Origin of the sequence: Chryseobacterium sp. RU33C, from assembly GCF_900156015.1 — a bacterium.
GTDB lineage: Bacteria > Bacteroidota > Bacteroidia > Flavobacteriales > Weeksellaceae > Chryseobacterium > Chryseobacterium candidae.
The window spans coordinates 57,672-106,669 of sequence record NZ_FTMT01000020.1; the positions used below are offsets into that span (position 1 = coordinate 57,672).

At 35.0% G+C, this 48,998-nt stretch carries 48 protein-coding genes and 1 tRNA gene; 13 read left to right on the top strand and 36 right to left on the bottom strand.

Translation table 11 applies throughout. The annotated features are described in order from the left end of the window. Nucleotides 1-68: 68 nt before the first annotated feature. From ruvX to BW946_RS16335, 6 genes are all read left to right on the top strand, one after another. Nucleotides 69-485, top strand: coding sequence for a Holliday junction resolvase RuvX (gene ruvX / locus BW946_RS16310; RefSeq protein WP_076597176.1), 417 nt, complete (start codon nt 69-71; stop codon nt 483-485). Continuing rightward, nucleotides 482-1,054, top strand: a complete 573-nt coding sequence (def, locus tag BW946_RS16315; protein ID WP_076597177.1) for a peptide deformylase — start codon at nt 482-484, stop codon at nt 1,052-1,054. Before ruvX ends, def begins: the two co-directional genes overlap by 4 nt. Nucleotides 1,055-1,128: 74 nt before the next feature. Continuing rightward, complete coding sequence (locus tag BW946_RS16320; protein WP_076597178.1) at nt 1,129-1,689, top strand: DUF5606 family protein; 561 nt, start codon at nt 1,129-1,131, stop codon at nt 1,687-1,689. 232 nt (nt 1,690-1,921) lie between these two features. Then, complete coding sequence (gene mazG, locus BW946_RS16325) at nt 1,922-2,689, top strand: nucleoside triphosphate pyrophosphohydrolase (RefSeq protein ID WP_076597179.1); 768 nt, start codon at nt 1,922-1,924, stop codon at nt 2,687-2,689. A gap of 56 nt (nt 2,690-2,745) precedes the next feature. After that, nucleotides 2,746-3,621 carry an SdiA-regulated domain-containing protein gene (locus BW946_RS16330; protein WP_076597180.1) on the top strand — a complete coding sequence of 292 codons (876 nt, stop codon included), beginning with the start codon at nt 2,746-2,748 and terminating at the stop codon, nt 3,619-3,621. A gap of 37 nt (nt 3,622-3,658) precedes the next feature. Next, nucleotides 3,659-4,471, top strand: a complete 813-nt coding sequence (locus BW946_RS16335) for a hypothetical protein (RefSeq protein ID WP_076597181.1) — start codon at nt 3,659-3,661, stop codon at nt 4,469-4,471. A gap of 83 nt (nt 4,472-4,554) precedes the next feature. On the opposite strand, the gene BW946_RS16340 is transcribed toward BW946_RS16335, so the two are convergent. Next, nucleotides 4,555-5,277 (bottom strand): hypothetical protein, encoded by a 723-nt coding sequence (locus BW946_RS16340; RefSeq protein ID WP_076597182.1) that lies wholly within the window; start codon nt 5,275-5,277, stop codon nt 4,555-4,557. Nucleotides 5,278-5,595: 318 nt separating this feature from the next. Beyond that, the gene (locus BW946_RS16345; protein ID WP_076597183.1) at nt 5,596-9,312 is read right to left on the bottom strand and encodes a metallophosphoesterase; all 3,717 of its coding nucleotides are present in this window, start codon (nt 9,310-9,312) and stop codon (nt 5,596-5,598) included. Between the two features lie 26 nt (nt 9,313-9,338). Here BW946_RS16345 and BW946_RS16350 point away from each other — a divergent pair, with 26 nt between their 5' ends. Beyond that, nucleotides 9,339-10,514: a Pycsar system effector family protein gene (locus BW946_RS16350; RefSeq protein WP_076597184.1), complete on the top strand. Its 1,176-nt coding sequence runs from the start codon at nt 9,339-9,341 to the stop codon at nt 10,512-10,514. A gap of 118 nt (nt 10,515-10,632) precedes the next feature. Here the strand turns inward: BW946_RS16350 and BW946_RS16355 are convergent, their stop codons facing one another. The 18 genes from BW946_RS16355 to BW946_RS16435 all read right to left on the bottom strand — a co-directional run bounded on the left by BW946_RS16355 (nt 10,633) and on the right by BW946_RS16435 (nt 29,284). Further along, entirely contained in the window at nt 10,633-12,945 is a 2,313-nt protein-coding gene (locus BW946_RS16355) for a GAF domain-containing protein (protein WP_076597185.1), read from the bottom strand. A 292-nt stretch (nt 12,946-13,237) separates the two neighbouring features. Beyond that, nucleotides 13,238-14,617 (bottom strand): NADH-quinone oxidoreductase subunit N, encoded by a 1,380-nt coding sequence (locus tag BW946_RS16360; protein WP_076597186.1) that lies wholly within the window; start codon nt 14,615-14,617, stop codon nt 13,238-13,240. A gap of 16 nt (nt 14,618-14,633) precedes the next feature. After that, a complete protein-coding gene (locus BW946_RS16365) occupies nt 14,634-16,127 on the bottom strand; it encodes a complex I subunit 4 family protein (protein WP_076597187.1) in 1,494 nt (497 codons plus the stop codon). Between the two features lie 2 nt (nt 16,128-16,129). Then, nucleotides 16,130-18,043, bottom strand: coding sequence for an NADH-quinone oxidoreductase subunit L (nuoL, locus tag BW946_RS16370; RefSeq protein ID WP_076597188.1), 1,914 nt, complete (start codon nt 18,041-18,043; stop codon nt 16,130-16,132). A gap of 2 nt (nt 18,044-18,045) precedes the next feature. Next, on the bottom strand, nt 18,046-18,375 hold the full coding sequence (gene nuoK / locus BW946_RS16375) for an NADH-quinone oxidoreductase subunit NuoK (protein WP_076597189.1): 330 nt from the start codon (nt 18,373-18,375) through the stop codon (nt 18,046-18,048). A 4-nt stretch (nt 18,376-18,379) separates the two neighbouring features. Further along, nucleotides 18,380-18,877, bottom strand: coding sequence for an NADH-quinone oxidoreductase subunit J family protein (locus BW946_RS16380; RefSeq protein ID WP_034693417.1), 498 nt, complete (start codon nt 18,875-18,877; stop codon nt 18,380-18,382). Continuing rightward, nucleotides 18,877-19,434 carry a NuoI/complex I 23 kDa subunit family protein gene (locus tag BW946_RS16385; RefSeq protein WP_040996950.1) on the bottom strand — a complete coding sequence of 186 codons (558 nt, stop codon included), beginning with the start codon at nt 19,432-19,434 and terminating at the stop codon, nt 18,877-18,879. The genes BW946_RS16380 and BW946_RS16385 overlap by 1 nt, the downstream gene beginning before the upstream one ends. Nucleotides 19,435-19,558: 124 nt before the next feature. Continuing rightward, entirely contained in the window at nt 19,559-20,623 is a 1,065-nt protein-coding gene (gene nuoH / locus BW946_RS16390) for an NADH-quinone oxidoreductase subunit NuoH (protein WP_076597190.1), read from the bottom strand. 177 nt (nt 20,624-20,800) lie between these two features. Then, entirely contained in the window at nt 20,801-21,799 is a 999-nt protein-coding gene (locus BW946_RS16395; RefSeq protein ID WP_076597191.1) for an NADH-quinone oxidoreductase subunit G, read from the bottom strand. A gap of 41 nt (nt 21,800-21,840) precedes the next feature. Next, nucleotides 21,841-22,752, bottom strand: a complete 912-nt coding sequence (locus BW946_RS16400; RefSeq protein WP_110368339.1) for a hypothetical protein — start codon at nt 22,750-22,752, stop codon at nt 21,841-21,843. 5 nt (nt 22,753-22,757) lie between these two features. Continuing rightward, the gene (gene nuoF, locus BW946_RS16405; RefSeq protein ID WP_002983547.1) at nt 22,758-24,116 is read right to left on the bottom strand and encodes an NADH-quinone oxidoreductase subunit NuoF; all 1,359 of its coding nucleotides are present in this window, start codon (nt 24,114-24,116) and stop codon (nt 22,758-22,760) included. Between the two features lie 102 nt (nt 24,117-24,218). Next, the gene (gene nuoE, locus BW946_RS16410; protein ID WP_076597192.1) at nt 24,219-24,728 is read right to left on the bottom strand and encodes an NADH-quinone oxidoreductase subunit NuoE family protein; all 510 of its coding nucleotides are present in this window, start codon (nt 24,726-24,728) and stop codon (nt 24,219-24,221) included. Nucleotides 24,729-24,819: 91 nt separating this feature from the next. Next, complete coding sequence (nuoD, locus tag BW946_RS16415) at nt 24,820-26,043, bottom strand: NADH dehydrogenase (quinone) subunit D (RefSeq protein WP_076597193.1); 1,224 nt, start codon at nt 26,041-26,043, stop codon at nt 24,820-24,822. A gap of 75 nt (nt 26,044-26,118) precedes the next feature. After that, nucleotides 26,119-26,613: an NADH-quinone oxidoreductase subunit C gene (locus tag BW946_RS16420; protein ID WP_076597194.1), complete on the bottom strand. Its 495-nt coding sequence runs from the start codon at nt 26,611-26,613 to the stop codon at nt 26,119-26,121. 6 nt (nt 26,614-26,619) lie between these two features. Further along, complete coding sequence (locus BW946_RS16425) at nt 26,620-27,180, bottom strand: NADH-quinone oxidoreductase subunit B (protein WP_002983540.1); 561 nt, start codon at nt 27,178-27,180, stop codon at nt 26,620-26,622. A 104-nt stretch (nt 27,181-27,284) separates the two neighbouring features. Then, entirely contained in the window at nt 27,285-27,656 is a 372-nt protein-coding gene (locus BW946_RS16430; RefSeq protein WP_034693436.1) for an NADH-quinone oxidoreductase subunit A, read from the bottom strand. A gap of 272 nt (nt 27,657-27,928) precedes the next feature. Next, nucleotides 27,929-28,105, bottom strand: a complete 177-nt coding sequence (locus tag BW946_RS21460) for a hypothetical protein (RefSeq protein ID WP_168801911.1) — start codon at nt 28,103-28,105, stop codon at nt 27,929-27,931. 51 nt (nt 28,106-28,156) lie between these two features. Next, the gene (locus tag BW946_RS16435) at nt 28,157-29,284 is read right to left on the bottom strand and encodes a GNAT family N-acetyltransferase (RefSeq protein ID WP_076597195.1); all 1,128 of its coding nucleotides are present in this window, start codon (nt 29,282-29,284) and stop codon (nt 28,157-28,159) included. Between the two features lie 104 nt (nt 29,285-29,388). Between BW946_RS16435 and BW946_RS16440 the strand changes: the two genes are divergently transcribed. Further along, the gene (locus BW946_RS16440; protein ID WP_076597196.1) at nt 29,389-30,099 is read left to right on the top strand and encodes a zinc metallopeptidase; all 711 of its coding nucleotides are present in this window, start codon (nt 29,389-29,391) and stop codon (nt 30,097-30,099) included. On the opposite strand, the gene BW946_RS16445 is transcribed toward BW946_RS16440, so the two are convergent. The 8 genes from BW946_RS16445 to rbfA form a co-directional block, all read right to left on the bottom strand. Next, nucleotides 30,096-30,701, bottom strand: a complete 606-nt coding sequence (locus tag BW946_RS16445) for an IMPACT family protein (protein WP_076597197.1) — start codon at nt 30,699-30,701, stop codon at nt 30,096-30,098. The two genes, BW946_RS16440 and BW946_RS16445, sit on opposite strands and share 4 nt — an antisense overlap. Before the next feature lie 119 nt (nt 30,702-30,820). Beyond that, a complete protein-coding gene (locus BW946_RS16450; RefSeq protein ID WP_076597198.1) occupies nt 30,821-31,003 on the bottom strand; it encodes a bacteriocin-like protein in 183 nt (60 codons plus the stop codon). 40 nt (nt 31,004-31,043) lie between these two features. Then, nucleotides 31,044-32,093 carry a bifunctional diaminohydroxyphosphoribosylaminopyrimidine deaminase/5-amino-6-(5-phosphoribosylamino)uracil reductase RibD gene (gene ribD / locus BW946_RS16455; RefSeq protein WP_076597199.1) on the bottom strand — a complete coding sequence of 350 codons (1,050 nt, stop codon included), beginning with the start codon at nt 32,091-32,093 and terminating at the stop codon, nt 31,044-31,046. Between the two features lie 63 nt (nt 32,094-32,156). After that, nucleotides 32,157-33,956, bottom strand: a complete 1,800-nt coding sequence (locus tag BW946_RS16460) for a DUF349 domain-containing protein (RefSeq protein ID WP_076597200.1) — start codon at nt 33,954-33,956, stop codon at nt 32,157-32,159. 74 nt (nt 33,957-34,030) lie between these two features. Beyond that, nucleotides 34,031-34,768 carry a shikimate dehydrogenase family protein gene (locus tag BW946_RS16465; RefSeq protein WP_076597201.1) on the bottom strand — a complete coding sequence of 246 codons (738 nt, stop codon included), beginning with the start codon at nt 34,766-34,768 and terminating at the stop codon, nt 34,031-34,033. 61 nt (nt 34,769-34,829) lie between these two features. Beyond that, complete coding sequence (locus tag BW946_RS16470) at nt 34,830-36,623, bottom strand: endonuclease (protein WP_076597202.1); 1,794 nt, start codon at nt 36,621-36,623, stop codon at nt 34,830-34,832. Between the two features lie 79 nt (nt 36,624-36,702). Then, a complete protein-coding gene (locus BW946_RS16475; RefSeq protein ID WP_076597203.1) occupies nt 36,703-37,908 on the bottom strand; it encodes an ABC transporter permease in 1,206 nt (401 codons plus the stop codon). Between the two features lie 3 nt (nt 37,909-37,911). After that, the gene (rbfA, locus tag BW946_RS16480; protein WP_034693455.1) at nt 37,912-38,271 is read right to left on the bottom strand and encodes a 30S ribosome-binding factor RbfA; all 360 of its coding nucleotides are present in this window, start codon (nt 38,269-38,271) and stop codon (nt 37,912-37,914) included. A gap of 93 nt (nt 38,272-38,364) precedes the next feature. On the opposite strand from rbfA, the gene mce reads away from it, so the two are divergent. Continuing rightward, nucleotides 38,365-38,763, top strand: coding sequence for a methylmalonyl-CoA epimerase (gene mce / locus BW946_RS16485; protein ID WP_076597204.1), 399 nt, complete (start codon nt 38,365-38,367; stop codon nt 38,761-38,763). Nucleotides 38,764-38,825: 62 nt separating this feature from the next. Next, nucleotides 38,826-38,899, top strand: a tRNA-Ile gene (locus BW946_RS16490). A 146-nt stretch (nt 38,900-39,045) separates the two neighbouring features. On the opposite strand, the gene BW946_RS16495 is transcribed toward BW946_RS16490, so the two are convergent. From BW946_RS16495 to BW946_RS16530, 8 genes are all read right to left on the bottom strand, one after another. Continuing rightward, nucleotides 39,046-39,903, bottom strand: a complete 858-nt coding sequence (locus BW946_RS16495; protein ID WP_076597219.1) for a GLPGLI family protein — start codon at nt 39,901-39,903, stop codon at nt 39,046-39,048. A 10-nt stretch (nt 39,904-39,913) separates the two neighbouring features. Beyond that, the gene (locus BW946_RS16500; protein ID WP_076597205.1) at nt 39,914-40,240 is read right to left on the bottom strand and encodes a thiol-disulfide oxidoreductase DCC family protein; all 327 of its coding nucleotides are present in this window, start codon (nt 40,238-40,240) and stop codon (nt 39,914-39,916) included. Nucleotides 40,241-40,251: 11 nt separating this feature from the next. Beyond that, nucleotides 40,252-40,788, bottom strand: a complete 537-nt coding sequence (locus BW946_RS16505; RefSeq protein WP_076597206.1) for a hypothetical protein — start codon at nt 40,786-40,788, stop codon at nt 40,252-40,254. Nucleotides 40,789-40,807: 19 nt separating this feature from the next. After that, the gene (locus BW946_RS16510; RefSeq protein ID WP_076597207.1) at nt 40,808-41,485 is read right to left on the bottom strand and encodes an ATP-binding cassette domain-containing protein; all 678 of its coding nucleotides are present in this window, start codon (nt 41,483-41,485) and stop codon (nt 40,808-40,810) included. Next, complete coding sequence (locus tag BW946_RS16515; protein ID WP_076597208.1) at nt 41,478-42,455, bottom strand: hypothetical protein; 978 nt, start codon at nt 42,453-42,455, stop codon at nt 41,478-41,480. Before BW946_RS16515 ends, BW946_RS16510 begins: the two co-directional genes overlap by 8 nt. Further along, nucleotides 42,370-43,263, bottom strand: a complete 894-nt coding sequence (locus BW946_RS16520; RefSeq protein ID WP_076597209.1) for a hypothetical protein — start codon at nt 43,261-43,263, stop codon at nt 42,370-42,372. Before BW946_RS16520 ends, BW946_RS16515 begins: the two co-directional genes overlap by 86 nt. Before the next feature lies 1 nt (nt 43,264). Then, nucleotides 43,265-43,792, bottom strand: coding sequence for a hypothetical protein (locus BW946_RS16525; protein WP_136521036.1), 528 nt, complete (start codon nt 43,790-43,792; stop codon nt 43,265-43,267). A 162-nt stretch (nt 43,793-43,954) separates the two neighbouring features. Beyond that, on the bottom strand, nt 43,955-44,227 hold the full coding sequence (locus BW946_RS16530) for a hypothetical protein (RefSeq protein WP_136521035.1): 273 nt from the start codon (nt 44,225-44,227) through the stop codon (nt 43,955-43,957). A gap of 338 nt (nt 44,228-44,565) precedes the next feature. On the opposite strand from BW946_RS16530, the gene BW946_RS16535 reads away from it, so the two are divergent. The 3 genes from BW946_RS16535 (at nt 44,566) to BW946_RS16545 (ending at nt 48,840) form a co-directional block, all read left to right on the top strand. Further along, on the top strand, nt 44,566-46,290 hold the full coding sequence (locus tag BW946_RS16535) for a helix-turn-helix domain-containing protein (protein ID WP_076597212.1): 1,725 nt from the start codon (nt 44,566-44,568) through the stop codon (nt 46,288-46,290). A gap of 126 nt (nt 46,291-46,416) precedes the next feature. Next, a complete protein-coding gene (locus tag BW946_RS21465) occupies nt 46,417-46,587 on the top strand; it encodes a hypothetical protein (protein ID WP_168801995.1) in 171 nt (56 codons plus the stop codon). A gap of 9 nt (nt 46,588-46,596) precedes the next feature. Further along, nucleotides 46,597-48,840: a CocE/NonD family hydrolase gene (locus tag BW946_RS16545; protein WP_076597214.1), complete on the top strand. Its 2,244-nt coding sequence runs from the start codon at nt 46,597-46,599 to the stop codon at nt 48,838-48,840. Nucleotides 48,841-48,998 lie beyond the last annotated feature (158 nt).

Here is a 48,998-nt window from a genome sequence, read left to right on the forward strand (position 1 = left end):
AAACATGATTTATATAAAAAAACTGCGTTATGAATAAAATCAGTAAATTTTACTAAATTTGCAGACTTATGGGACAAATCCTTGCAATAGACTACGGAAAGGCTCGTTGTGGTATCGCTGCAACCGATGATATGCAGATTATAGCCAGTGGGCTGGAGACTGTAGAGAACCGTTCTCTAATGGATTTTTTGAAAAAATATTTCAATGAAAACAAGGTAGATGAAGTCGTAATTGGACTTCCCATAGATTTGAAAGGAAACGTTTCAGAAATAGAAACGGATATTTTAAAATTCATAGAAGAATTTAAAAAAGAATTTTCGGATATTGCGGTTCACCGTTTTGACGAAAGATTTACTTCCAAAATGGCTTCATTCTTTATTTCCCAAAGTGGAAAAAACAAAAAGAAGAGGCAGGAAAAAGGGTTAATAGATAAAGTAAGTGCAACCATCATATTGCAGAATTTTTTAGAACAAAGATTAAGATGATATTACCGATAAGAGCTTTTGGGGATCCTGTTTTGAGAAAAGTAGGAAAAGATATAGAAAAAGACTATCCCGAATTACAGGAACTGATAGATAACATGTTCGAAACCATGTACAGCGCAAATGGCATAGGTCTTGCAGCGCCACAGATTGGTTTGGATATCCGTCTGTTTGTGATAGATGTAACACCTCTTGCAGAAGATGAAGATTATGAAGATATTAAAGATGAGTTGGCAGAGTTCAAAAAAGTATTCATCAACGCTCAGATTCTTGAAGAATCAGGTGAAGAATGGAAGTTCAATGAGGGCTGTCTTTCTATTCCGGATGTAAGGGAAGATGTAAAAAGAAAAGGAACAATCGTTATTGAATATTATGACGAAAATTTTGTGAAACATACAGAAACTTTTTCCGATATTAGAGCCCGCGTAATTCAGCATGAATATGACCACATTGAAGGAGTTCTGTTTACCGATCACCTTAGCGCTCTGAAGAAGAAACTGGTAAAAGGTAAGCTGACTAAAATCTCTCAGGGTGACGTAAACATCGGTTACAAAATGAGATTTCCAAAGTAATTAAATAAGGATTAAAACGAATAATAAAAAGCAAAAAGCCAGTGCTGATTGCAGAATTTACAAAAAATAAAATTATGCTGTTAGAAAAAATAATTTCAATTTCTGGAAAACCAGGACTTTTCAAATTAGTTTCTCAATTAAGAAACGGATTCATCATTGAAGATGTTACCAACAAGAAAAAAGTAAGCATTGGAAACTCAAGCCAGGTAAGTTTATTGGACAATATTGCCATGTTTACATTTGAGAAAGAAGTTCCGTTATTTGAAGTATTTGAAAATATTGCTAAAAACAACAATTATAAGGAAACTATTTCTCACAAATCTTCTGAGGCAGATTTGAAAGATTTCATGTTGGCATCTCTTCCTAATTATGATACAGAAAGAGTATACGCTTCTGATATCAAGAAATTGGCTCAATGGTACAACATCCTTCACAAAGCAGGATACATCACTCCTGATAGCTTTGTAAAAGCAGAGCCTGAAACTTTAGAAGGTGAACCTGCTGCAGAAGAAGTAAGCATTGAAAAAGATACTAAAAAAGCAGCTCCAAAAGCAGAAAAGCCTGCTGCTCCAAAAGTAAAAGCTACTTCAGCTGCAAAATCAGCTCCGAAAAGCACACACAGAAAACAAGGATAATTCATTTTTGAATTAAAATATAAAACCTTGTCCGGAATTTCCGGACAAGGTTTTTTGTTTTTTCAAACAAAAGATAATTACATGCTAGTATTCCAAACCTAGCAGGTTTTGAAAATCTGTTAGGTTTCCATATCGAATCTATCAGGATTCTGCACTTCGCAACTTTTACTTCCAACGTTTGTAATGATGTCCGAATATCCCTTACATTTGTATAAGATTGAATTTTCAAACAATGAATACGAAACAAGAGAAACTGGAGGCCTTCGGAAGATTACTGGATATTATGGATGACTTGCGTGAAAAATGTCCGTGGGATCAGAAACAAACGTTAGAGTCTCTTCGCCATCTTACCCTTGAGGAGACCTATGAACTCTCAGATGCTATTTTGCAGAATGATTTACAGGAAATAAAGAAAGAGCTGGGTGATGTTTTGCTTCATCTGGTTTTTTATGCTAAAATTGGTTCTGAAAAAGAAAGTTTTGATATAGCAGATGTCATCAATTCACTTAATGAAAAGCTGATCTTCCGCCATCCTCATATCTATGGTGATACTGAAGTGAAAGATGAAGAAGAAGTGAAACAGAACTGGGAAAAATTGAAACTGAAAGAAGGAAATAAGTCTATTTTAGGCGGAGTTCCGAAAAGTCTGCCTAGTTTGGTAAAAGCCTACAGAATTCAGGATAAAGTGAAAGGAATAGGTTTTGAGTTTCACGATGCAGAAGATGCATGGAAAAAGGTAGATGAAGAGATTCAGGAGTTTCATGCGGAGACTGATCTGGATAAGAAAGAACAGGAGTTGGGTGATGTATTTTTCTCTTTGATTAACTATGCAAGAATTTCAGGAATCAATCCTGATTCTGCCTTGGAAAGAACCAATCTCAAATTTATTTCAAGATTTCAAAAGATGGAAAGTCTGGCTGAGGAACAGGATCTGAAACTGGCAGATATGTCTCTGGAAGAAATGGACGTTCTCTGGGAAAAAGCAAAAAAACTTTCATAATTCCTGATGGGAACAATTAATGCTTCTTACACTCAATTAAAATAATAAAAATAGATATGTTACGTTTGCTTATTTTACCTGCTTTGCTTTTATTAAGCTGCAATCCAAAAGCTCAGAATTCTCCCACTAATGAGTATGAATTGAAAGTTCAGTTTACCTTACCTAAAAAGTTGAAGGAAGTTTCCGGAATTACTTTATCAAAGGATAAGAAAACAATCTGGGCAATAGAGGACAGAGGAAATGAAAATGCAATATACGGACTGAGCGATAAAGGTGATATGCTGGCAAAAATATCGGTAGAAAATGCTGAAAACACAGACTGGGAAGATGTTATATCTGACTCTCAGGGAAATATTTATATCGGAGATTTTGGTAATAATGATAATAACAGAAAGGATCTGGCGATCTTAAAAACAGATTTGAAAGACAGTAAACAAATTGTTACTAAAGTTGTTCAGACCACAAAATTTCATTATCAGGGACAGACTGAGTTTCCTCCAAAAAAATCAAATTTGCTGTATGACTGTGAAGCTTTTGTTGAAATGGACGGGAATTTTTACTTATTCACCAAAAACAGAAGCAAAGGTTTTGACGGGACCTTCCTTGTATTCCAGGTGCCTAATAAAGAAGGGGATTTTGAAGCCAAATTAATAGGAACACTGAAGCTTCAGGGTGGATATAATGATGCCGCGATTACATCTGCAACCATCAACAGTACAAAAGATAAAATTGTATTGCTGACGCATAAAAATATACATGTTCTTACCGGATTTACCGCTAACGATTTTAATTCTGCTAAAATTCAGAAAATTCCATTAAATCATAATTCCCAGAAGGAAGCCCTTGTTTTCTTTGATGATAAAACATTAATGATTGCAGATGAGAAAGGGAAGAATGAAGGTGGAATGGTGTATACTTTTTCTTTAAACTAAATTTTATCTTCTCTATCTTTACAAGCGATAAATAACTATGAAAAAAATTTTATATATCTTTTTGGTACTAGGTTTTTCCTCTTGTAGCAGTACTAATGATGACTCTATAACTGTAAATGAAAATCAAACCGTAGATTTACAACTTGATAAAGGATATATTTTCGAGATGGATCAACGCACAACACTGCCTGGTCCTGAAAAATACTATCAGTTTTTCTATGAAAACGGACGTTTACAGAAAATGCTTGGAAGGAACTATTTTGTAACAGCAAATATCCAGTTTTTTAATCCTGATGTAATTACTCAGTTAACTTATACAAATAATAAAATACAGGTAGATTATTTTGAATCAGAAACAACTTCCGGATATAGAACAACTTCTTATCTGATGGAAAATAACAGACCTGTTACGGCTGAAAAGTATTATAAGAATGGGACTGTTACCGAACTCGAAATGACAAGGAATTATACCTATGGATTCAATACAATAAATGTATATACTAAACGTGGTTATCAGGAACTTTTTACAACGTACTATTTTGATGGAAATAGTAATCTTTCTAAAAGTGAAACATTAGAAAAGGCAGGAGGTAAGAATAAGCAGCTTACAACTACCTTGTATTCAGATTTTGACAATGCTAAAAATCCATTTAAGAAATTGTTTCTGATTAATGATGATTTTTATGAAAAGAGTTTATCAAAAAATAATTTCAGGGCTAAAGAATCAGTGATTGAATATGCTGAATACCCTAATACCGGAATACCTCCGCAGCCAGGAGTATCCAAATCAAAATGGACTTATAATTATGATCAGAATGGCCAGGTACTATTGTACTTTCCATTTCCATAAAAGATAAAATAAAACCCCACAAGAGAAATATGTGGGGTTTTTAAATAGATGAATATTATTGAAGTGATTGAAGTTTATAGTGTTTAAGGAGTAAGATAAGAGATATGAATATTTCCGCTTGATAATCTGAAATCCTGGGTATAACGACAGCGTATTCTGAAGGTTTCTCCTGTATTGAAAAAATTAATGGAGGAAAGATTATGATTCAATCCTGTAGTACGCTCTCCATGACCTGTTGATATTCCTGCAAGAGTTGTAAGGGTAGGCGATACTTTTTGGATATAGGAATTGGCTGTTCCTGCAGTTTGCCCTGATGGATTTAAATTGAGATCATACGTCACATAAGGAACAATATTGTAAAATCCCGGTTTTACTACTGTGAAAAGTCCGGTGGTAGAATTATACGTTAAATAAGCAGTATCAATCTTATTGCTTACATTGAAAACATAAGTCTGTGAATAACTTTCATGAGTATTAACCGGAGTAGAATGAGTACCCGTATAGCTTCCGCTTGCGGGACTAATGTTTGTTTTGTTTCCCACATATATTACCTTTAAGAAGTTTTCAGATTCAATCGTTTTCCATACCGGAGCATTACCCACTCCATTTGACATTAAGACCTCGCCCTTGTTTCCGGAATTACCTCTTGTTTTATCATCTCCGCCTACATTCAGGTCTTTAACTACCTGAAGTGAGCCATTGACATGTAAAGTATTTTGGGGAGTTGATGTTTCAATCCCTATCTGTGCATTTAAATGTATGAACATAAAAAATAATGCCATATACAATAGCTTTTTTTTCATCATTTGTTGATTTTTTAATTGGCACAAATATAAAATGTTTTTAAAATGTCTGTTTTTTAAGGAATTCATAAACATATTGAACTATGTCTTGTTTTTACTTATATAGCTGAAAATATGACTCTTATTTAAAAGCCATATTTATTTTATCAGTAAAAAATGTGAGTTGAAAGTTTGAATTATTAAATTTTATTAAAATTGAAGTTTTTTTCAAATACTCAGTTTGAATTATTTTAACATATTGTTAAGCAGTGATTTATGTTTTGTTTGCAATAGCAGTATTCAGCCCGGAAATTAGAATTAATTTCTTTTTAATGGCACAAATTAAAATTTCATTCCTATTCCTGCAGAAATTCTTCCGCCATCTGAACCATAGAAATAATTCAACCTTGCAGACATCATTTCCACAATACTCAGCCATACACCTGCACCAGCAGACTGATGCCATTTTCTGGAGTTCTCATTGTCATTCCATACACGGCCGATATCATATCCGATAAGAATTCCCATGTTGGCAGGAACAATATTATTTCTTACCCTTCCAAAATCCCACCGGATTTCTGAGTTATTGGTAAAATAGGATCTTCCGGAGAATCTTTCGTTTCTGAAGGCTCGCATTCCATTATTTCCTCCGATAGCAGCGGCCTGATAGAATTCAAAATTATTATTATTAATCCACATCACATTGCTGGAATTGGCGAATACAAATTTTCCTTTTTTATCAATCCTGTGGTCAATGGCAAGTTTTCCTTTTACCGTTACGAAATTCTTATTAAAATCAGAAAGAGTTGCTTTCCAGTCTGCATTCAGCATAAATTCCAGTCCAAGAGTAGGGAAGGCTGCATTATCTGCATTTTTATAGCCAAAGGTATAATTGGCTCCCACAAACTGTTGGCTATTAAATACACCAGGTCTCACATCCGGAGACTGGTTGATGAATCGGTCCGCTTTTCTCTGTACTTTATTATCTTCAAAAGTCAGTTGAAACTGATGGCTGAGGTTCATCCAGCTCTTTTGAGAAATGGAAGGAGCGAAGTTAAACTTAGATATTCTGGCTCTGTTGTATTCTCTTTCTGTATCCTCCTTGTCATACTCACTTTCGTTCGAAAGCCCAAAAAAGTTCTGAGAGAACCTTGGAGTGGTATAAAATGCATCAAGGTTAATATCCCAGCCTGAGATTGCTTTTTTAAATACACCTTTGTACGTAAGGCTAAATCCTGCAGTTGCCGTATAAAAATTAGCTTTTAAGCTGTGTCTCTGAGTGAAAGGATCACGTATAAAATTATTCACTGTATAATTGGCCAGAACTCCTACAATCACCCCATCATCCGGGTTGTAATCCAGGTTTGGATACCCTGCAACAGAATTATATTTAGGGTGTTTATAATTATAGCTGTTGATATCATAATCATCTGTAATATTCCTGGTTGCATTGCCTGTGTTATAAGTGTTTTTCTGAGATCTAAAATCATAAATCTTTACTTTTCTGCCATCTGCAACATTATAGGTATCATGATTGTATCCACCAATCAGCCGGATCGTCATTTTAGGATTTCCACTTCCTGTTACTACATAAGTATCATCATCTTCCAATCCGTAGATCCACAATTCTTTTGTTTTCGAATCATGATAAGTCTTTTCAAAAACAAGTTCATTCTGGTCTTTGTTCTTGCCTAGATAATATTGCTGAACAAGCACGGAATGTCCGTTTTTGGTGATGACAAACTTATCAGGATGTACCGTTCCCGCCAAAGGAACTTTTTTAAGCAGTACATCATAATACTGGGCGGCATAGGTCTGTAATTTTGTCTTTCTTATTTTCAGTTTTCTCTGGATTTCGGCAATGGTGTCATCCTGTACTTCTTTCGGAAGATTATGGAAAGCATCATCAATATCTGCATCAGTAAGATGTTCCTGAATATATTTTGCCTGGGTTTCCCATTCATTCTGGTCTGCACCTTTTAAGAAAACAAGATCCATCGGATAAGGTTCCATGGCAAGCCATTTTACACTGCTGATATCTTCTGTAAAGGTTTTCATATGGCGGATGGCAGGAACATTCATGATGATTTTAAAGGCTGCGCCGTCATATTTACTGAATGCCTGATCCCTGTCTTTAGGAATAGGTTTATAGATTATTTTATCACCCGCTTCATATTCTGCCCATTTCCACTGGTCGGAATGTCTGTCCCAGTCGCCGATAAGCATATCAAATAATCTTGCTCTGATATAAGATTCTCTGTCCACAGAATATTTATCGCTTTTGCTAAGATTTTTAAGTACATCATCCGTGGAAACGATATCTTTTGCATGGTCAAGATCAGCTAATGTTTTCGGATCAGAAGAAAACCGTTCTTCAATCATATACATTTCATCCCCGTAGTTTTCATTATATCTTCCCAAAGCCTGTTGCTTAGGAATATAATACAGTTTTGGATTACTGTGGAAAATACCCAGTTTTTCTGACATATTTCCAATCGTAAATGGAGTAAAGGGATGATTGGTGGTATAAAAATCAAGCAGGAACTTTTCAGGGAATGTATCTGCGAGTTCTTCTCCTAATGTACTTTTCTGAAAAGCCATATTGTTCAGGAAACGGATCGCACTTTTTTTTACTCCACGCATAACAAATTCCTGTCCGTCTTTAGCTTTCAGACGCAAACTATTGGATTGGTTTCCTCCGCCTTCCCGGAAAGGAATATACCCTCCGTTTAATTCGGAAAGATTAGCGGTTGGCGCTTCAATGGGAATTCCGTAATATCTTCTGTAATGATCTCCCCAAAGCCAGCGGTAAAACTTTCTTTTTTCAGTAAGCTGTACAGGGTAAATGGTGGAAGAGAATGTGGCAGGAAAAGAATTGGGAAAATTATTGATGAATACATCCGGTTTGGATATCACGGAAATATGAGTCAGTTTTTGGAGCTGAGCATCTTTAGTTGAAAAATACTCCACATCTGTACTTTCATCTTTTCTGAAATTTAAAACCGCAAAACCACTACCTCCGTAAGAAAAGTCTGTTTGTTCCACGATGGTAGATGGATCTGTTTTTGAGCCTGCTCCACTAATGATCTGTCTTAAGTTTCCATCTTCGTGATATTGCAGATTATGGTCATGACCAGATACGAAAATGATGTTTTCCTTATCCTGGACAATACTTTTCAGTCTGTTAGCCAGATCTGCATAATGTTGATTATTAATATCTTCAGGGCTGGCTCCCGAGGAACTTCTTAATACATTGATTACACTTGCTACTACAGGAACAGGAACTTTACTCTTTAAAGGAAAGAGATGGGATTTAACAGAATTAAAACCTGCGTGGGTTCCACTGCTGATGATAGGATGGTGTAAAGCAACAATTATTTTTTTTCCCTGATTTTTAATGATAAGATCTTTGAACTCTGTGAAAAAATCTTCACGGGTTTTGATATTACAGTTTTTGTTGATTCCCGGATAATTATCCCAGTTGGCAATCACCCATTCTGTATCGATGGCAATAAGCTTTATATCTTTAGAAACATTGATATCATCAATAGGACAGCCGTTTTTGGGTAGGAAAGCTTTTTTATCATCAAGATATTTTTTAACCAGTCCTTCCTGGGTATTCAGCCCTTCCAATCCACTATACCAATCATGATTTCCGGGAATTACTAATGTTTTTCCTTTGAAATTTTTGGTAATGGAAAGCTGGTTTTCCAGTTTTTGCTTTGCGAGGGAGTAATCTTTGTCTGTTTCTTTGGGCATACCATTAGGATAGATATTATCACCCAGAAAGATCAGCATAGAATTACTATCCGCAGAATCCAGTTTACCTTTCAGTAAATTCAATGTTTTTTGTGCCTGAGGTTCATCTGAGTTTCCTGCATCTCCAATAAGAAAGAGTTTAAAATCATTTTCAGATTTTATTTCGGAATCTTTAACTTCAAATAAGTTTTTGCCCTTTTGTACGTTATAGGTAGCACAGGAATAAAGAGCTCCTGCGGACATTACCGTCCGAAGAACAATAGAAGTATTTTTTAGATGAGTTTTAAAGGATAAATTCATAAATTTACATTAACAAAAATTCAGGAATGAGCATTCTACACAAAGCTAAAAATTATGTTGAAATCTTATTCAAAGATAAGTTATCTTCGGTATATTTTTATCATAATTTTATCCATACTGCCTATACAGTCAATAAGGCTGAGGAAATCATGAAAAATACCCCTGTTTCTGAAGAAGATCAGGAGAAGGTACTTGTAGCATTATGGTTTCATGATACAGGGTATATAGAATGTGCCCTGAACCATGAGGAAAGGAGTGTAGAGGTGATGAAAGCCTTTTTACACCAGGAAAATTATTCTGAAGACTATATTGCAGACGTTGAAAAACTGATTCTGGCTACGAAAATACACTACGAACCTCAGAACTTACTGGAAAAAATTGTAAAGGACGCAGACTTCAGCCATTTTGCAGGCCATGATTACAGTGAAATTTCTGATGCTTTGAGAAAAGAATGGGAACTGACCAACGTAAGATGCTTTTCCAATGAAGAATGGAATGCCGGAAATCTTGATATGCTGAAAAACAAGCATACTTTTTATACAGATTACGCCAAAGAAAACTGGGAGCCTTTGAAAAAGAAAAATATCAAAAAGATCGAAAAGAAGCTGGAAAAAGAAGAAGAGAAAAAAGAAAACAAAAAGGAAGCTTCGGAGGGCAAAAAAGAAAAAGAAAAATCGGACAGAAGTGTGGATACCTTATTCAGAGTTACACTGAACAATCATACAAGATTAAGTGATATTGCAGACAGTAAAGCCAATATTCTTTTATCTGTGAACGCAATTATTATTTCGGTTTGTCTTTCTGTACTGGTTCCGAAACTGGATGCTCCTAAGAATTCGCATCTGATTCTTCCAAGCTTCATATTATTGCTGTCCAGCGTACTGACGATTATATTTGCGATTCTCTCTACAAAACCGAATGTAACCAAATCAACATTTACTTCTCAGGATATTGCCAACAGAAAAGTAAACCTGCTGTTTTTTGGAAACTTTCAGCAGATGTTGTTTGACGATTATAACAATGCCATGAAAGATCTTATTAAAGACAGGGATTATATCTATGATTCTATGGTGAAGGATCTGTATTATCTGGGAAAAGTTCTTAACAGGAAATACAGGCTTTTATCCATTACCTATAAGATATTTATGGCAGGGATTATTATATCCGTCTTATCTTTCGGGGCTGCTTTTCTGAGTCTTTAATTAAAATATAGATAAAAAGTAATCACCCGGAATTTTTATAAGATTGACTGAAGATATGCCAACCTAAAGCTTTTCATGATGAAATAAAGGAGCATGATGCTTACGGCGTTGATAATCATTACTCCTGCGGAAGTGTAAAAGACACTCTCAGTGCCAGCAATCCCGTAATACCCTGAAGATCCTCCACTCTTAAAAATTCTATATCATTTTGTAAAACTCCTTTCTTCTGGAGTTTGGAAATATAGTCCAGGTATTCCTTCTGATTTTCCATTCCGAAATAGACGATGGTAATTTTTCCGGGAGCAGTGATGCGTTCTGAAGAATCTTTAATATGGGCTTTATCCAGACGTTTTTTGATGATTTCGTAATACGAATTGTAAGCTCCGTCTACATCAAAGCGTTTTTCATCCATTCTGAAGCGGATATCTATTTTTTCATTATATACAAAGATCAGTGAGGCAATATCCAGCTGTACAGGAAGATACTTTTTGAACAACTGAAATTCAAGTTCCATTTTACAGATGGTTTTCAGCTGCCAGTATCTCAGTTTGTGGACTACTTTCGAAGTATAATGAAGCTCAGGAGCGATGGTAGAACCAATATACAGATTGTGTTCTACACCATCAGACTTAAATCTTTCATAATAATGTGGAAAAATTTCCTGTGCCTTTTCCTGGCTTTCATCCAGCATATCGGCCAGCTTTCTGTTTACAAGCGTGATAGAGTCATCAAGTTTTTTTCTGTGATGATAAAACAGATCCGTAGAGGTAAAAATGTGCAAAAAATAGTCTTTAATCTTTGCCTTTATTTCTCTGGATGTTTTAATTTCCAGTTTTCCTTGTAAAAAAGGATGGATTTCTTCTCTTAATAACCTCTGAAAACGCTGTTCCGTATCTGCTTTGATCTCATTGTTGATCTCATTTTCAAAAACATCCAAAGCCAGTACAAATTTTTCCGAATCGGAATTCGTGAGTATTAAAATTTCATTCAGACATTCAATTTGTTGATTAAGATCCAGCAGCATCAGATTAAAACGTTTTTCCGAAGAAGAACGGATATCCGAAACTCCAAATAGCGGAGTAAGATTTTTGAATGCGATCTGCTTTAAGGTATATATTTTCTTTCCAAGTGATGCCGTAAAATATTTTTCAGCTTCATTTCTGAACTTCCATACCACACTGTCGTGGATGGTTGTATATTCACGTTGAATAATGGCTTCTATCTGATAATTTTTCTCAAAGTAGAATCTGTTCAGAGAGAAGAGAACCATATCAGTGAAAAACTCCAGTTTTTTCAGTTTCAAGCCATTGAAACTTCCGGCAATAGGAGAGGTGAATTCCATGATCGCAAGGAGTTCGCCGTCTTTCATGATGGGAATTACCATGAAACTGTTGATATTATTGTCCTTTAGAATACTGAAGGAAGGAAGCAGCTTGACATTCTCGTCCAGGTTGTTTACATTGGAAACAACCACAGGCTTTGAATTATGATTTAAATTATCAAAGGTACTTTTACGCGTCTCTTCATCAAATGCATTGATCCAGAAATCCAGGATATGATTCGTGAGCAGGCTTTCGTAAATCGGAAGTTTATCGAGTTTCTGTTCCTTTTTGTTGAAAGTCATCAACCCGAAGCTGAGTTCAGGAACATCAAAATAGGATTTGAAAATTTCGGTCAGGTTTTCGTTGGGATTCATATCTTCCGGATCAATTTCAATCATGCTTGATTTCAGATCGGAAAGGGCTACTTCAGAAGTACAGTCTACCAGTGAAATAATAGTAAATCCTTTCAATATCCAGGACTGAGATGGAAAATACTTTTTCCACAGTTTAAAGTCATCCAGATTTTCCAGCAGCATATCCAGAACATCATCCGATGGAATTTTGGCATCTTCTGTAGGCATAATTTCCGTAAAATCGGAATTGACCGTAATTTTATAATGCTTCATGATTCCCTGTTTGTTGGGAATATCATAATAAAACGGAAGCATGCTTTTAATATCTTTTTTGAAATAGCTTTGAAGAATCAGACAGCAGCAGAACACATAAAATTCATTATCTGAAATATTCCTGAGTTCTATTTCGAAGTCTTTTCCGGCATCTTTCAGAATATCTTTAAACCTTTCAGTATAGTTGAAGGTAATGTTGGAAAGCGGAATGCTTGCCGCTTTTATTTCGTTTCTGGTAAGGCCTGTTGGGAAAAGATCAGCAAGAAGCAGTCTGATGAGGTCTTCGTATTTTTCAAGAAGGGCGGTGTCCTGAAAGCCTTCTCTGAGCTCTTTGAAATTTCTTGTACTCTCAATCAGAGACTCTGCATAATTGACTCTGTATTCCAGTCTGTCATTATATCGGATATGTTCCAGAACATCCAAATATTTTTTGAATGATATATAAACCTGAAAGGGAGAGTCTTTTTTATAGAGATTAGCCAAGAGCTGAAAAATTTAGAGTAAAGTTATGAAAAAAGGAGAATATTAATAGGAGGATGTTTTTATTTTATCGTACATAATTTATTTATGCATTTCGGAAATTTTATAACGTATTTTACTATTCTTTGCTGTTTTTTTGAACGGATGATGATCAATGTTACTGATTAGTAAATTGTGTTTTTTTTTTTTGAATAATTTGAATAAAAAATACTATTTTGTGATATTCATTATTCAGATATGAACATAAAAAAGCACAACTGATAAGTTGTGCTTTTTTATATGTAAAATTCAGGTTTTACAATCCGAACATTCTTGCAAATAAATCCGGGAAAACTCCAAGGATAATGATCAAAGCAATAACAACTACTGCGATGATGTTGTAAGTAAGGGTTACTTTTTCTGACGATTTGAATGTTGATTCTTTAAAGAAGAACATCGCAATGATCAGTCTTAAATAGTAAGCAATAGATAGGGCAGAACCTAACACAGCTACCAGTACTAAGAAAGCAGCACCGTTCATAGCCTGGGAGAATAAAGCAAATTTCCCCATGAAACCAGCTGTTAACGGAACTCCTGCCATTGAAAGCATAGAGATCGTTGCTACAGTGGCTAATAAAGGTTCGGTTTTTGCCAATCCTTTGAAGGCTCCGAAAGAAGTTTCTCTCTTTAATTTCTCTACCCAGATCAGACACATGAAAACGCCTACTGTAGATAAAGAATAAGCAAATAAATAGAACGCCAGGTTATATGTAGAAAGGCTTGTCATTCCGAAGAATACCAATCCGATATATCCTGCGTGGGAAACTGAAGAGTATGCCAGCATTCTTTTTGCGTTCGTCTGAGCAAGACCCATAACGTTGGCCAAAAGTAAAGTAATGATTAAGAATACGCCAAAAACATTAATCCACTCGTGGGTTACTCCAGCGAACCCAAGCGTCATCAATCTGAACAGGGCAAAGAATCCTGAGATCTTTACCACACTCGCCATGAATGCTGTGATTAATGAAGGTGAACCTGCATATACATCAGGACTCCACATGTGGAAAGGTGCCAGAGCTACCTTGAATGCCAATGCACAAAGAATCAGTAATACCCCTAAGATGAACATTACATTTCCAGCATTTGCTACTCCAAAATCATGAATCTTGTAAAGATCAAAACTTCCTGCACTTCCGTAGATAAACGCAATTCCGAACAGTAAGAAACCTGTTGCAAAGGCACCCATAAGGAAATATTTAATAGAAGCTTCGTTGGATCTCAAATCAGTTTTGTTAGCTCCAGCCATTACATATAATGGAATAGAAAGGATCTCAACTCCTAAGAACATCGTTACCAGGTTCTGGTATCCGAAAAGGATGATCCCTCCACATAATGCAAATAGCATCAATGCATATAATTCCGACTGGTGGCTTCTGTGATTGCTGAATGCAAAACCTCCAAGGAAGAATAACAATAAAGTTGTTACGATTGATATTTTAGTGAATAATGCGGTATTGTCACTGTACTCATACATATGCTTGTAATGGTCGAAGAACGAACATTCCGGCATAAAACTTACATACAATGCAATGATTAATCCCAAAATCCCAATGTATCTTGCGAATTTTCCTTGTTCAAAAACTCCTGAAAATAACGCAATAACTGCCGTTAGGAAAACAATAATTAAAACACTCATTTCTTAAAATATCAAATTAACTTACCATTGATTGGTAGATAAACTTCACCGAACTACTCACCATGTCAATTACCGGTTGTGGGAAAATACCTAGTAAAATCACAAAAACCGCTAAACTTGCCAATACAGAAAACTCTACACCCGATAAATCTTTTGCTGTACTTAAAACGGCTTCATCTCCTTCTCCAAACATTGCTTTTCCGTAGAATCTCAATAAATACACTGCACAAAGAATTACCGTAAGACCAGCAATTACTGCTGCTGTTCCGTTAAAATCATATACTGATTTCAACAAAATAAATTCTCCGATGAATCCATTGGTCAATGGAACTCCCATTGAACCTAATATAATGATCAGGAACAATACAGCAAACTTAGGAGCTACTTTAGCTAAACCACCCATTTGTCTGATGTCTCTTGATTTAAATCTCTTGTATAAAATATCACAACAGTAGAATAATCCTACTACGTTGATACCGTGGGCAAAAGTCTGTACCAATGCTCCTTCAGCTCCTTCCACATTGAAAGTTCCTCTAAGAGTAACTACTGCAGAAGCGAAGATCCCTGCTACCATCAATCCTACGTGAGAGAAAGATGAATACGCAATGATTCTCTTCATATCCGTCTGGATAATAGCGATCAAAGCACCGTGAACAATTCCTACAATGGCAAGAATAATCACAATTTGCCCGGAAATTCCTGCTATCGGAAGCGGAGTGATTGGAAGTAAATAACGCATTACACCATATACTGCCATCTTCAGCATGATCCCTGATAATAACATCGATCCTTGAGTAGGAGAGTAGGTATAGGTATCAGGCTGCCATGTATGGAAAGGGAATACCGGTAATTTCACTGCAAAAGCAAAGAAAATAAACCAGAATACCACAGTCTGCTGTACTTCGTTAAGCTGGGCATTATATAAATCTGTTAAAGCGAATGATGCAGAGTGGTTGTACACATAGATCAATCCGGCTAACATAAATAATGATCCCACGAATGTATATACGAAGAATTTCGTAGTGAACTCGAACCTTTTATTCTCCTGTCCCCAAAGTCCGGCAATGAACCAAATTGGAATCAAAGTGACTTCCCAGAAAATGTAGAACAACAATCCGTCTAAAGAAGTAAATACCCCTACAAGACCGAACTGCATCAACAGAATCAATCCGTAGAATGTATTTCTGTAGTTTACACTTTCGTTGAAAGATGATAAAATAATGATTGGAGCCAGAATATTGGTCAGTAATAAAAGAAGCATGCTCATTCCGTCAACACCGAAGTGAAGAGAGCTCTTCATAAATTGTGACCATGGATAATTGATCTCATGCTGCAATACGCTGTCTACTGTCGGAGTAAAATCAAAATCCGAAAGCATATAGAATGTAAGGAGCATTTGTACCAATGCGATTCCAAGCGCCAAATATTTGCTGGAATTACTCTTCCAGGCAAAAACTAATCCCGAACCTACTAGAGGTAATAGTAATAATGTTAATAACAAACAAGACATTATTATTGTAATAAAAAGTTAACAATTAATATAATTCCCACCGCTAAAGACATGATAAGGATATATGTCTCTACATTTCCGTTCTGTACACGCTTCATAGCTTTTCCGCTGTCTTCAGCACCATCACCTACAAAGTTTACAAAACGGTCTAAGATACCCTTATCAAACATTTTTCCTCCGCGTCCTAATCCTTCAACAGTTTTTACAATCAATGCGTTGTAAAGTTCGTCAACGTATAATTTCTTAGCAGAAAGCTTTTCCCATCCGGTATAGTTTTCCTCTGCAACAGCCATCTTTTTCTTACTTAGATAAGTATTTCTAACGATGAACCATACAGTGAAGAACATCAGGATTGTTGCTGCTAATAATATCATTTCAGTATTGAAAGGTACTCCTGAAAGAGTAGCTTCCATCTGGCTGTAGCTTTGTTCCGTAAGAACTGGCTTTAACCATTCCATCAGTTTAGCATAATGCCCGTGACCGATGAAGTGTGGCAGGTTGATAAAACCTCCGATTACAGAAAGAATAGCCAATACGATCAATGGTAATGTCATATTAGACGGGCTTTCGTGTAAGTGGTGTTTCTGTTCTTCAGTACCTCTGAATTCTCCGTGGAATGTCAAATAGTAAAGTCTGAACATATAGGTTGCAGTCATTGCCGCTAAAACAAATAAGATTACCCAGTAAACAGGGTTTTTAGCGAAAGCTGCTACTAAAATTTCGTCTTTAGAGATCATCCCTGATAATAAAGGGAAACCTGAGATGGCTAATGTTCCGATAAGGAATGTAGCGTGGGTGAGAGGAATATATTTCTTAAGACCTCCCATGAAACGCATATCCTGTTCGTTGCTCATAGCGTGGATTACTGAACCTGCACCTAAGAATAACAAGGCCTTAAAGAATGCGTGTGTCATTACGTGGAACATAGCTGTTGTATAGGCTCCCAGACCTAAAGCGATAAACATAAATCCAAGCTGTGAAACGGTAGAGTATGCCAATACTTTTTTGATGTCGTTCTGACGAAGAGCATAGAATCCTGCTAAAGCAGCCGTTAAGAATCCGATGAATAAAATTACTCCCTGCACAGTAGGTGCTAAAGTAAATAAGAAGTTGGATCTTACTACTAAATAGATACCCGCTGTTACCATTGTTGCTGCGTGGATCAATGCTGATACTGGTGTTGGCCCGGCCATCGCATCCGGTAACCATGTATATAATGGAACCTGAGCAGATTTACCGGTAGCACCGATGAATAAACTCGCTGTGATAAAGATGATCACTGTTCCGTCTAATTCAAATTTTGAAGCATTTTCTGCTACAGAAAGATAATCTACAGCATTGGTCTGAGAAGCGATCATGAAGATACCGATCAATAACGCAAGGTCACCAATTCTGTTCATGATGAAAGCTTTTCTTGCCGCTTTACCGTATTCTTTATTGGTATACCAGAATCCGATCAACAGGTAAGAACACAGACCTACACCTTCCCATCCGATGAACAGGATAAGGTAGTTGCTTCCCATTACTAAAAGTAACATCGAGAAGATGAAAAGATTCAGATAAGTAAAAAACTTGTAGAATCCTTTATCATGACTCATATATCCGATAGAGTATAAGTGGATCAGTGAACCGATACCCGTAATGATCATCACCATCATTAAAGAAAGCTGATCTATCTGGAATCCAAAATTGATTTGAACTCCATTTACTCTAAACCATTCAAAAGCTTTTACAATAACAGGCTGGTTTTCAGAATTGAAATTCATGAAAATACTTACTGCAATACAGAAAGATCCAAAAACCATCAAAGTAGCCAAAGATCCTACCAATATTTTGGGAAGATTTTTTCCGAATAACCCGTTAATAAGAAACCCTAAAAGTGGTAAAAGTACTATTGCATATACTAGATTCTCCATTCTTATCCTCTTAATTTATTAAATATACTCACATCTACAGAACGGGTGTTTCTATATAGCATCGCAATAATTGCCAGACCTACTGCTACTTCAGCAGCTGCTACCACCATAATGAAGAAAACTAAAAGTTGTCCGTCGCCGTTGCCTTTGTATGCTGAAAAAGTTGCCAATAAAAGGTTTACAGAATTCAGCATAAGCTCTACACAGCCCAGAATCACAATAGCATTTTTTCTAAGCAATACTCCCATTACTCCCAGACAGAACAATACTGAGGAAAGAATGATGAAGTAGTCCAAAGGGATGCTTTGTATAAATGTATTTACTTCTCCCATAATTTTATAAATCTTTTTTACCGATTAATACCGCGCCTACAATACCTGCCAGAATTAGGATGGAAGCAAGCTCAAACGGTAAAACATATTCATTAAACAAAAGTCTACCCAGATTTTTGGTAAGACCAACCCCTCTGTCTACATTTTCAACAACAATGTGATTGTCTTTTACTCCTCTGAAAACTCCCAATACACCTACCAAAAGAAGACCTGCCGTAAAAACTCCAACAAATTTTAAAGTATTGTTCTTCTTACTTTCGTCTTGTTTATTAAGGTTAAGCATCATTAAGATGTAAAGGAAAAGTACCATGATAGCACCTGCGTAAACAATAATCTGGATAATTGCCAGGAACTGTGCATTGAGAAGAATGTACATTCCGGCAATTGAAAACATCGTAACAATTAATGACAAAATAGCATAAAGAGGATTTCTTGCAAATACAAAGTAAACAGCACTTGCCACTGCTAAAAACGCCACCAAGAAAAATAAAAACTGATCCATTATTTTACCGCATTTTTTTGTTTCTCGGATTGTCTTGTCGTGATATCAATCCTTTCATTTATTTTTTCAACTAATTTATCTTTTCCGTAAATGAAAGAACCTCTGTTGGTTTCCACGTCTACCAATCTGTCGGTAAGATAGATGGCAGATTTAGGACAAGCTTCTTCACACATACCACAGAAAATACATCTTAGCATATTGATTTCATATACTGATGCATATTTCTCTTCTCTGTAAAGACCTTTTTCCTCTTTAGTTCTTTCAGCAGCAGTCATTGTAATGGCTTCTGCAGGACAAGCTACCGCACAAAGTCCGCAAGCTGTACATCTTTCTCTGCCTTCCTCGTCTCTTTTCAAAACGTGCTGGCCTCTCCAGATAGTCGTTCTTGGTTTCTGTACTTCCGGATACGAATATACTGCGGGAGCACCCTTTATCACGGTTCTTACAGCATGCTTAAATGTAATCCCCATTCCTGTAAAGATGGCAGGAAGGTAGATTTTTTCAGCAAGGGTCATTTCTTTATTGGAAACAACTTTTGATCTGTTTGTAAGTTTCATTTAATTATAGATATTAGATGTTAGACACCAGATTTTAGACTAATCTTGTCTGTTATCTTAATTTTTAATATTCAATATTTACACAAACCTAACAGGTTTCAAAAACCTGTTAGGTTTAGATAATTTAATTTCCAAACGCTAAAATTACAGCTCCTGTAATTAATAGGTTTACCAATGCCATTGGGATTAAAGTTTTCCATCCTAAGTGCATTAACTGATCATATCTGAATCTTGGAAGTGTCCATCTGATCCACATAAAGATCAGAATTCCGATTACTGTTTTCGTAAGGAATGCTACGATACTTAAAATTCCTGCTGTGTTTTCTCCCCAGTTCTGAGTTACCCATTCAATACCAGGATAGTTGTACCCTCCGAAGAAAAGAACGACCATGAAAGCATTAGAGATAAACATGTTCACATATTCTCCGAACATATATAAACCTAACTTCATGGAAGAGTATTCTGTAGAGTATCCTGTTACCAATTCAGATTCACACTCAGGTAAATCGAACGGGTGTCTGTTGGTTTCTGCCAGAGCAGCTACAAAGAAAACAAGGAAAGCGATCGGCTGGTAGAAAATGTTCCAGTTCAATCCTGAAACCCAAGGAATAACGCCCCATAATTTTCCGGTAGTCTGACTTTCAGTAATTTCTTTCAAGTCTAAACTTCCAGCCATCATGATGATTGAAAGAAGTGCTAGTCCCATTGCCAGTTCATAAGAAATCATCTGAGAAGAAGCACGGATAGCACCTAATAATGAATACTTGTTGTTCGAAGCCCAACCTCCGATCATAATTCCGTAAACCCCTATGGAAGCCATACCGATGATGAAAAGTACACCAACGTCAATATTAGCTACCTGAAGATCAAAAGAAGTACCTGCAATATTTAAACTTTTACCCCAAGGAATCACAGCTCCTGTAATCAATGAAATAAACATCACCAAAGCCGGCCCTAATACGAAAAGGAATTTTTCTGCATTGGCAGGCGTAAAGTCTTCTTTAAAGAAGAATTTTCCACCGTCAGCAAGAGGCTGCAGCAATCCGAAAGGTCCGGCTCTGTTGGGACCAATTCTATCCTGCATGATAGAGGCAACTTTTCTTTCTGCCCATGTAGAGTAGGCTGCAATCGTAAGTGACAGCAGGAAAAGCGCTAGTACAAGTATAAGTTTAAATGTAAGTAAATCCATTTTTTATTTTAAATGTTTGAAGATGGGAGCTGGAAGCTGGAAGTTTATCACGTCGTGGCATCAACTCTTCATCACATTACCAAATTTTTTATATTTTATTAAAACAGCTAAAATTAAAACTGAAATTTAGGGGATTTATTAAACTCCCAGCTTCCAGCTTCCTAACTTCCAACTATTCTATTTTTCGTCTTTTTCACTGATTTCTTTAGCCATCGGATTGTCTAAAACTCTTAGCTCATCTTTTGGCTTTTCGTAGTGATTCAATGAAATTACAGAATGTCTGTCAATATGTCTAGGACCTTCGATGTTCCAGTCTGATAAAGCTTTTCTTTCAAAACGACATGTATCACAGATGAATTCTTCCACTTCTCCCCATTGGTCTTTTCTTGCGGTAACTCTTACAATTTCGTCACCTTTCATCCAGACTACAGCTTTTCCGGAACATTTATCACACTTACAAGTAGCATTCATAGGTTTTGTAAACCAGACTCTGCTTGCAAAACGGGCTGTTCTGTCTGTTAATGCTCCTACAGGGCAAACGTCAATAACGTTTCCGATGAAGTCATTGTCTAAAGCTTTATTTAAATACGTTGAAATTTCAGCGTGATCTCCTCTGAAAAGGATACCGTGTTCTCGTGTTTCTGTAAGCTGGTTGGCTGTCAGTACGCATCTTGCGCAAAGAATACAACGGTTCATATTTAGTTTGATGTTCGGCCCAAGATCATCAGCTTCGTAAGTGTTTCTTTCGAATTCTGTTCTTGTGTTTTCCACACCATGCTCATATCCTAAGTCCTGAAGATGACATTCTCCTGCCTGGTCGCAGATAGGGCAGTCCAGCGGGTGATTTACCAAAAGGAATTCGGTAACCGCTTTTCTTCCTTCCTGAGCTTTCTCAGAAGTAAGATTTTTTACTTCCATCCCGTCCATTACATTAGTTCTGCAGCTTGCTACTAATTTTGGCATAGGACGTGGGTCTGCTTCAGATCCTTTAGAAACTTCTACCAGACAAGTTCTGCATCTTCCTCCACTGGTTTCCAACTTGCTGTAGTAGCACATTGCAGGAGGTACAGATTTACCACCGATTTGTCTTGCAGCTTCCAGAATAGAAGTACCAGGCAAAACTTCAGTAGTCTGTCCGTCTATAGTTATTTTGAATTTTTTAACTTCTTCGCTCATATGATATGCTTTAAGCTTTATGCGTTAAGCAATAGGCTTTGTTATTTATATTTCTTTGTATTAAATGTATATCCAATTCCTCCAAGAACCTGTCCGAAAACAAAATCCTGACGTGCTTTGTCCGGCTTGTTATTCAAAGTGGTTTTAATGTCCCACATATTAATATAACCTGCTTTTCCTTCTAATCTCAGCATCCAGTTTTTCCAGAATACCAAGTTAAGACTGGATCTGATATCGGTTCCCATACCAGCAACGTGAAAGCGGTCACTTCTTTCGTTACCAAAAAGTTTTACATTACTTTTCGGAAACATAAACCCGATTCCGGCTCCATAAGACCATACTAAATCTATATTTTTCTTATGAACAAGGTTTTTGTATTTCTCAAGACCTAAGTTTTCATAATTAAGTCCATCAGTATGTTCGAAAGTAAGGAACTTCTCATCTGCAAGATTAACCTGCCCGTTCTGAACCATTGCTGCATATTCTGGATCTGAAATATGACCTTTGAAACCTACAGTCTGGTTCTGATCCATTACATATTTCATATGGTCTATCCCCAGTACCAATGCTAAATTGTCTTTAATGAAATATCCTATTCTGAAATTATACTGTGTTACGGTAAACCAGCTTGGATCAAAATAGACAATTCCAAATTTTGTAGGTCTGTCTTTTGCGGTTACATTATTCAATTGAAAATCGTATCCGTTTCCGCTAAAGTGGATATCAGAATTGCTGTAAGCCGCTCTGTTCCATCCGTAAAATACGAAAACCTGACCTTTTTTGCTTAATGGTAAAGGCTTTTCCTTTCTCTCAGCTTTAATCTGCTCTTTCTCGTTCACTAAATATGACAAATCCTCTTCAACAGATCTGTTATAATTTGCAGTATCAGTTTTCTTATTCTGTGCAAATACAAAATTCGACATCATTAAGCCGACAACCAATAATTTTTTCATCTTACCTATGCGTTCTTTTCAACAGCCGGGATAGGATCTGCATAATGTGCCAATCCATAGTTTTGTGTCTGAGACAATTCCGGGTTTTTCACATGCCACTCAAATTCATCTCTGAAGTGACGAATGGCTGCTGCAACTGGCCAAGCCGCTGCATCACCTAATGGACAGATCGTATTTCCTTCGATTTTTCTCTGGATATCCCAAAGCAGATCGATATCTTCCATTTTTCCTTCTCCTTTCTCGATTTTCTTTAAAATCTTGTACATCCATCCCGTTCCTTCACGGCAAGGAGTACATTGTCCGCAGCTTTCGTGGTTGTAGAATCTTGCCAAGGTCATGGTATGTTCTACAATACACTGGTCTTCATCCAAAACGATGAAACCTCCTGAACCCATCATGGTTCCGGTAGCAAAACCACCATCTGCCAATGATTCATAGTTCATATATCTTGGCTCTCCGTTTACGGTTCTCAACAATAAGTTTGCCGGAACAATCGGAACAGAACTTCCTCCGGGAATACAAGCCTTTAATCTTTTACCGTCTTTAATACCACCGCAATATTCATCAGAATAGATGAATTCTTCCACAGTGATCGTCATATCGATTTCGTATACCCCCGGTTTGTTGATGTTTCCACAAGCAGAAATTAATTTCGTTCCTGTAGATCTTCCCACTCCGATTTTAGCATACTCAGCACCTGTAATATCAATGATCGGAACTACTGCTGCAATAGATTCAACGTTGTTTACCACCGTTGGTCTTTCCCAAAGACCTTTTACAGCCGGGAATGGTGGTTTTAATCTTGGGTTACCTCTTTTTCCTTCAAGGGATTCAAGCAAAGCAGTTTCTTCACCGCAGATATATGCTCCACCACCTCTCTGTACATAGATTTCAAGATCGAAACCGGTTCCTAAAATATTTTTACCTAAAAATCCTGCTGCTTTGGCTTCTTCAATAGCTTCTTCAAGGATATCCGGAATCCATGAATATTCTCCACGGATGTAGATATAAGAAGTATTGGAACCTAAACAGTAAGAAGAAATCAGCATTCCCTCGATCAATAAATGAGGAAGGAACTCCATCAGATATCTGTCCTTGAATGTTCCGGGTTCAGATTCATCCGCATTCACAACAAGGTGTCTTGGAACGCCTTCAGGCTTTGCCAAAAAGCTCCATTTCATTCCTGTTGGGAATCCAGCTCCACCACGACCTCTTAGTCCTGAAGCTTTTACTTCTTCAAGAATTTCGTCAGGAGTCATTTTCAAGGCTTTCTCAGCAGCTGTGTAACCTCCCTGTTTACGGTAGGTTTCAAAGTAGCGGATACCTTCTATATGTGCGTCTTTAAGTAAAAGTTTTTTACTCATTGTTATTTGCTTATTGCAATTAGCTTTGGGCTTTTTGCATTAATTATGATTAAACGTTAAGTGAATAATTTAAAATCTAAAATCTAGAATTTAAAATTTCTATTAGTCTAAAGCAACTTGTCCCTGTCTGCAAAGATCAAGGATTTCATCTACTTTTTCTATCGTTAAATTTTCATGAAAGAATTTCCCAAGCTGCATCATGGGTGCGTACCCGCATGCTCCAAGACATTCAGCTGGCTTTAAAGTGAACATACCGTCTTCAGTAGTCTCTCCGTCTTTAATGTTCAGTTTGGTTCTGATATGATTCAGGATTTTTTCGCTTCCACAAACCATACAAGGTCCGGTTCTGCAGACTTCCAAAACATATTTACCTACCGGCTTCATATTGAACATGGTATAAAAAGTAGCCACTTCATATACTTCGATCGGTTGGATACTTAATAGTCCGGCAACATAATCCATCACAGGAACATCTAACCATCCTCCGAATTCTTTCTGTGCCAGGTGAAGTACAGGAAGAAGAGCAGATTTCTGTCTTCCTTCAGGATATCTTGCGATAATTTTGTGTACCTGTGCTAAACTTTCCGGTTTAAAAGCTATTGTTTCGCTCATTTTTGAAATTTTAGATTTTAGATTTTAAATTCTAACTGAATAACGGTCTAAAATCAATTTATAATTTATAATTCAAAATTTATAATTCCAGTTATGCGTCTAATTCTCCCGCAATAATATTCATACTACACATCGTTACAATAGCATCTGAGATTACAGAGCCTGTAATCATTTCAGGGTATGCCTGATAGTAGATGAAGCATGGTCTTCTGAAGTGAAGTCTGTAAGGGCTTCTTCCTCCGTCACTCACAAGATAGAAACCTAATTCTCCGTTTCCACCTTCTACAGCATGGTAAACTTCTCCTTTCGGTACATCGGTTTCTCCCATTACAATTTTGAAATGGTAGATCAATGCTTCCATTTTCTGATATACATCTGCCTTTTCAGGAAGATAAAAATCAGGAACATCCGCATGGAATGGCCCTTCCGGAAGATTTTCGTATGCTTGTTTGATAATTTTGATGGATTCCCAGACTTCCTGCTGACGAACCATGAAACGGTCGTAAGTGTCTCCTGAAGTTCCTACCGGAATAATGAAGTCGAAATCCTGGTATGAAGAATAAGGCTGTGCAACTCTAACATCGTAATCTACACCTGCTGCACGTAAGTTTGGACCTGTGAAACCGTAGCTTAAAGCTCGTTCGGCAGAGATAGCTCCTGTACCGATGGTTCTGTCCATGAAAATTCTGTTTCTTTCTAATAAAGTACAGAATTCTTTGAATCTTGGCGGGAAAGTTTTTAAGAAGTCTTTCAACAACTCATGAAACTTAGGCGTGAAATCTCTTTCAAATCCTCCGATTCTTCCCATATTGGTAGTCATTCTGGCTCCGCAGATCTGCTCATACATATCATAAATACGTTCTCTTTCGATGAACATATAAGTAAGACCTGTAATTGCTCCTGAGTCCATCCCGGTTACCCCGTTACAGATCAGGTGGTCACCGATTCTGGCAAGCTCCATCAGGATAACACGCATATAGTCTACACGCTTGGGAACTTCTACGCCAATCAGTTTTTCTACGGTCATGTGCCAACCTAAGTTATTGATGGGTGCAGAACAGTAATTCATACGGTCCGTAAGGGTAGTGATCTGAGAGTAGTTTCTTCTTTCGGAAATTTTCTCAAATGCTCTGTGGATGTATCCTACTGTTTGCTCAGCGTGAAGGATTCTCTCTCCGTCCATCGTTAAGATATTCTGGAAAATCCCGTGCGTAGCAGGGTGGGTAGGTCCCAGATTCAGGGTATATAATTGTCCGTCAATCTGTTCCTTACTTTCGTACTGGTTTAGTATATTAGATAATGAGTTATCTTTCATAATTTAAATGCTTTAGGCGATAGGCTATAGGCTTTAAGCTAAATGCTTACTGCTTACTGCTTATTGCATTATTTTTTATCTTCCGAACATGCTATCGTTCTTGTCGGTTCTTGTACCGTCTTCAAGGCGATATTCCTTCAACATTGGGTGGTATCCCAGGTCTTCCATATTCAGAATAGGCCTCAGATCCGGGTGTCCTTTAAATTTAATCCCATAAAAATCATACGTTTCTCTTTCCATCCAGTTGGCTCCCACATAAAGATCTACAAGAGAATCTACTTCAATATTTTCTCTGGACATGAAGATTTTCAGACGTAATCTGAAATTGGCCATCATATTATGCAAATGGTAGACAACACCAATTTCCTTTTCAGGGAATTCAGGATAATGAATACCGCAGATATCCGTAAGGAAATTAAATTCCAGTGATGAATCTTTCAGATAATGAATAATCTTCTTGATATCTTCTTTCTTCACTTCAATGGTCAGCATTCCATAAGGTTCTGAACTTGAAATAACAGATTCCGGAAATTCTCTTGTGATTGCTTCTAATACAAATTCGTTTGTCATTTCCGTTTAGTTGCTTATGTTGTAAGAATCTAATAATTTCTGATATTCAGGCATATCTCTTCTTCTTATGCTTTCACTTTCCGCAAGAGCCTGTACCTGCATTACGCCCTCAATGATCTGTTCAGGTCTTGGAGGACATCCGGGAACGTAAACGTCTACCGGAATAATTTTATCAATTCCCTGGAGTACAGAATATGTATCAAAAATACCACCGCTGGAAGCACAAGCTCCCACTGCTACCACCCATTTCGGCTCAGCCATCTGAGTGTACACTTCTTTCAGGACAGGTCCTAATTTCTTTGATATAGTTCCGCAAACCATCAGCATATCTGCCTGTCTTGGAGAGAAAGAGTTTCTTTCCATACCAAATCTTGAAGCATCATATGTAGGGTTCAGGGTAGCCATAAACTCGATACCACAACAAGAGGTTGCAAATGGTAACGGCCAAAGCGAAAACTTTCTTGCCATCCCGATTACACTGCTCAGTTTTGTTGCGAAAAACCCTTCTCCTTCATAGCCTTCGGGAGCAGGTGCATCTGTTCTTATTACTGGTTTTTTATCTGACATCTTGTAGATGATTTTAGATTTTAAATTTTAGATTTTAAATTAATTCTTACCGGTATAACTTAAAATCACCATCTAAAATGTTTAATTTAAAATTTATAATTACTTTATTTATCCCAATCCAGCGCACCGCGTTTCCAGACATAGAAAAACGCTACGAAGAAAATTGCAACGAATGTAAGTACGGCAAGGAATCCTTCCATACCGAATTCTCTGAAATTAACAGCATAAGGATAAAAGAATACGATTTCAATATCGAATAGTACGAACAATACCGCAGTCAGGAAGTACTTGATAGAAAACGGTGTTCTGGCATTTCCTTCTACAGGAACCCCACATTCCCAGCTTTGGTTTTTTACAGAGTTTCCTTTTTTCTGCTGTGGGCCTAAGAAATGTGCCCCAAGCAAAGAAACAGCTACAAATCCTACTGCTACACCAGCCTGGATAAGGATTGGAATATAACTTTCAGGTAAATTCATTTTTGCATTATTATCTCAATTTGCAAATTTAGCGAATAAACAAGAAAGCATGAAATTTATCAGCTTAAAAGTCGGATGAAAATGAGTTAAATCGGTAATTTAGAATCAATAAAAATTAGCTTTTTATGATTATTTTTTTAGCGTCTTTTTCCCCTTTTTTTATAGAAACTGTGGAAAAATGGGCCCTCATACTCTGCATTTGGAATATTTTGAATTCATTGAAACTGAATAGAGGTTCATATCAAACCACGCACTGATGCTGTTTTATGGTCTTATTTTTTCATTTTTCTAAGAAGAGTGTAGGCCATAAAGGAGATGTATCCAAAAAGAATACTCGCAAAAAGAATATTGATTACGGTGTTTGTTTTGTCATCAGGTGACTGGAAAAAGACATTGTAACTGATAAATCCAGCGATTAAAACAGCAAATATGATAAGTTGTGGTTTCATAAAATTCAAAGTTTAGATTTTAAGTTTACGTTTTACAAATTACAGTATCAATTATTTGATTTCCATTGAATACGTTCTTCTTCTTTTATGATTCACCGGATTGTAATCCTGCCATAAGAGCTGAATGCTTTTATTTTCTTCCAGTTCCGGGTTGGTTTCCAGGTATTTTACGCCCTTTTTTCTGAAGATATTCCAGATTTCTTTGAAAATAATAGAAGTAACTCCTCTTCTTTGATAGTCGGGATGGATGCCGATCAGGTAGAAGTTAGCCCTGTCATTTTTCTTACCTGCTTGCAGGAAATGCCACCAGCCGAATGGAAGCAGCTTTCCACCGGATTTCTGCAGTGCTTTGGAATAAGAAGGCATGGTAATAGCAAATGAGATCAAATTGTTGTGTTCATCAGCGATACATACAATAAAATCTTTATCGATGAGCTTAAAATATTTCTCTTTGTAGGTCTTACGCTGCTCATCTGAAATAGGCGTGTAGGTAGAAAGGTGTTTGTACGTTTCATCCAGAAGATCAAACATCGGATCTACATACTGAATAATCTCTTCTTTTGTTTTAAATTTTAAAACCTTCAGTTTATACTTTTCAGAAATAAGCTGATTGAACTTGTGGATTTTTTCAGGCAAGGTTTCAGGGAAAATGATTTCAAACTCCACCCATTCTTTTTCTTTGATTAACCCCAGGTTTTCAAGATGTCTTGGATAGTACTCGTGGTTGTAAATCCCAATCATAGTTGCCAGCTGATCAAAACCTTTTACCAGCATCCCGGCTTTGTCAAGATTGGTGAACCCCATAGGTCCTTCAATTTTATCAATATTTTTTTCTTTGGCATAATCAACTGCTTTTTGAATTAATGCCTTTGAAACTTCAGCATCATCAATAAAGTCGATCCATCCAAAACGTACCTTTTTAATGCCTAATTCTCTTTCTTCCTTATGATTAATCAGAACGGCAATTCTTCCTGCAAGCTTGTCATTCTTATAGGCCAGATACTGCTTTGCCTCAGAATATTGAAGCGCAGGATTTTCATCAGTATTCCAGATGTTGATTTCGTCATTGATAAAGGACGGAACATAGTAGGGATTGTTTTTATACAAATCCATTGGAAATCTTACGAATTGCTTGAGCTGACCCGCTGTTTTTACTTCAATAATTGAAACTGTAGACATGTTTTTTGAGAGGAATTAAAGGACAAATATAAATAATAATATTGTATACTTTGGCACAGTTTTTATATGATTATGGGTAAAATTAAACACAAAATTTATATAAAATGGGGGGTTATTATATCATTATTGGTATTTCGATGTTGGTGAGCTGGTGGGTTTCGTCCAGATTGAAATCGAAATTTGAATATTATTCCAATGTACACCTTCGAAATGGCCTTTCGGGCAAAGAGGTAGCGGAAAAGATGTTGAGAGATAACGGAATAAATGATGTTCAGGTAATATCGGTACCCGGACAATTGACGGACCACTATAATCCGGCAGATAAAACAGTGAACCTTTCTGAAGGAGTTTATATGCAGAGAAACGCGGCGGCGGCGGCAGTAGCAGCTCACGAGTGCGGACATGCAGTGCAGCATGCAGTAGGATATTCCATGTTGAATTTACGATCAAAGTTGGTTCCTATTGTGAATATAAGTTCTAATCTGATGCAGTTTGTTCTTATCGCGGGTATCGCGGTAATGGCTGCGTCCAGAACAATTGAGAATCCAAATGGAAATACAACTGTTCTTGCCATTGGCGTAGCGATGTTTGCAATGACCACGCTTTTTGCTTTTGTAACACTTCCCGTGGAATACGATGCGAGTAACAGAGCAATGAAGTGGCTTAAGGATACGGGAACGGTAACTGCAGAAGAATTCGTGGGAGTACAGGATAGTTTGAAATGGGCAGCAAGAACTTATGTGGTAGCCGCATTAGGTTCTCTGGCACAGCTTCTTTACTGGGGATCTTTGCTTCTTGGTGGACGAAGGGATTAATCATTAAATTCAAATGAAACATATTGCATCTCAGAAAGTTTTTCTGAGATGTTTTCTTTTTGTGCCAGTTTCAGAGATGCAGTAAGGATGCAGTTTTCATTAGCATCGAAATTCAAAACCTTAGCATCAAATTTTGAAAGCAAGGTGAATATTGTGTTCTGTTGATTGAAATTAAACTGAATCTCAACTTCTGTTTCCAGTTCTCGGGTGATAATATTAGCTTCTTCCAATGTGATCCTGGCAGATTCCTTATAGGTTTTCACCAACCCTGAAACACCTAATTTAGTTCCTCCATAATAACGAACAACAATAACAAGAACATTGGTGATTTCATGAGCCAGAAGCTGGTTGTAAATAGGTAATCCCGCACTTCCGGAAGGCTCACCGTCATCATTGGCGCGATAATTCTCACCATTTAATCCCATTCTGAAAGCGTAGCAATGGTGTGTAGCTTTGGGATGCTCTTCCCTGATTTTTTCCAATGCGCTCTTTAGTTCTTTTTCATGGGCTACCGGAAAAGCGAATCCAATAAACTTGCTTCCTTTTTCTTTTAAAAGAGTATTTTCTATAGGTTTTTCTATGGTCTTGTATTCAAACGTCATTTGAGTTCCTTCTTTGTTTATGCAAAAATATTAAATGCTTTACTATTCTGCACCATAATCACAAATTAAGCCGTCAAATCTTGACGGCTTATCTGTTTTTTTGATATAAAAGTACGGTCTTACATTTGATCTCCGCAAAGATCCATCGGGATCAGGCACATATAACTTGTTGTACCGCAAAAATCCTGAGGACATTGATCTCTGCATCTGGTAGGTTGTCCATTAGGGAGTGTACATATTACAAAAACTCCCCCCTGGATTGTTTTTAAACCGGTTCTTGATAATTTTTTCAAATTTTTCATGGTAGTTTTAATTTGGTAAAACTAATGTAAAGAATTTATTTCATTTATCGGTGATAGAATAGTTTTGTTTTAAATTGTAGAATGAAACGATATTATCTCTGAATACTTCTGTTTTTGTTATTGTATAATTAAATTCCGGGGCTTTTGTTCCGTTTTCAAGGATGAGATTTTCATTTTTAATTACTATTGCTTCATCCCAGAGATTGGCATTGATAAACTCTTGCAGGGTAAAACGGCCGCCTTCAATAATAACTGATTGTATCTGTTCTTTATACAGTGCTTCCATGAGTTCCGGCAGAAAATGATCCTTATTGATTTGAATGAATTGAACGTGTCCTTCAGTGCCTTCTTTCACAGAATTTAAAACCAATGTTCTTGCTTCATTGTTATAAATATTAAAGCTGGCAGGAACTTTCAGATCAAAATCAATTAAAATCCTGATTGGATTTGTTCCTTCTATATTTCTGACTGTTAAGCTTGGGTTGTCATTTAAAGCAGTTTGAGTTCCCACTAAAATAGCATGTTCGTCGGCTCTCAATTGATGAACGAACTGATTGACCAGTGTATTGGAAACGGCAGTAGGTTTAAAATCTTTATCAAGAAAGCCATCACCGGATTCTGCCCATTTTAAAATGATATAAGGTCTTTTCTTTTCATGATAAGTGAAGAATCTCTTGTTGAGTTCAATACATTCTTTTTCCAGCATTCCTGAAACGGCTTCAATGCCTGCATCCTGAATGATTTTCTTCCCTTTGCCATTCACTTTATCATGAGAGTCCATAGCGCCAATCACCACTTTTTTAAATCCCAGTTCTTTAATTTTTAAAGCACAGGGCGGAGTTTTTCCATAATGCGCACAGGGTTCCAGAGATACATAAATCGTTGATTCGGGGATTAGTTCTTTATTTTTAACGGAATTGATCGCATTGATTTCCGCATGATTTTCTCCTGCTTTGTGATGATATCCCTCGCCAATGATCTCTCCGTTGTGAACAATCACACTTCCAACAAGAGGGTTAGGGTAGGTGTTGCCAAGAGCTTTTTGGGCCAGCTCGATGCATCTTTTAATATAAAATTCGTCGTTGTTCATATGTATAAAAAGAAAAAGCGAAGACAAATTGCTTTGCTCCGCCTTTATTTATTTTGTTATCTGTTAATCTCCACTGATAATGCTGTGAAGATTTTGTTTTAACGTTTCCAGATGAGCTTTTTTCTCATCAATGGTATTGTAAGTGTCTTTTAACAGAGGGTTTTCTCTGGACGGTTTGTTGAAGAAAGAAAGGTTGTTTTCCAGTTTGACGATTTCTGCCTCAAGATCAGAGATTTGATTTTTGATCTTTCTTGCTTTATCGGTCAGCTGATTTTCAGATAGGCCTTCTTCTTTCAGTTCAAGTTCGTTGATCTTGTTTATTTTCAATTTCTCTCTCAATGTTTTGTTGAATTCAGAGTTGATTGAAATTTTATCTCTTGGAACTTTTCCTATGTTATTCCATGAAGTCTTGATCTGTTCGATTTTTTCGATGCTGCCTTCTTCATTGGAAACCTCTTTCAATTCATCAAGAAGGGCTTTTTTGTTTTTATAGTTTTCTTTCCAGTTGTCCGTAGAAGTATTGCTTTTCTCTCTGTAGTTGTTGAAGAATGCATTACAGGCATCACGGAATTCATCCCAGATTTTATTGGTCATGCTTTTGGGAACGTGGCCGATTTTTTTCCAGTCTTCCTGAAGTTTTTTGAATAACGGAACGGCAATATCCCATTCCTCATTATTCATATTGTCCTGTGCCGTCTGGATCAGCTTTAATTTTTCTTCAAGGTTAGTCTGCTGAGAGCCTTTCAACGATTTGTAGTAATTGTTTTTCGTTGTATTAAAGCCTCTTAAAGTTGTTTTGAAATCATTCCAGTTTTGGTTGGAAAGTTTTCTTGGAACACTTCCTGTCTTCAGAAATTCAGAACGCAGATCTTCCACTCTTTTAATGGCGTTCTGCCAGTAATTGTGGTTAGGTGTTTCCGAAGGTTCAGACAGTTTCCTGATTTCAGCGATGATTTCATTCTTCTTTTCAAGGTTAACCGTCTGTTCTTTTTCAATAGAAGCAGAAAGTTCAGATTTTCTTTCGTGAATTTTATTGGAAATTTCTTTGAATTCTTCCCATGTCTTTTCACGGAACTCTTCAGCCACAGGTTCCGCTTCTTCTTTCCATAGTTTATGAAGATACTGAAGCTCATTTAACGCTTTCTGAATTACCGGTTCGTTTTCCAGTTCTTTAGCACGGGCAATGATATGCTCTCTCTTTTCCAGGTTGTGGCTGTATTCCTGTTCCAAAAACTCTTTATTCAGATCCAGCATCTGATAAAACTGATTCAGGTGGTGGAAATAGTTATTGTTAAGAATTTTGAATTCAGACTTGGCAACCTGTCCGGCTTTTGACCAGTCTTCTTTAATCTCACGGATAGATCTGAAAAGATTAATTCCTGGTTCAGAGCTGGTGTATAGATTTTTAAGTCTTTCGATTATGTTTTGACGATGGTCAAGATTTTTCTTTTGCTCTTCTTCCTGTCCTTTCTGGAAGTCGTCATGTTTTTCTCTGAAGATATTGACCAGTGCAGAATACTTAGCCTGAGAAGGGTGTTCATAGCTGAAATTTTCGGCAGGATTTCCGGCTTCTACATATTCATGCTTTTTGTCCTCCACTTCATCATGGATGTAATGACTTGCTTTTTCCCTCAGTTGGTTGAATCTTTTGAAATTCTCTCCGGCGTTGGGAGTGTTGATGATTTTTTCCATTTCCTTTAAAGCATCGGCAAGGGAGATTTCTTCTTCATGTTCATCCAGGTGCTCAGCATCATCCTCATGTTGGTTTGCATCATGAGAAACGGTGTTTTCTGATGGGTCCTGAGATACTTCGTTTGGATTTTTCTTTTCTTCGTTTTCAGAAAGATTGTTTTCTGTAGTCATAGCAAATCTTTTATGTGAGTGGCGTTAATATCCTTTAAATATAGCTGAAAGGCCAATTAAAGCACTAATTTATGTTATTTTTTTTGAAAATTCCAAATTTCCCAGGCTTTTTCTGCTTGCTGTTCAAGCATATAGTATCCATTCACGGTTTTTGCTCCTTTTTCAGAGGCATTGATGATGAATTGGGTGTAGTTGGGATTGTAAATCAGATCGATAACCAGATGATCTGGAGAAAGTCCGTCAAAAGGAAAATTCAGACAGTCTTTCACATTCGGGAAAGTACCTACCGGTGTACACTGGATGATAATTTTATGCTCAGCAACGGTTTCGTGATCAAGATTTTCAAAATTGATTTCTGTACTTCTGGAAATGGTTACAGATGGAATATTATGTTTGTCTAATGCATATTTTACTGCCTTTGCAGCGCCTCCGTTTCCTAAGATTAAAGCTTTATCCTGTGTGGGTTTTTTGTGTAAAAGAAGCGTCTTTTCAAAACCGAACGCATCCGTATTGTAACCTGTTTTTTTTCCATCCTGAATAAGAACGCAGTTTACGGCACCTATTTTCTCAGCTTCATCACTTAATTCATCCAGATAATCAATTATTTTCTCTTTATAAGGAATGGTTACATTGAATCCTAACAGATCCGGAGAAGCAAAAAGTTTTTCTACTTCACTGATTTCGTTCAGATCAAAAATATCATAGGAGAAGTTCTTCAGCATGAGCTTCTGGAACTTGTTTTCGAAGAATTTTTTAGAAAAAGAATAGGAAATGTTTCTGCCTATCAATCCTAATTTTTTATTGGAATCCATAGATCAAAAGTAAAAAAAAGACCGGAAAAATCCGGCCTTGGTTTGAAATATTTTTTAATAATTAATCTACGATAAATTTAGTAGAGAAATTATCTGTTTTCAGAATGTAAATTCCTTTAGCCAAACCTTTAAGGTTGATCTTGTTTGAATGTCTGAAAGGGTTGGTAATTGTTTCAATTAATTTCCCGGAAAGATCATAGATATCAGCTTTTGAAATTTTGCCAAGGTTTTCTCCTTTTACAGATAATTCATTATTTTTTACCGGGTTGGGGTAAATAATAAATGCTGATTTGTCATTTTTAGTTTCTGCCGTTGCTAATGTTGTAGCACATGTCCAGCTAAGATCATCCAGAGCAACTCTGTTGGTAAGAGAAGAATTGGTCAGTTTAATGACAGCATTTCCGCTTACATTTATATTATTAATGGTAGTTGTAGTAACAACATTACTGTAAGGAATAGTTCCTACATTGACGTCATTTACAAGAACATTAAAGTATCCTGCACTTCCGGAGAATTTCAATTGAGTTGTTAATGTTAAACTCTGAACTCCACCTGAGAAAGTTGAACTTGTTAAAGTTCCATTTTTTATGGTAATAGCTTTATTATTGATGGTCTGGTCAACTCTTGCGTCCGTAGCAGTCCATGAAATTCCATTGTTGGTCCAGTTTACTGTCATGTATGTATTTACAGGGCCGGTGATCATTTCAAAATTTTCAGTTCCGCAGCTTCCTCCTCCGGCAGGTGTGTCAAGAGTGGTTTCTGTAGCTGTTGTGCTTTGTGGAGAAGAGTTTGCGAAAGCATCTTTAGCAATTATATAGAATGTATATTGAGTAAGTGGTGATAACCCTGAAACAATAGTAGACGTTGTAGTACCTGAAACTGTAGTTTTTAATGTTCCGTTGGCGTAAATCTGGTACGAAGTTACTCCCACGTTATCCGTAGCGGCTGTCCAGCTTAAAGCAATAGAGTTTGAAGTTGGATTGCTGGCAACAAGGTTGGTTGCTGCTGTAGGAGCTTGGTTATCAACAACCGGAGCGCCCCAGATCTGGGTAACATATTCAGGGTGATCAATGAAAGGGTTTCTGTTTCCCTGATAAGTATAAGAAGCATTGTTTCTTGCAATTTCTTCCGGAGATACCGGATCCATTGCATTCCAGATTAAATACTGGTTAAGTGCCCAAGGCTGTAGCCCTGGAAATGCTGTGCTGCCAAGCATATCACCCGTAGAGAAACCGGGAAGGTTATCTTCATATCTTGTTACAAAATAAAGAATCATTCTTGCAATATCACCTTTGAAAGCATCAATGGGTTCAAATACAGTACCTGCATATCCTGCAGATACAGATGTGCCTAGCTTTGATCCGTTTTTAGATATGAAAGAAGTATTGCCAACAATTCCGAAAGGGTAGTTGGATCTCATTCCGTTTACTTTTCCATCTGTAGCCCGGATAAAATGAATATCAGCTACCATAGGAGAAGCACTGCTGAATAAACTCTGAGGGATAACGTGCTCTCTGTTGTAGCAGTCACCTTCATTAGAATATCCTGCCGATCCACATTGATCTGTAGGGCCATATGTGAAATTATACTGATCCGGCCCATTTGGATTTTCAGAATAAATATCCAGAATTGTTCCGTCATTTTCATAGAAATAATCGCGGTCTGTGGTAGCGTATCCTGTCCATAGGCCACCATAACCATTGTCTATGTGTCCATTACTGATAATGGTTTTAAGGGCTGTTTTAAGAGCTGCACCTGTTAAGCTTGGCGATTGATTATAATATCCTGCCGGAGCCTGTGCCAAAGCGCCAATAAATGTCACGCTTAAAAGAAAGAAAGATAAAAGTTGTTTCATTTTTTAAAATTGGGGCGTAAAGATACGAAAAAATGAAACTGAAGTATGTTAATTGTATGTAATATATAAAGTCGGTATATTAGTTTTTAGTAATATATTCCTTGCTGATTTTTGAAAAAAACCATGAAATAGTGATTCCAAACAGGGAAGCTGTAAGGGCTACGATAAGATAGTTTTTTCCTACAATTTTCACTGGGAATGGCAGAACCTCATTGGCTCTGAAGAATTCTGTGTAAAGCTGGAAGTAGCAAAGTGCTGTTCCGAGAATTAATCCGGTAATCACACCTGAAATAACAATCAGGAGTCCGGTATAGAAATAGGTCATTCTCAAATGGCTTAAAGGAAAACCAAGTGATATCAATGATTTTGCCTGCTCTTTTTTATCAAGCTGAAGGATAATAATTGCTCCGGCAAGATTGAAGGTGGTAATAAAGATGACCAATGCAAAGATCAGGTAAATAAAAAGTTTTTCTGTGTTAATCATTTTCCAGAAAGCGGCATTTTCCTCTTCCTTGGTTTTGATCTCGATATTCTTTCCGAGTGAAGAAAGCAGGCTTTGTTTTACTGCATCTGCATTTTCCGGATTTTTCAGTTTAATAACAATCTGGTAAGCTGACTTTTTAGGAAGATTAAGCAATTCTTCTGTAAGCTCAATAGGAGAAACAATATAACTGTCCAGCTGGTCTTTCCCAGGGAATACACCTGTTACCAGAATATCTCTTTTATTATAGATATCTTCTTCCTTACTGATAATCCCCGTTCCCGGTTTCGGCATGAAGACTGTTGCATAATGATTGGAAGAATCTACAGGAATTGAAAGCCTGTTGTCAAGACTATTCTCCATTAATACCTCATTGGAGTATTTGAAACTTGGATAAGTTCCATAGAATACCTCTTTATTAATAGGATTTACCTTCACATAGGCAGAATCTACCCCCCTTAAGTAAGCGATGTCACCCTTTCCGTTGAAACTGATGTATACTTTTTCTTCAATAACGCGGGAGAAGCTGCTGATTTCTTTATTGCTGGTCAGAATTTTAGCAACATTATCAAGATTTTTGATCGTTTTTCCGGAAGTGCTTTTTAAAGTAAGGTCAGCATGAAGATTGGAAATAAGGTCTTTATTCAGGCCTTCAAGCCCTGAAAAAACCGAAATAATGACGAACATTGCAGCCACAGCAACCGTCATGGCACCTACGGCCAGCCACGTAATGAACGTAACGGCAGTACTCCCTTTTTTAGCCAAAAGGTATCTGGACGCTATGTAAAATGCAATATTCTTCAAGATCTATAAAACAGGATTGTCGCCTTCGCCTCTTAATTCTCTTTCCAGTCTTTCAACATCATCAAGAGCGGTATCCAGGTAAAAGTTAAGTTGTGGAATAATACGAACCTGCTTTGCCATTTTCTGGCCAATGAAGTTTCTGTATTGAGGTTTGTTTTCTTCAATCTCCTTCATCACAGCGGTACGGAATTCCTGTGGGAAAATGCTTAAATAAATCTTGGCAATTCCTAAGTCGGCAGTTACTTTTACATCTGAAACAGATACCAATATGCTCTGTTTGCTTTCTGAAGCCTGTTTGCGGAAAAGCTCCGCGAAGTCTTCCTGAATGATCTGTGCTACTTTTCTTTGTCTGTTACTTTCCATAATTTCTGCAAATTTAGTACTTTTGTTTGAATTGATACTTTGAAATTCAACTACAGTATCAAATTTACGATTTAATTATATTGATTAGTATTTATGAAACTAGAACATATTGGTATTGCTGTAAAGTCTTTAGGTATTTCTGATGAGCTTTTTGCCAGATTATTAGGAAAAGAATCCTATAAAAAAGAATCCGTAGAAAGGGAAGGTGTGGTTACTTCTTTTTATGAAACAGGAGAAAGTAAAATTGAGCTTCTAGAAGCCAGTAATCCAGAAAGTCCGATCTCTAAATTTATTGATAAAAAGGGAGAAGGTATCCATCATCTTGCATTTGGGGTTGAAAATATCCTTGAGGAAGTAGAAAGATTAAAAAAAGAAGGATTTCAGTTTATCTCCGAAGAACCGAAAGAAGGTGCTGATAACAAATTAGTTGTATTTCTTCATCCTAAGTCTACCAACGGCGTGCTGGTAGAACTTTGCCAAGAAAAGCAATAAAAAGTTTTGTAGTGAAAGAAATTTTACTATTTTTGCAAACACAAAATTTAACCAAGTTTTGAGGTCCTATAGCTCAGTTGGTTAGAGCACCTGACTCATAATCAGGTGGTCCCTGGTTCGAGCCCAGGTGGGACCACTTTTTAAATCAAGCACTTACAAAAATGTAAGTGCTTTTTTGTTTCCAAAAATCATAGCACTGAGTATAGAATCAGGTTTAATAAAAGCTTCTTTAAAACAAGAAGGGCAATACTGCCCTTCATATAATTTTTATTAAATGCTTTATTATTCTTTTTCAATAGGATTATTGTTTAACTTGTAAGATTCTTTTATTTCTTTCCCTTGTTTCTCAATGAAGTCTTTTACCTTCATATCAGTTCCAGGCATTGTCATACTTAATAATTGAGGAGTTAACTCATTTCTCATAGCAGCTAAAGGGTCTTGTTTGTAATTTTCGAATGTTTTTGTAAATTTTACTTTTTCTACTATTTTCACATTACCATTAGTGAACTTTTTAATAAGGGAATCTTCACTGTTATCTTTCGCTTTTTTATTTCCTTTTAAGGTAAATGAATAATTGTTTTGATCATCTTCTATTTTTACAATTAATCCAGGTAAACCATTAAATTTATAGGGACCATCATTAAAAGGAAGATCATGACAAAACCAGGCAATCCATTTTCTTCCCGCAAAATTTAACATTGCTTTTTGAGCATTATATTCACCGATTTTTTGCTTTTCTTTCTGAATTTTCCAATCAAAATTTATTTTTTCCTGATAACCAAAGGTAAGAGGAGTTAATCCGTTCATAATATCTTCAGTATATTGAACTTCCATATCAGGATATTTTTTTGTTACCGAATAGGTAAATCTGACATTCGGAGGTGCTGACTGATTTTCGTAAATGCCTGTTTTTTGCATTTTTTTAAATACTTCGTTGGAGATTGAATCTGAAACGATTAATTGATAATCTTTAAAGATCGATTGATCTTTTTTAATATCTAAAACCATCATTGCAGTTTCATTTCTTGTAGAATCTTTTTTAGGTTTATATTGTACTTCATAGAAAAAACGATTGATCTCCTGAGCTTTGGTTTTGATAGTAATTAAAAAGAATAACGGTAGTATCAATAAGTATTTCATAGGTTTATTTTTAAAAGTTGTATCTGTATTTTGCAAAAATTTTATACCAGAAATCCGTGAAAGAATTAGGTAAAAAAGAGAAAAAAGAAATAATTTTCCAGGGAGAAGTAAAGTGTGCAAATATTTCAAATATTGCCTTTGACCGTACCCAAACTTCATTATCATTCACAAAATAGATTGTTTGGAGATCTATAAACTTTATTCCTTTATCACGAAGAATTTTTCTTGCTTCTTTGCTTCTTACAGAAATAATTTCCAGCGTTTTAACATGAGATTGGCTCCATTGAGAAAACCTCGTACAAAACTTACATTCAGAATCATAAATAATAACTTTCATTTTGTGAATTTTTAAATGGATTGTAAGTCTGGCTGTTTTTTTAGGCTTTTATATTGTGATAAAATGAATAACGACGAAAATGACCCTGCCAACAGGCCTGTAAATATCATGATTCCACTTTGAAGAATAAATGGAATTTTTTTCACGTAATCAATATTTTTTGAGGTTACCGCATATTGTCTGGATATCATTTGCAAAGTTTCAGCATATTTTAAAGACAAAGTTTTATCAATTAAAGCATACACGAAAACATCGATCAAAAAAATCATGATGCCACTAAGAATAAATGTACAAATCACATAATAAAAATTGGCGACATGATTTACTTTTTTTTCATTCTTATATTTCTTTAATGACAGAAACAAAATAGTAGCAGCAAGCACAAAGGCAATAAACATTGAAAGAATAGGAAAAAAAGCAACGGCAGTCATACTAAAATTATCATAAGAAATAGAGTATGCAATGCCATAAATACATCCTGTAAAGGATAAAGCGATCACTATTGAAGTAATAAAAATATACTCCAATGAAAGAAGGTTGTTGTCCATAGAAATTAGTTTTTAAATGCTAAATGTTGATGTAAGAGACCCAATCTTTCTGAATATCTTCTGTAAGATGCGTTCTTATTAAATGGTATTCTTCTGAAAGATAAATTTTAGCGAATTTTCCATTTTGTAAATGTCCGATATGATCACAACAATTTGTAAGAGTTTCCATAATATGAGAACTTATTAAAACGATCTTATTTCTTTTTTTTAGTTCATCAATGATAAAATAGAACTTTTCGACACTTTCAAAATCAAGTCCGTTAAATGGCTCGTCAAATAAGTATATGGGTCTATCAATTAAAATATTACAAAGGATGGCAAGTTTCTTCTTTGTTCCTAATGAAAGTTTTTCAACAATAGAGTCTGTTGGAATATTAAAGAAACTTGTAAGTTTTGTTACCTTTTCATCTTTGTTCTCATGAATGAACAGCTTTAAAATATCGTTAACTGACAGATAAGGATAAAAGTAATTTTCAGATTCCAAATACGAAATATCTCTTTTATTTATAGGTTGGTTTTGTAATAATATTTGTCCATTGTATTTTGTATTTTGAAAAATAGATTCAAATAAAGTTGTTTTTCCTGCACCATTTCTTCCTAGAACACCAAATATGTTCCCTTCATTTATATTTAAACTAAGGTTGTCTAAAACTTTTTTGGAGTTATAATTCAATGTGATATTTTGTATACTAAACATACTTTGCAATTTTCTTTAAGGCTGATTTTCTGTTGTGTATTATATAAATTATTGCTGGAATTAGTAATCCAATAATAAGTGTAAATTTGAAAAAGTCTGCATCATTAACATGGATTACCTTTACTTTTTCATTATAATTTACATACTTATTAATAACAATAACATAATTTGAAAGAAAAACATAAAGAATGAAATAAATTATATAATCTTTTTGCAAAGGATTTAAAAACGCAAAGTTGATTACAGCAGGAATTGAGATCATCAGGCACATCAGAAAAGAGTATATGATTTTTTTTTCTAATCTTAATCTTGAAAATTGCAGAATGAGAATTTCTTTATTTTCCTGTAGCGAATAAACATGCAAAAGAATATGTAACCAGCATAATCCTAATATTATCAAAGTCGCAGGATGATATCCTAAGAAACCGGAAAGTAATACAAAGGAAAAGAAAATTATAATATTCTTTCGTATATAGGCTTTCCACTCTAATAATGCATTAGGGATTTTGTTAATAAATCCTGGATTTGCGATGTATTTTTTTAGCTTTATAAAAGGTAAAACAAAACATATAAAAACATTTCCTAAAAAGATAAAGTTATTTTCTTTGAAAACGAAAAATAAATTTATAAAAACCCAAATTATCAAATATTCTAATGCAAGGCTTATATAGAATTGCTTTCCTAAAATATTTTTTAAAAAATTAATATCCTTTCGCGTAAAATGAATGATAAATAAAACTGTTGATGAAATTAATGCATAATAGCCATTATGATTCGTTTTAAATAAAAATAAAAATAAAAGCATTATACTCACTAAAACACCAATATCCATACTCTGGTTTGATGCTTTAAATAATAATTTTAATCTCAGTTTCAGATATCTCTTAAGCATATTCTTTACTAAATATTTTTCTTTTGAATAGCAATGTAATTTTTTGAAAATAGGCTCCAGCCTTTTTCCATTCTTCATCACTTATGAAAAAACCATAACACATCATAAATAGGATCTCAAAATCATGGATCATCATAAAAATGTATATCCCCAGATGAATCATTATTCCAAGAGCGAACACCACATATTTGCCGGTTTTATGCCATGCAAGAAAAGGAAATGCTAACTCCCAGATTAAAGTAATATAGGTAGAGAGTGTCACAAAAATTCCATTTTTTGCTAGTATATTATTCATTTCAGTTCCCTTAAATCTTTCTAATTGTAAAGTATAATAAGTGGCAACACCACTGAACCAGACTTTAGCATTGAGTTTGAATATGGCAGAAACGAAATAAATCAAAGATAAATGAATTTTTATAGATAAAACAGATATTTGATTTACAAAATAGCTGATACTGTCTTTTTTTTGCCCGGTACTGTTATTTAATGTGAAATATCGGTAGCAATCCGTAAAAATCATGTATAGTAAAAGAAATTTCAATAAATTATCACCACCATTTAATATAAAAGGATATGCTCTTTGAACAATTTCAACGGAAATATATAACAATAAGGGAGTGAAATATCTGAAAATCCCAAAGGCAAATAAAATACTTAGCAACATTATAATACTAAGAATAATGTTAATGTTTTGAAAAATCGTGGATTGCTGAATTCCAAATATCTGAAATATGGGATTAACAGGTGCTGCTTTCAAAAATGTAGCATCGGTGATGAGATCCTTATTGAAAAATAATTGTAAATATTTTTTAAATACATGTATTGATATCAGTATCCTGAAAATCGAAAGATATATATAGTGATTTGAATGGAATAGTTTTTTCATTTTAAAAAGGATATGGGCTGAAAGCAATTACTTTAGATTCAACATTTGGCTTTTTACTTTCTCTGTTAGCAAACTTTTTAATTTCCTCGGAATTTATATTTATTGTTACATATTTTACTGACTTTAACTTATCTGCAGACATTTTATCTTTTCCAACAATCTTCGCATAGTCTTTCAAAAGAAGAAAACCCTGAACTTGTTCAGGAGCTTCATTGAGTTTTTGTACTGCCAGAAGATTGGCATTGTTAAGACTTAGCTCGGGTTGTTGGGTGTTTATTTCAGTTCTTTCTTTCACTATTGTATTAACGATACCTTCTATAGATCCATAAATTGTATAATCTACCATTTCGGCTCTGCCATTAAATGGCCTTGTATTTCGTTTTGATTCTATAATTGAAGAATAGACTTCGAAAGCAGCAATTTCATTTTTATTCTCATCCAGATAAGTAAAATAAAGTTTGTAGTTAAATTGAGGCGGAGGTGCAAAAAAACTCCATTTCTGAGCAAAAAAAGTAGAAAATATTTTCATTTCTTTTTGATACTCAATCTTTATAAAATTATTGGGTGAATTATATAAAAATGTAAAAAGCCAATAAATTGATACACAGGTAACGATAAATATTTTAATTGCTTTTTTCATAACTGGCAGGAAAAAAATGGCTCATTAATACAATGAGCCATTAAATCATTATTAGTCTAAGTTCTGGACGTTTGCTGAAACATCATCTGTAGCGTGAAGACCATCTACTATAGCTGAAACAACCATTACAGCAAGAAGAACGCTAGCGGCAACAGCAGATACACTTGAACCCGGAGGTAGCGCCTGGCGTGAAGTGTTAGAAGACTGTACTTGATCTCCATAGGCGATACCTTGTGCTTTAACTACATTAGGTACTAAAAAATTTAATGCAAATACGAATGCCATTCCACCTGCGAAAACTGAGTTTCTGATTTTTTTGTTCATGATAATTTTGTTTTTTATGATAATTAATTTTGCCATATAATCCCTGGCATGGGGTTTTGCCGATCAGCTTTTATATTTAAGTTTTTGTACTGTACACATACAAAAAATAAAATATCATTGTGTTTTTACCTGGAGCAAAGATGCAGTGGCTTTTTTGCTGATACAAGAAAAGCATATCGGAATTGATCAAATTTAACAATGCTATTATACGAAATTGGTCAAATTTGGTAAAATAGAAATAATGTTAATTTTTTGATTATGAGTTAATTATGCGTATTTAATCATTTGTAATGAAAAATAAATAATAGAATTTGTATTTTTGTGACAGTAAACATGTAATGCAAAAAAAATATTTCTTATTTATCGTTTTTCTTTGTCAGAATTTATTCTTTTCTCAGAATATAAAAGGTTTTCATATTCCAGATTCTTTAAGAAAAAAAAGTTTTGAACAATTGATCAGCTGTTATAATAAAGTCTTAAGAATAGATAATGAGAAGGCAGAATTGTATGCAAATAGTATTCTTAGTAAAGCCAAAAAAGAAGAAAATAATGACTATATATATGATGGCTATTATAAGTTGGCTCATGCAAAAGGACTGAATTCCGAAGATGGACATCCTTATGCGGACTCTTTAATAAAAATAACACAAAAAGTTAATACAAAAGAATATCCGGCAAAAGCATATATCATTAAAGGAATTTTACTGAATAATGAATTTAAATATAAAGAGGCACTAAATTACTATATAAAAGCACAGAACTTATCCAGGAATAAAAATTTAGATCAATTTTATTATGTGAAAAAACTGGTGGGCATTTTAAAGACTGCTACTGATGAAAATGAAGAAGCACTTCCTCTTTTCTTAGAATATTACCAATATGAAAAGAAAAAAATGCAAACCAATGATAAAGACATTAAAAGTTACATAGGTTCAATTTTTTCTGTATCAAATTCCTATAGTAAAAATAAAAAATACCAACAAAGCAAACTCTATAATAAAATAGGTCTTTCCGAGTGTGAAAAATATAATGATTATAGCCAATATGTTTATTTTATTATGTCTGAAGGTATAGCAGAATATTATCTTAAAAATTATGCTATTGCTTATAAGCATCTGGCAGGAATCGAAAAAGACCTTCAAAAAAATAAAAATCATGTTAATTTATCAGTTTTATATTATTATTTAGGGAAGATTAATTACGAGCTTGATAAAGAAAGAGAGGCAATACAATATTTTATAAAATCGGATTCATTATCATTCAAGTCAAACGACTTTGTACCAATAGTGAGAGATCAATATGAAATTTTAATTGATTATTATAAAAAAAATGGGGATGAAAAAAAGCAACTAAAATTCATTAATAAACTCTTTTATGCAGACAGCATTATCAATAATAACAAGCAATATTTATCCAAGGAGATTTATAAAAAATACGATACTCCTATTCTGCTAGAGGATAAAGAAAGAATAATATCTGATTTGAATAATAAAAATTCAATATTATACTGGTTTCTAGGAGGTGGTATTTTGTTTATTTTTTCTTTAATATATGTATATAAAAGAAGAATTAAAGAATATCAAAAACAGGCAGACTTATTAATTAAAAAATCAAAATCTTCCGAAGTTTTACCGACTCCTCCTGCTGTAATCAGAAATCCAAAAGTTCCTTCAGAAGAAAAGTCTAAAAGCTTATTATCTGATGAAAAATTACAAAGCCTCAAAACAAAATTAGAGCAGTTTGAAAAAAATAAAAAATTTCTACATAAAAATATTACTGTAGATAATTTAGCTAAAGATTTAGGAACAAATCGGGATTACCTTTCAAAATCAGTAAATGAATTAAAAGGAAAGAATTTTTCGCAATATTTGAATGAGCTAAGAATTAACTATATTGTACAGGAATTAAAGGATAACGAAAAATTAAGAAGATATACAATTTCATCTATTGCCAATGAGATAGGTTATAATAATTCTGAGTCTTTTGCAAATGCTTTTAAGAAAATCACTGGAACTTTACCTTCTTATTATATTAAATTATTACAAGGACAAACTGAAAAGTAAGTTGGCTGATAATAAGTATTTTGTGATATTTCGTATAAGAAATTGATCAATTTCGAGATTATTATTTTTGATAAAAGAAACAAAGATAGTTTATTTGCAATCTTAACTATTAATTATTTATACCTGATGAAAAAACAGCAAAAAGCAGAAAAAAAAATGTCGTTGAAGAAATTACAATTGGTTAAAATTACAAACGGTTTGAATTCTATCAAGGGAGGAAATATTGCTCATGTAGCAGTGTTAGGAGATGATAATCAAACAATTGTAGAACAGACTCTGGGTAGTAATAACGGATAACCTTTTTGAATGAAAAAATTCTTCTTTATATATTTTGTCTTTTGTTTACAGTTTGCTTTTTGCCAAAAAATAAGTTTGCGGGAAATTGCTCCTAAAAATGTGGCAAATACAGAAAATATTGTAAAATATCTAGCCAGTCAGCTTAAAGACAGATATATGAAAAACAAAGCTACAGGTAATTATTATGATGATATTTTCAGAATAAATATTATTAATGAAAATTATAATTTATCACTTTCACAGCTGGATTCTCTTAGAAATATTACAATGAGAAATAATTCCGTAACAGCTGGCGCAATGGGAAGTCAATTTGAAATTTATATTAATACTATTAAACGAGCACCTAATAAGAACAATTTTGACAAAATATATGAAGAAGAATTCAAAAAAAAGTATGAAAAATTACCTTTAAAATCACAAATTATTTTATCCCAATATTTTACTTATGATCCAATAGCGTTAAAAAAAGATATTAGTGAAATCATTACGAGTAATATAAAACATGATAGTATTGACATTTCAGATGCTATAAAATTATGTAGAAAATACAATATATATGATGTAGGGAATAAAACATTCAAATTAGGAGCACAGTTACTTAAAAATTTCGAAAAAGAGGTATTTACAATATATGATAGTATAAAAGTTACTACAAAAGATAATGGAATTCTTACATTAAGTGTTGTAGTAAATAATAAAGCTCCAAAACCTCAAAGTACAATACTTCTAAATACCATATATTCAGATCTTAAAAATATTAATGAGGCTAAGAAGTTAGCTTCGGATAATTATGCCGGAGTTATTTTAAATACAAGAGGAAAATATTTAAGCAATAATAGTATAGAACCTTTTGAACATGAAGTTGAAGATATCAATGAAGCGATTAATTGGATTATAAAGCAACCTTGGAGTAACGGAAAAGTGGGAATGATTGGAGGAAGCTATTTAGGATTCAGCCAATGGGCGGCTACAAAAAAACTCCATCCGGCATTAAAAACCATAATACCACAAGCTGCGGTAGGAATTGGTACAGAAGATTTTCCTATGAATAATAATATATTTACGTCCTATGCTATAAGGTGGTTAAATTATGTAGTGAATTCAAAAATGACTGATTATGCAGATTTTAGTGATGTTAAAAAATGGAATTCCACCTACAAACAATGGTATATCACAGGGAAACCATTTAGACAACTAGACTCTATCAGTGGAAAATCTAATATCATCTTTCAGAGATGGCTTAATCATCCCAGTTTTGACGATTACTGGAAAAATATGATTCCTTATAAAAAAGATTTTTCTAATATTAATATTCCTGTTTTAACTATTACTGGGTATTTTGATGCTGACCAGTTAGGAGCGTTATATTATCTTAAAAATCATTATAAATACAATAAAAATGCCGATCACTATCTGATTATTGGCCCTTATGACCATTCCGGTGCGCAGGGATATATAAAGAACGAACTAAAAGGATATACAATTGATTCTGTGGCTAATATAGATTTTAACACGATTTGGATTGAATGGTTTGATTATATTTTAAAAAATGGTAAAAAACCATCTTTCTTGAAGAATAAGATTAATTATCAGGTTATGGGCACTAATCAATGGAAAAATGTAAATTCCTTAGAGAACATTAGTAAAAATACCCTAAGATTTTATTTAGAGAATAATGGTTTACTATCAGATGTAAAAATAAGTGATAAAAGTTTTTCATTACTGAAAGTAGATTTAAAAGACCGTTCTGATGCGGATGAATTATTAGAATTAAAGAATGAAATAGTTGAAAATAAAATATACACTAAAAATAGTCTAATATTCACAACTAATCCACTTGATAAATCTTTTGAATTGTCAGGTAATTTTTCTGGAAAATTTAAATTTTCAATCAACAAAAAAGATGTAGATGTCTATGTTTATTTATATGAGCTAATGCCCGACGGAAAATATTTTTTATTATCAAGTTATATGGATAGAGCTAGTTATAATAAAAATAACGAAAAACGAAATTTACTTACCCCTAATAAAAAGGAAACAATATCTATATCAAATAATAAATTTATAAGTAAAAAAATAGAAAAAGGAAGTAAGCTCGTTGCGATAGTAGGCGTTATGAAAACCCCATATTATCAAATAAATTATGGTTCGGGAAAAGATGTAAGTGATGAAACTATTCTTGATGCAAAGGAACCATTGGAAATAAAATTTTATAATGATAGCTATATAGATGTTCCTGTTATTAAGGAATAATTATCTGAAAAATTACAGATAACTTTAAAGCACATGATTTGCAACCAGAAGGTCTCACAGAAAGACACTATCCCACAAAGTGTGTAAGTTAAAAAGTCAGGGCTTGGATTTTATAATCTGAGCCTTTCTTCAAAAATAAGCATAAATTGGTTGAGAAC

Bases quoted from the DNA above. Each gene is read 5' to 3' on its own strand.
- BW946_RS16515 (WP_076597208.1), bottom strand. From the start codon at position 42,455: ATGAAGAATGGAAAAAGGCTGGAGCCTATTTTCAAAAAATTACATTGC.
- nuoL (WP_076597188.1), bottom strand. From the start codon at position 18,043: ATGGAGAATCTAGTATATGCAATAGTACTTTTACCACTTTTAGGGTTT.
- BW946_RS16465 (WP_076597201.1), bottom strand. From the start codon at position 34,768: ATGGATTCCAATAAAAAATTAGGATTGATAGGCAGAAACATTTCCTAT.
- nuoF (WP_002983547.1), bottom strand. From the start codon at position 24,116: ATGAGTAAAAAACTTTTACTTAAAGACGCACATATAGAAGGTATCCGC.
- BW946_RS16450 (WP_076597198.1), bottom strand. From the start codon at position 31,003: ATGAAAAATTTGAAAAAATTATCAAGAACCGGTTTAAAAACAATCCAG.
- BW946_RS16495 (WP_076597219.1), bottom strand. From the start codon at position 39,903: ATGAAATACTTATTGATACTACCGTTATTCTTTTTAATTACTATCAAA.
- BW946_RS16535 (WP_076597212.1), top strand. From the start codon at position 44,566: ATGCAAAAAAAATATTTCTTATTTATCGTTTTTCTTTGTCAGAATTTA.
- ruvX (WP_076597176.1), top strand. From the start codon at position 69: ATGGGACAAATCCTTGCAATAGACTACGGAAAGGCTCGTTGTGGTATC.
- nuoE (WP_076597192.1), bottom strand. From the start codon at position 24,728: ATGAGCGAAACAATAGCTTTTAAACCGGAAAGTTTAGCACAGGTACAC.
- BW946_RS16500 (WP_076597205.1), bottom strand. From the start codon at position 40,240: ATGAAAGTTATTATTTATGATTCTGAATGTAAGTTTTGTACGAGGTTT.
- BW946_RS16445 (WP_076597197.1), bottom strand. From the start codon at position 30,701: ATGACGTTTGAATACAAGACCATAGAAAAACCTATAGAAAATACTCTT.
- def (WP_076597177.1), top strand. From the start codon at position 482: ATGATATTACCGATAAGAGCTTTTGGGGATCCTGTTTTGAGAAAAGTA.
- BW946_RS16460 (WP_076597200.1), bottom strand. From the start codon at position 33,956: ATGACTACAGAAAACAATCTTTCTGAAAACGAAGAAAAGAAAAATCCA.
- BW946_RS16335 (WP_076597181.1), top strand. From the start codon at position 3,659: ATGAAAAAAATTTTATATATCTTTTTGGTACTAGGTTTTTCCTCTTGT.
- mazG (WP_076597179.1), top strand. From the start codon at position 1,922: ATGAATACGAAACAAGAGAAACTGGAGGCCTTCGGAAGATTACTGGAT.
- BW946_RS16330 (WP_076597180.1), top strand. From the start codon at position 2,746: ATGTTACGTTTGCTTATTTTACCTGCTTTGCTTTTATTAAGCTGCAAT.
- BW946_RS16345 (WP_076597183.1), bottom strand. From the start codon at position 9,312: ATGAATTTATCCTTTAAAACTCATCTAAAAAATACTTCTATTGTTCTT.
- BW946_RS16365 (WP_076597187.1), bottom strand. From the start codon at position 16,127: ATGTCTTGTTTGTTATTAACATTATTACTATTACCTCTAGTAGGTTCG.
- BW946_RS16510 (WP_076597207.1), bottom strand. From the start codon at position 41,485: ATGTTTAGTATACAAAATATCACATTGAATTATAACTCCAAAAAAGTT.
- BW946_RS16435 (WP_076597195.1), bottom strand. From the start codon at position 29,284: ATGTCTACAGTTTCAATTATTGAAGTAAAAACAGCGGGTCAGCTCAAG.
- BW946_RS16530 (WP_136521035.1), bottom strand. From the start codon at position 44,227: ATGAACAAAAAAATCAGAAACTCAGTTTTCGCAGGTGGAATGGCATTC.
- BW946_RS16360 (WP_076597186.1), bottom strand. From the start codon at position 14,617: ATGAGTGTTTTAATTATTGTTTTCCTAACGGCAGTTATTGCGTTATTT.
- BW946_RS21465 (WP_168801995.1), top strand. From the start codon at position 46,417: ATGAAAAAACAGCAAAAAGCAGAAAAAAAAATGTCGTTGAAGAAATTA.
- BW946_RS16385 (WP_040996950.1), bottom strand. From the start codon at position 19,434: ATGAAACTTACAAACAGATCAAAAGTTGTTTCCAATAAAGAAATGACC.
- BW946_RS16400 (WP_110368339.1), bottom strand. From the start codon at position 22,752: ATGAAAAAATTATTGGTTGTCGGCTTAATGATGTCGAATTTTGTATTT.
- BW946_RS16340 (WP_076597182.1), bottom strand. From the start codon at position 5,277: ATGATGAAAAAAAAGCTATTGTATATGGCATTATTTTTTATGTTCATA.
- BW946_RS16525 (WP_136521036.1), bottom strand. From the start codon at position 43,792: ATGAAAATATTTTCTACTTTTTTTGCTCAGAAATGGAGTTTTTTTGCA.
- mce (WP_076597204.1), top strand. From the start codon at position 38,365: ATGAAACTAGAACATATTGGTATTGCTGTAAAGTCTTTAGGTATTTCT.
- nuoH (WP_076597190.1), bottom strand. From the start codon at position 20,623: ATGGATTTACTTACATTTAAACTTATACTTGTACTAGCGCTTTTCCTG.
- BW946_RS16430 (WP_034693436.1), bottom strand. From the start codon at position 27,656: ATGAATTTACCTGAAAGTTATATTCCAATCCTTATCCAGGCTGGTGTA.
- BW946_RS16470 (WP_076597202.1), bottom strand. From the start codon at position 36,623: ATGAAACAACTTTTATCTTTCTTTCTTTTAAGCGTGACATTTATTGGC.
- BW946_RS16395 (WP_076597191.1), bottom strand. From the start codon at position 21,799: ATGAGCGAAGAAGTTAAAAAATTCAAAATAACTATAGACGGACAGACT.
- BW946_RS16425 (WP_002983540.1), bottom strand. From the start codon at position 27,180: ATGTCAGATAAAAAACCAGTAATAAGAACAGATGCACCTGCTCCCGAA.
- nuoK (WP_076597189.1), bottom strand. From the start codon at position 18,375: ATGGGAGAAGTAAATACATTTATACAAAGCATCCCTTTGGACTACTTC.
- BW946_RS21460 (WP_168801911.1), bottom strand. From the start codon at position 28,105: ATGAAACCACAACTTATCATATTTGCTGTTTTAATCGCTGGATTTATC.
- BW946_RS16440 (WP_076597196.1), top strand. From the start codon at position 29,389: ATGGGGGGTTATTATATCATTATTGGTATTTCGATGTTGGTGAGCTGG.
- ribD (WP_076597199.1), bottom strand. From the start codon at position 32,093: ATGAACAACGACGAATTTTATATTAAAAGATGCATCGAGCTGGCCCAA.
- BW946_RS16505 (WP_076597206.1), bottom strand. From the start codon at position 40,788: ATGGACAACAACCTTCTTTCATTGGAGTATATTTTTATTACTTCAATA.
- nuoD (WP_076597193.1), bottom strand. From the start codon at position 26,043: ATGAAAGATAACTCATTATCTAATATACTAAACCAGTACGAAAGTAAG.
- BW946_RS16520 (WP_076597209.1), bottom strand. From the start codon at position 43,263: ATGAAAAAACTATTCCATTCAAATCACTATATATATCTTTCGATTTTC.
- BW946_RS16545 (WP_076597214.1), top strand. From the start codon at position 46,597: ATGAAAAAATTCTTCTTTATATATTTTGTCTTTTGTTTACAGTTTGCT.
- BW946_RS16380 (WP_034693417.1), bottom strand. From the start codon at position 18,877: ATGGATCAGTTTTTATTTTTCTTGGTGGCGTTTTTAGCAGTGGCAAGT.
- rbfA (WP_034693455.1), bottom strand. From the start codon at position 38,271: ATGGAAAGTAACAGACAAAGAAAAGTAGCACAGATCATTCAGGAAGAC.
- BW946_RS16320 (WP_076597178.1), top strand. From the start codon at position 1,129: ATGCTGTTAGAAAAAATAATTTCAATTTCTGGAAAACCAGGACTTTTC.
- BW946_RS16350 (WP_076597184.1), top strand. From the start codon at position 9,339: ATGAGCATTCTACACAAAGCTAAAAATTATGTTGAAATCTTATTCAAA.
- BW946_RS16420 (WP_076597194.1), bottom strand. From the start codon at position 26,613: ATGACAAACGAATTTGTATTAGAAGCAATCACAAGAGAATTTCCGGAA.